At 32.9% G+C, this 42,205-nt stretch carries 40 protein-coding genes; 31 read left to right on the top strand and 9 right to left on the bottom strand.

Translation table 11 applies throughout. The features are described 5' to 3' along the window. Positions 1-154: 154 nt before the first annotated feature. Both DNG35_RS11040 and DNG35_RS11035 read right to left on the bottom strand, forming a co-directional pair. Positions 155-475, bottom strand: a complete 321-nt coding sequence (locus DNG35_RS11040) for a hypothetical protein (RefSeq protein ID WP_111129139.1) — start codon at positions 473-475, stop codon at positions 155-157. A 90-nt stretch (positions 476-565) separates the two neighbouring features. Beyond that, positions 566-3,193 (bottom strand): valine--tRNA ligase, encoded by a 2,628-nt coding sequence (locus DNG35_RS11035; RefSeq protein ID WP_111129137.1) that lies wholly within the window; start codon positions 3,191-3,193, stop codon positions 566-568. 134 nt (positions 3,194-3,327) lie between these two features. On the opposite strand from DNG35_RS11035, the gene DNG35_RS11030 reads away from it, so the two are divergent. The 3 genes from DNG35_RS11030 to murB all read left to right on the top strand — a co-directional run bounded on the left by DNG35_RS11030 (position 3,328) and on the right by murB (position 6,032). Beyond that, positions 3,328-3,720 carry a DUF1573 domain-containing protein gene (locus DNG35_RS11030; protein WP_111129135.1) on the top strand — a complete coding sequence of 131 codons (393 nt, stop codon included), beginning with the start codon at positions 3,328-3,330 and terminating at the stop codon, positions 3,718-3,720. A gap of 104 nt (positions 3,721-3,824) precedes the next feature. Further along, complete coding sequence (locus DNG35_RS11025; protein ID WP_111129141.1) at positions 3,825-5,015, top strand: pyridoxal phosphate-dependent aminotransferase; 1,191 nt, start codon at positions 3,825-3,827, stop codon at positions 5,013-5,015. After that, entirely contained in the window at positions 5,016-6,032 is a 1,017-nt protein-coding gene (gene murB, locus DNG35_RS11020; protein WP_111129133.1) for a UDP-N-acetylmuramate dehydrogenase, read from the top strand. A 60-nt stretch (positions 6,033-6,092) separates the two neighbouring features. Here murB and DNG35_RS11015 read toward each other — a convergent pair whose 3' ends face one another. Further along, positions 6,093-6,710 carry a fasciclin domain-containing protein gene (locus tag DNG35_RS11015; RefSeq protein ID WP_111129131.1) on the bottom strand — a complete coding sequence of 206 codons (618 nt, stop codon included), beginning with the start codon at positions 6,708-6,710 and terminating at the stop codon, positions 6,093-6,095. A gap of 151 nt (positions 6,711-6,861) precedes the next feature. On the opposite strand from DNG35_RS11015, the gene DNG35_RS11010 reads away from it, so the two are divergent. The 6 genes from DNG35_RS11010 to DNG35_RS10985 all read left to right on the top strand — a co-directional run bounded on the left by DNG35_RS11010 (position 6,862) and on the right by DNG35_RS10985 (position 12,213). Next, positions 6,862-7,059: a membrane or secreted protein gene (locus tag DNG35_RS11010; protein ID WP_111129128.1), complete on the top strand. Its 198-nt coding sequence runs from the start codon at positions 6,862-6,864 to the stop codon at positions 7,057-7,059. A 6-nt stretch (positions 7,060-7,065) separates the two neighbouring features. Continuing rightward, on the top strand, positions 7,066-8,157 hold the full coding sequence (locus tag DNG35_RS11005; RefSeq protein WP_111129126.1) for a glycosyltransferase: 1,092 nt from the start codon (positions 7,066-7,068) through the stop codon (positions 8,155-8,157). A gap of 10 nt (positions 8,158-8,167) precedes the next feature. Beyond that, complete coding sequence (locus tag DNG35_RS11000; protein ID WP_111129124.1) at positions 8,168-8,722, top strand: RNA polymerase sigma factor; 555 nt, start codon at positions 8,168-8,170, stop codon at positions 8,720-8,722. Positions 8,723-8,794: 72 nt separating this feature from the next. Beyond that, entirely contained in the window at positions 8,795-9,664 is an 870-nt protein-coding gene (lipA, locus tag DNG35_RS10995; RefSeq protein ID WP_111129122.1) for a lipoyl synthase, read from the top strand. Between the two features lie 6 nt (positions 9,665-9,670). Further along, positions 9,671-10,678: a type I glyceraldehyde-3-phosphate dehydrogenase gene (gap, locus tag DNG35_RS10990; protein ID WP_111129120.1), complete on the top strand. Its 1,008-nt coding sequence runs from the start codon at positions 9,671-9,673 to the stop codon at positions 10,676-10,678. 17 nt (positions 10,679-10,695) lie between these two features. Then, entirely contained in the window at positions 10,696-12,213 is a 1,518-nt protein-coding gene (locus tag DNG35_RS10985) for a response regulator (protein WP_146228873.1), read from the top strand. On the opposite strand, the gene lpxK is transcribed toward DNG35_RS10985, so the two are convergent. Next, entirely contained in the window at positions 12,191-13,186 is a 996-nt protein-coding gene (lpxK, locus tag DNG35_RS10980; protein ID WP_111129117.1) for a tetraacyldisaccharide 4'-kinase, read from the bottom strand. The genes DNG35_RS10985 and lpxK overlap by 23 nt on opposite strands. A gap of 248 nt (positions 13,187-13,434) precedes the next feature. On the opposite strand from lpxK, the gene DNG35_RS10975 reads away from it, so the two are divergent. The 4 genes from DNG35_RS10975 (at position 13,435) to msrA (ending at position 16,693) form a co-directional block, all read left to right on the top strand. Beyond that, on the top strand, positions 13,435-14,529 hold the full coding sequence (locus DNG35_RS10975) for a Nif3-like dinuclear metal center hexameric protein (protein WP_111129114.1): 1,095 nt from the start codon (positions 13,435-13,437) through the stop codon (positions 14,527-14,529). 2 nt (positions 14,530-14,531) lie between these two features. Further along, on the top strand, positions 14,532-15,311 hold the full coding sequence (locus DNG35_RS10970) for a zinc ribbon domain-containing protein (RefSeq protein WP_111129112.1): 780 nt from the start codon (positions 14,532-14,534) through the stop codon (positions 15,309-15,311). 115 nt (positions 15,312-15,426) lie between these two features. Next, entirely contained in the window at positions 15,427-16,032 is a 606-nt protein-coding gene (locus DNG35_RS10965) for a hypothetical protein (protein ID WP_111129110.1), read from the top strand. Positions 16,033-16,036: 4 nt separating this feature from the next. After that, complete coding sequence (gene msrA, locus DNG35_RS10960) at positions 16,037-16,693, top strand: peptide-methionine (S)-S-oxide reductase MsrA (RefSeq protein WP_111129108.1); 657 nt, start codon at positions 16,037-16,039, stop codon at positions 16,691-16,693. Here the strand turns inward: msrA and DNG35_RS10955 are convergent. Together DNG35_RS10955 and DNG35_RS10950 are read right to left on the bottom strand one after the other, a co-directional pair. Then, positions 16,690-17,184, bottom strand: a complete 495-nt coding sequence (locus DNG35_RS10955; RefSeq protein WP_111129106.1) for a hypothetical protein — start codon at positions 17,182-17,184, stop codon at positions 16,690-16,692. The genes msrA and DNG35_RS10955 overlap by 4 nt on opposite strands. 6 nt (positions 17,185-17,190) lie before the next feature. After that, positions 17,191-17,544: a DUF4870 domain-containing protein gene (locus DNG35_RS10950; protein WP_111129104.1), complete on the bottom strand. Its 354-nt coding sequence runs from the start codon at positions 17,542-17,544 to the stop codon at positions 17,191-17,193. Positions 17,545-17,644: 100 nt separating this feature from the next. Here DNG35_RS10950 and mnmE point away from each other — a divergent pair, with 100 nt between their 5' ends. Together mnmE and DNG35_RS10940 are read left to right on the top strand one after the other, a co-directional pair. Continuing rightward, positions 17,645-19,042, top strand: a complete 1,398-nt coding sequence (gene mnmE, locus DNG35_RS10945) for a tRNA uridine-5-carboxymethylaminomethyl(34) synthesis GTPase MnmE (protein WP_111129102.1) — start codon at positions 17,645-17,647, stop codon at positions 19,040-19,042. Between the two features lie 266 nt (positions 19,043-19,308). Then, positions 19,309-19,641, top strand: a complete 333-nt coding sequence (locus tag DNG35_RS10940) for a hypothetical protein (RefSeq protein ID WP_111129100.1) — start codon at positions 19,309-19,311, stop codon at positions 19,639-19,641. A 148-nt stretch (positions 19,642-19,789) separates the two neighbouring features. Here DNG35_RS10940 and DNG35_RS10935 read toward each other — a convergent pair whose 3' ends face one another. Further along, the gene (locus tag DNG35_RS10935; protein WP_146228872.1) at positions 19,790-20,149 is read right to left on the bottom strand and encodes a hypothetical protein; all 360 of its coding nucleotides are present in this window, start codon (positions 20,147-20,149) and stop codon (positions 19,790-19,792) included. Between the two features lie 705 nt (positions 20,150-20,854). Between DNG35_RS10935 and DNG35_RS10930 the strand changes: the two genes are divergently transcribed. From DNG35_RS10930 to DNG35_RS10855, 16 genes are all read left to right on the top strand, one after another. Further along, a complete protein-coding gene (locus tag DNG35_RS10930) occupies positions 20,855-21,523 on the top strand; it encodes a replication/maintenance protein RepL (RefSeq protein ID WP_111129096.1) in 669 nt (222 codons plus the stop codon). Between the two features lie 298 nt (positions 21,524-21,821). After that, the gene (locus DNG35_RS10925) at positions 21,822-22,946 is read left to right on the top strand and encodes a site-specific integrase (protein ID WP_233494485.1); all 1,125 of its coding nucleotides are present in this window, start codon (positions 21,822-21,824) and stop codon (positions 22,944-22,946) included. Between the two features lie 112 nt (positions 22,947-23,058). Continuing rightward, positions 23,059-23,328 (top strand): helix-turn-helix domain-containing protein, encoded by a 270-nt coding sequence (locus DNG35_RS10920; protein WP_111129092.1) that lies wholly within the window; start codon positions 23,059-23,061, stop codon positions 23,326-23,328. Between the two features lie 402 nt (positions 23,329-23,730). Continuing rightward, positions 23,731-24,285, top strand: coding sequence for a hypothetical protein (locus DNG35_RS10915; protein WP_111129089.1), 555 nt, complete (start codon positions 23,731-23,733; stop codon positions 24,283-24,285). Positions 24,286-24,497: 212 nt separating this feature from the next. After that, complete coding sequence (locus tag DNG35_RS10910) at positions 24,498-25,784, top strand: ABC-three component system protein (protein WP_111129086.1); 1,287 nt, start codon at positions 24,498-24,500, stop codon at positions 25,782-25,784. Continuing rightward, on the top strand, positions 25,768-26,478 hold the full coding sequence (locus DNG35_RS10905) for a hypothetical protein (RefSeq protein ID WP_111129084.1): 711 nt from the start codon (positions 25,768-25,770) through the stop codon (positions 26,476-26,478). Before DNG35_RS10910 ends, DNG35_RS10905 begins: the two co-directional genes overlap by 17 nt. Then, complete coding sequence (locus DNG35_RS10900) at positions 26,456-28,798, top strand: AAA family ATPase (protein WP_111129082.1); 2,343 nt, start codon at positions 26,456-26,458, stop codon at positions 28,796-28,798. The genes DNG35_RS10905 and DNG35_RS10900 overlap by 23 nt, the downstream gene beginning before the upstream one ends. Before the next feature lie 423 nt (positions 28,799-29,221). Next, a complete protein-coding gene (locus DNG35_RS10895) occupies positions 29,222-29,920 on the top strand; it encodes a LytTR family DNA-binding domain-containing protein (RefSeq protein ID WP_111129080.1) in 699 nt (232 codons plus the stop codon). A 25-nt stretch (positions 29,921-29,945) separates the two neighbouring features. Next, positions 29,946-33,917 carry a response regulator gene (locus DNG35_RS10890; protein ID WP_111129078.1) on the top strand — a complete coding sequence of 1,324 codons (3,972 nt, stop codon included), beginning with the start codon at positions 29,946-29,948 and terminating at the stop codon, positions 33,915-33,917. A 17-nt stretch (positions 33,918-33,934) separates the two neighbouring features. After that, positions 33,935-34,657: an Hpt domain-containing protein gene (locus DNG35_RS10885; RefSeq protein ID WP_111129076.1), complete on the top strand. Its 723-nt coding sequence runs from the start codon at positions 33,935-33,937 to the stop codon at positions 34,655-34,657. Further along, positions 34,654-35,010, top strand: coding sequence for a response regulator transcription factor (locus tag DNG35_RS10880; RefSeq protein WP_111129074.1), 357 nt, complete (start codon positions 34,654-34,656; stop codon positions 35,008-35,010). The genes DNG35_RS10885 and DNG35_RS10880 overlap by 4 nt, the downstream gene beginning before the upstream one ends. Before the next feature lie 263 nt (positions 35,011-35,273). Beyond that, positions 35,274-36,032 carry a HEAT repeat domain-containing protein gene (locus tag DNG35_RS10875; RefSeq protein WP_146228871.1) on the top strand — a complete coding sequence of 253 codons (759 nt, stop codon included), beginning with the start codon at positions 35,274-35,276 and terminating at the stop codon, positions 36,030-36,032. Then, positions 36,029-37,444 (top strand): glycosyltransferase, encoded by a 1,416-nt coding sequence (locus DNG35_RS10870; RefSeq protein ID WP_111129068.1) that lies wholly within the window; start codon positions 36,029-36,031, stop codon positions 37,442-37,444. The genes DNG35_RS10875 and DNG35_RS10870 overlap by 4 nt, the downstream gene beginning before the upstream one ends. A gap of 126 nt (positions 37,445-37,570) precedes the next feature. After that, positions 37,571-39,223 carry a hypothetical protein gene (locus DNG35_RS10865; protein ID WP_158524896.1) on the top strand — a complete coding sequence of 551 codons (1,653 nt, stop codon included), beginning with the start codon at positions 37,571-37,573 and terminating at the stop codon, positions 39,221-39,223. Between the two features lie 287 nt (positions 39,224-39,510). Then, positions 39,511-40,068: an NADPH-dependent FMN reductase gene (locus tag DNG35_RS10860; RefSeq protein ID WP_111129063.1), complete on the top strand. Its 558-nt coding sequence runs from the start codon at positions 39,511-39,513 to the stop codon at positions 40,066-40,068. 197 nt (positions 40,069-40,265) lie between these two features. Further along, positions 40,266-40,655: an HU family DNA-binding protein gene (locus DNG35_RS10855; protein WP_111129061.1), complete on the top strand. Its 390-nt coding sequence runs from the start codon at positions 40,266-40,268 to the stop codon at positions 40,653-40,655. Positions 40,656-40,759: 104 nt separating this feature from the next. Here DNG35_RS10855 and DNG35_RS10850 read toward each other — a convergent pair whose 3' ends face one another. Further along, complete coding sequence (locus DNG35_RS10850; RefSeq protein ID WP_111129059.1) at positions 40,760-41,272, bottom strand: hypothetical protein; 513 nt, start codon at positions 41,270-41,272, stop codon at positions 40,760-40,762. A gap of 224 nt (positions 41,273-41,496) precedes the next feature. Then, entirely contained in the window at positions 41,497-42,105 is a 609-nt protein-coding gene (locus DNG35_RS10845; RefSeq protein ID WP_111129057.1) for an alpha-ketoglutarate-dependent dioxygenase AlkB, read from the bottom strand. Positions 42,106-42,205: the final 100 nt, after the last annotated feature.

Genomic DNA, 42,205 nt, shown 5'->3' with positions numbered 1-42,205 from the left:
TGCTTATTGTGGGAGAGTAGGTCACCGCCTTTTTTAAGCCCTCATCTTTTGATGGGGGCTTTTTGTTTTTATGGACTCCTATAGAAACAATACCAAACAAAAAACCCGATGAAAACTCATCGGGTTATATTTTTTAGCGAAAGCGAACTAAGAATTACTTCACTTCAACTTTTTCCTTTTCTACCTGACCGTCTTCCATTTTGATTTTAGTCTCTTTACCTGGCTCATCAATTTTTATCTTTTCGATAGAACCATCACTTTCTTTCTGAATTTCAATCTCTCTGTTGTCTTCAGTGATTTCTACTTTGTCTCCGTCTTGGTTAACTTCAACTTTTGCGTCTTTGTCAACTTCAATACCTTCGATTACAGTTGTCTCTTCAGCAGTTTCACCGTCTTTTTTCTCTTCATCTCTACAGCTAACTAATGCAATACTAGCAATAAAAAGAATGCTTAATAATTTTGATAGGTTTTTCATAATAAAATTAATTTTATAATCATTTGTTAGTGTAAATGTATGCGAAACTCTAGGATTACAAAATATTTTAAGATAATTATAAGAGTTTTGTTAATTTTTAAGATTTGCTAAACTCTTTTCTATCGCTTCTATCTTAGCTTGAGCGTCTGCTTCTTTCTGCTTTTCTATGGCAACCACTTGGTCTGGAGCATTATTTACAAAGCGTTCGTTAGATAGTTTTTTCTGTACCGATTTTAAGAAACCTTCTTGGTATTTTAGTTCTTCTGTAAGCTTCGTAATTTCGGCATCCACATCTATGCTTTCGCTGAAAGGAATGTAATATTCTACTGCATTTACCCTAAAGGTAAGACTGTTTTCTTTAGCAGTGTCAATTTTTTCAATCGTAGTAATATTTCCTAATTTTTGAATGATAGCAGCTTGTTTTACATCATTATTCAATACAAAAAGTTCTAATTCTTCTTTAAAGGAGATGTTTTTCTCTTTACGGATTTTTCTCACCGCCGAAACAATCTCTTTGGTTTCTTCAAAATCAGAAAGCAGTTTTTTGTCAATAGTCTTTGTTTCCGGCCACGATGCTATGATTAAAGCTTCATTTGAAGTTCTTTCGGAAATATTTTGCCAAATCTCTTCCGTTAAAAACGGCATAAATGGATGTAAAATCTTTAAGTTTTCTTCAAAAAGATTGATGATTTCCTCATAGGTTTTTCTAGCAATACTTTCGTTGAAATTTGGTTTTGCAGCCTCTAATAACCACGAGCAGAAATCATCCCAAATAAGTTTATATGTCGCCATTAATGCATCTGAAATTCGATATTTTGAGAAATGGTCTTCAATTTCTACCAGTGTTTCTTGAAGTTTATTTCGATACCATTCAATAGCAATTTTTTCATTTTCGCCTTGAGCTTTATCTTCGCTAATATCCCAAGAATTTACTAGTCTGAAGGCATTCCAGATTTTGTTACCGAAATTTTTACCTTGTTGGCAAAGTGCTTCGTCAAACATCAAATCGTTACCAGCAGCACTGCTCAACAACAAGCCTACACGAACACCATCGGCACTGTAATCATCAATTAATTTTAAAGCATCGGGCGAATTTCCGAGCGATTTAGACATTTTGCGTCTTTGTTTATCACGCACTAAACCAGTAAGGTACACGTTTTTAAACGGTCTTTCTCCTGTATATTCATAACCTGCCATAATCATTCTCGCGACCCAGAAAAACAAAATATCAGGTCCGGTAACCAAATCGTTGGTAGGATAGTAGTAGTTAAACTCTTCGTTATCAGGATTATTGATGCCGTCGAAAACACTCATCGGCCAAAGCCAAGAAGAAAACCAAGTGTCTAAAGCATCTTCGTCTTGTCTAAGGTCTTTTTCGCTTAAAGCGGAATTGTTTGTCTTCTCTTGCGCTAACTTTAATGCTTCTTTAATAGTTTCGGCAACTACAAAGTCGTTTTTGCCTTCCGCGTAATAATAGGCTGGAATCCGATGTCCCCACCAAAGCTGACGCGAAATGTTCCAATCACGGATATTATTCATCCAGTGGCTGTAAGTATTTTTAAATTTCTCAGGAAAAAGTTTGATGTCTTCGGTTTCCAAAACCGCTTCAATGGCTGGTTTTGCCAATTGCTCCATTTTTAAAAACCATTGGTCAGACATTTTGGGTTCGATGACGGCTTTTGTTCTTTCTGAAGTTCCAATTTTATTGGTGTGATTTTCAGTTTTTACTAGAAACCCTTTTTCTTCCAATTCTTTTACAAAAAGTTTTCTCGCTTCAAAACGATCTTTTCCTTCATAGTGTAAACCATAACTATTTAAACTCGCATCGTCGTTAAAAATATCAATGACTTCGAGTTGGTGTTTTTCTCCAAGCACTTTATCATTTTCGTCGTGTGCTGGCGTTACTTTTAGACAACCTGTACCAAATTCCATATCTACATATTCGTCTTCGATAATTGGTATGACGCGATTTACCACAGGAATGATAATTTTCTTTCCCTTTAAATGCGTAAAACGTTCGTCATTTGGGTTGATGCAAACGGCAGTGTCACCAAAAATAGTTTCTGGTCGGGTAGTGGCAATCACTACTTTTTCGTCTGAATTTTCGATAGGGTAAGCTATATAATAAAGTAAACCTTGTCTTTCTTCGTAAATCACTTCTTCGTCAGAAAGGGTGGTTTTTGCTTCAGGATCCCAATTGACCATACGGTAACCGCGATAAATCAAACCTTTGTTGTAGAGATCTACAAAAGATTTGATGACCGAACTTGATAACTGTTCATCTAAAGTAAATTTTGTTCTTTCCCAGTCACAAGAAGCACCAAGCTTCTTTAATTGCGATAGAATTACACCGCCATAATTATCAGTCCAATCCCAAGCGTGTTTCATAAAATCTTCCCGTGAGATGGTATTTTTATCGATTCCTTCTGCTTTAAGCTTGGCAACGACTTTAGCTTCGGTAGCAATCGAAGCGTGATCGGTTCCTGGAACCCAACAAGCATTATAGCCCAAAAGTCTTGCTCTTCTTATCAAAACATCTTGTATAGTATTGTTGAGCATATGCCCCATATGCAAAACGCCTGTTACGTTTGGAGGCGGAATCACAATGGTATATGGCTTTTTATCGTTGACTTCCGAATGAAAATAATCATTTTCCATCCAGTAGTTATACCACTTTTCTTCCATTTGTTTTGCATTATAAGATGCTGCAATTGCCATTTTGGTCTAATTTTTGAATTAAGGACTACAAAAGTACTTATATTAAGGGTTTTTTAAAAGAATTATAAAATGATATTACAATAATTTTGTTTAAAAAGAAATAACCTTTAATTTAGTCTAAAAATTATAACATTATGAAAAATTTAATTGCATTTACATTACTATTATTTGTTGGTTTTGCTGCCACAGCACAAGCCAATATGAAATTCGATCAAGAAGTGATCGATTACGGTAATGTGGAGTACAATGCTGACGGCGTAAGGACTTTTGTGGTAACCAACATAGGTAACGAACCGTTAATTATTTCTGACGTAAAATCTACTTGTGGATGTACTGTGCCGGAAAAACCAAAAAATCCGATTGCTCCAGGAGAATCAGCAGAAATTAAGGTGAAGTATAATACCACAAAGGTTGGTTTAATTAGAAAAACCATTACGGTATATGCCAATACAGAAAACTCACCATTTCCGTTAAAGATCAAAGGAAATGTTCAAGCTCAAGATACCAAGAGCGAATTAGAGAAATAAGCTTAAAGCGAAATGATAAAAGCTCCATTTTTATGGGGCTTTTTTTATGGACTAAAATCAAATTGTTTTTAGATTTTTTTGCAACTTTGCCAAAAAATAAAATTATGCCGAAAATATCTGCCAAAGGTTTGGCAATGCCCGAATCACCGATAAGAAAATTAGTTCCGTATGCAGAAGCAGCAACCCAACAAGGAAAAGAGATTTTTTATTTGAATATTGGTCAACCAGACATCAAAACACCACAAGTAGCAATCGATGCGGTAAAAAATGCAACTTTTGATATTTTGGCGTACAGTCATTCGGCTGGATTTGCTTCTTATCGTGAGAAACTGGCAAGGTATTATCAAAATGTAGGTCTAGATGTTCAACCGCAAGATATCATTGTGACCACAGGAGGTTCTGAAGCTTTGCTTTTTGCGATGGGAACCGTTACTGATCCTGGAGACGAAGTAATTATTCCTGAGCCATTTTATGCCAATTATAATGGTTTTGCCACTTCTTCTGGTGTAAAAGTGGTTCCAGTACAAGCAAAGTTCGAAGATAATTTTGCGCTTCCTCCGATTAGTGAGTTTGAAAAATTGATTACTGCTAAAACCAAGGCAATTATCATATGTAACCCAGGAAACCCGACAGGTTATTTATATACTCAAGAAGAGATTGAGCAATTGGCACAATTGGCAAAAAAACACGATTTGTTCTTGCTGGCCGATGAAGTTTACCGTGAGTTTGCTTACGATGGCAATCAACATTTTTCGGTAATGAGCCAAAAAGAAATCGCCAATAATGCCATTATGATCGATTCGGTTTCTAAGCGTTACAGTATGTGTGGAGCAAGAATAGGTTGTATTGTTTCCAAAAATAAAGAAGTAATTGCTACGGCAATGAAATTCGCGCAAGCGAGATTAAGTCCGCCCACACTTGCACAAATTGCAAGTGAAGCTGCTCTCGAAACGCCGCAAAGCTATTTTGACGAAGTGATAGAAGAATATGTTGAGCGAAGAAATATCTTGATTGAGGGTTTAGAGAAAATAGAAGGTGTAAAAGTTGCTCAACCTAACGGTGCTTTTTATTGCATCGTACAATTACCGGTAAAAAATGCCGATAATTTTGCGCAATGGTTGTTAGAAAGCTTCAATAAAGACGGAAAAACCATTATGATTGCTCCGGCTGCAGGTTTTTACTCTACACCTAACACAGGTTTAAACGAAGTGCGAATTGCCTATGTTTTAGAAAAAGAGCATTTGATCACTGCTGTGGAAATTTTGAAAGATGCCTTGCAAGCTTACCAAGAATAGATGGATATTCAGAAAGACTTTTCTTTAAAAAACCATAACACTTTTGGAATTGATGTAAAAGCCAATGCTTTTGTAACAATACAATCGGTGAGCGAATTAGAAAAGGCTTTGCAACAAGTGTATGCCTCAGAAATTTTTGTGCTCGGTGGCGGAAGCAATATTTTGTTGACCGATGATGTTCCTAAAACGGTATTTTACATCAACCTTCTCGGAAAAAAAATAGAAAGCGAAGATGATGGTTTTGTGTATGTAAGAGCCAATGCCGGTGAAAACTGGCATCGTTTTGTGCTCTGGTGCATCAACCAAGATTTTGGAGGTATTGAAAATTTATCACTCATTCCTGGAAATGTAGGTACGAGTCCTATCCAAAATATTGGTGCTTATGGGGTCGAACTCAAAGATGTTTTTGTGAGTTGTGAGGCGATTCATATGCAATCCTTAGAACATAAATCTTTTACACATCAGGATTGCCAATTTGGCTATCGTGATTCTATTTTTAAAAACGAAGCTAAAGGAAAATATATCATCACCAGTGTTTTATTGAAGCTTTCGAAAAAAAATCACCGTATAAAAACCAGTTACGGAGCCATTCAGCAAGAGTTGGAAGCAAAAAATATACAACAACCGACAGTAAAAGATGTTTCTGATGCGGTAATCGCCATTAGAACTGCTAAACTCCCCAATCCAAAAGAATTAGGAAATAGCGGAAGTTTCTTTAAAAACCCAATAGTTGATAAAAATCATTTCGTAGAACTTCAAAAAACTTATGAAAATATACCAAGTTACCCGATTTCTGAGGAGTTTGTAAAAGTGCCTGCGGGTTGGCTTATCGATACCTTAGGCTATAAAGGTTATCGCAATGGTGATGCAGGTGTGCATAAAAACCAAGCTTTGGTGCTGGTGAATTACGGAAATGCTTCTGGCAAAGAAGTCTACCAATTGGCCCAAGAAATCCAACAGAAGGTAAAAGATACTTTTGGGATTACCTTAGAAATGGAAGTCAATATTATTCCATAAAAAAAAAGCTGCTTTTTGCAAAGCAGCTTTCCTTAAATGGTCAATCTAAAACTACAATTATTATTCACGCATCATTACGTTATCTATCGTGTGGATGTAACCATTTGATGCACTAATATTTGCTGTTTCGATGGTTGTTTTAGTTCCTTTGTTATCCCATAAAACAACACTTCCGTTTTCGATAGTTGCACTTACTTCACCATTGTTGGCTGTTACAAAAGTATATTTGTTGTTTTCAGCATTATTGATTAAATCTACCAATTTTTCAGCAGTTAATTCTCCTGGAAAAATATGATAGCTTAAAAGCCCTGTAAGTTTTTCTTTATTTTCTGGCTTCATCCAGCTATCTCTCGTTTCTTGAGGTATTTTATCGAAAGCGGCGTCGGTAGGAGCAAAAATAGTAACTGGTGTGTCAGCTTCTAATTTTGCTACGAGACCTGCTCTTTCAAGTGCTTCAGATACGCTCGATAAGTTGGTGTTAGCACGAGTAACCTCAGCTAAATTCATATCTTCACGATTTCTCTTGGTGTCAACCTCATCAGTTGTATTGTTATCTGTGTCGATGTTGGTTTCATCGGTTACTTCAATCTCTGTTTCTTCGGCTTTTTTGTCATCTTTACATGCTGTAAACATTAAGGTTGAAAAGGCTCCTAGAATAAATAATTTAGTTAATTTCATTTAGTTTAGAATTTTATAATTATTCAGCTAATATACTTGATATTTTGTCCAGCATTTTAATTGAATTGATAAAGTTTAGTTAAAAAGAATTAAATATTATTAAAATAGAACATTGTTTTTCTAGAATGCTAGATTATCGTATTTTTGTGGTATGAAATTATTATTGATATCGGTAGCGTTATTGGCAGTTGCTTTCGCAGGAATTGCCATCAAAATATGGGCAAAAAAAGATGGTAAGTTTGCAGGAACTTGTGCAAGCCAAAATCCTTTTCTTAACAAAGAAGGTGAAGCTTGTGGTTTTTGCGGAAAATTACCCGAAGAAGCAGATTGTAAAAAAGACTCGGTATAATTTTATATGGATATAATTTTACTCGCTGCTTTTGGGTTGGTTTTTGTCATCAATCTTATTTATTACCTTTTCTACCTTAATTTTATTTCAAAAAAGCAAAAAGCTTTTGCGAGTTTGCAGGAAGCTCCACTTTCAGTTATTCTATACCTTAAAAATAACCAAGAGAATTTGCATGAAAGTATTGGTCTTATCTTAGAGCAAGACTATAAAAACTACGAACTTATTATTGTAAACGATTCTTCGATAGACGATTCTATTTTTGAACTGGAAGAGTTAGAAAAGCAACATCCGCAAATAAAACTGGTAGACGTAAAAAGCAATGAGCATTTTTGGGGGAATAAAAAATACGCCCTTACTTTAGGTATCAAAAGAGCGAGTTCACAAAACCTGGTTTTTGTATCGCCTCAGTTTAAGCCAACGAATAAAAACTGGCTAAAAAGTATTTCACTACAAGCAAAAGATAAACAAGTAGAATTAGGCTATTACAAATACCAAGCAAACAAAAGTTTAGGTAATGTTTTTGCTAGATTTTATCATATGAAAGAAATGGTTTTAAGCTTTGCCAATTTAACATCTGGTTTGCCTTATTACGCCAATTTCTATAACAAAAGCTATAAAGCAAGTTTGTATTATGAGCATTCGGGATTTATGAATTTTATGAAAATTCCAGAGGCAGAAAACAATCTTTTTATTCAAGAAATTGCCAACAAAGAAAACACTTTTATCAATTTCGATGCAGATAACTTTGTCGTAGAGAATACTCCGTTCTCTTGGAAAGCATGGTACGAAAATCACAAACAATCTTTAAAAAATAAAAAACTGATTAGTTCTAGTCAGAAAATGGGAATTCGTGTTTTTCCTGTCACAGAATTTTTGTTACTGCCTTTATTTGTGGTGTTGGCGTTTGTCAATTTATTTTTCTTTCAGATGGCAGCAATAGCGATTGTTGTTCGGTTTGTCGTCCAATTCTTTTTTTACAGAAAAACGACTTTAAAACTGCAGGAGCCTTATCTTATATGGCTTTTTCCTGTTCTCAACCAATTTACCAACTTGTTTTACCTTCATACTTTTTTTAACTATCTTAGAAGCAGGCATTAAGGTTGAAAAAATGAATGAAAACGAGTTAGAAAAATTAATAAAATCCGCTAAAAGCGGAAACCAAGTCGCTTATAACGCACTCTTGGAGTATTTCTGGAATGATGTGTATGCTTTTCAACTCAAACGCCTTCAAAATGAGTTTGAAGCCGAAGAAATTACCATTCAGACGTTTAGTAAAGCTTTTGATAAATTACACACTTACAACAGCGAGTATAAGTTTAAAACATGGCTTATTACGATTTCCAAAAACATTCATATAGACACCACAAGAGTAAAAACCTTAGACACAACAAGCGTTCATAAAATGACGACAAAAGCAATTGCAGACGAGAGCTTAGATGCAGAAAACCAATTGATTTTAGAGCAGAATTTACAAAGCTTGTTGCAGCATCTAAAACGTTTGAAACCATCTTATGAGGAAGTTATTCGCTTGCGTTTTTTTAAAGAAATGTCGTATAAAGAAATTGCAGAACAATTAGACGAGCCCCTCAATAATGTAAAAGTAAAACTGTTAAGGGCAAAAAAGCTTCTGGCAGAAAGTATAAAAAGTAGTTCAGAATTGTAAGAAGTGACAAATCGTAAAAAGCTGTGTTTTATCCTTAAGAAATCTGTATCTTTGTCAGACTAAAATTTTTCTATGAGTACCACAACACTAACTCCAGAAAGGGTTCAAAAACCTAAATGGCTTCGTGTAAAATTACCAACCGGAAAAAAATATACCAACCTTAGAGGATTGGTAGATAAATATAAGCTCAACACTATTTGTACTTCGGGTAGTTGCCCAAATATGGGTGAGTGTTGGGGTGAAGGTACAGCTACGTTTATGATTTTAGGTAACGTCTGTACCCGTAGTTGTGGTTTTTGTGGTGTAAAAACCGGAAGACCAGAAACGGTAGAATGGGATGAACCTGAGAAAGTAGCTCGTTCTATCAAAATTATGGACATCAAACACGCGGTCATTACCAGTGTAGATAGAGATGATCTAAAAGATATGGGGTCTATTATTTGGGCTGAAACCGTAAAAGCCATTCGTAGGATGAACCCCAATACGACTTTAGAAACACTTATTCCCGATTTTCAAGGTATTGAAAAGCATATCGATAGAATTCTTGAAGTACATCCAGAGGTGATTTCCCACAATATGGAAACCGTAAAACGACTTACTCGTGAAGTACGTATTCAAGCGAAATACGAAAGAAGTCTAGGTGTTTTAAAATACCTAAAAGAAAACGGAGCTTCAAGGACCAAATCGGGTATTATGCTTGGCTTGGGCGAGACCGAAGCAGAAGTAATCGAAACTTTAGAAGATTTACGAAAAGTAAATTTAGATGTGGTTACTATTGGGCAATATTTACAACCCAGTAAAAAACACTTACCGGTAAAACAATTCATCACACCAGATCAGTTTAAAAAGTACGAAGAAATAGGTAAGGATCTTGGTTTTAGACACGTAGAAAGTGGTGCGTTGGTGCGTTCGTCATACAAAGCTCAAAAGCATATTCATTAACACTTAATGAAAACTCCCACCAAAAAAATTGCGATCAACGGTTTTGGCCGTATTGGTCGAGCTTTGTTCCGTATTTTGCTCGGAAATCCCGAAATAGAAGTGGTTGCGATCAACGATCTTGCCGATGTAAAAACTTTGGCACATTTGCTTAAATACGACAGTGTTCACGGTGTTTTGCCACAGGATATTTTCGCTCAAGACGAATTTTTATACGTCAACGGAAAAAAATATTTTGTTGCTAACGAAAAAAATATCGAGGCTATCAATTGGCAAACCAAAGTCGATATCGTGGTCGAATGTACAGGAAAACACAAAACCAAAGCATTGCTGGAAAAACATCTAAAAGAGGGCGTACAGAAAGTTATTCTTTCAGTTCCTTCGGCAGACGATGCTATAAAAATGCTTGTAATGGGTGTCAATGAACATATACTGAGTGATGATGACGTGATCATTTCCAACGCCAGTTGTACCACCAATAATGCGGCACCTATGCTCCAATTGGTACACGAAAATTTTGAAGTAGAACAAGCTTACATTACTACAATTCACTCGTATACTTCAGACCAAAGCTTGCACGATCAACCGCATCGTGATTTACGAAGAGCGAGAGCAGCGGCACAATCGATTATTCCTACAACAACAGGAGCTGCAAAAGCATTGACCAAAATCTTTCCCGATTTAGAAGATGTGATAGGAGGTTGCGGTATTCGTGTTCCGGTGCCTAATGGTTCGTTGACCGATATGACCTTGAATGTCAAAAAGAAAACCAGTATCGAGGAAATTAATTTGCTTTTTAAAACCGCTTCGCAAGAAACCTATCAAGGAATTATCAATTACACCGAAGACCCTATCGTCTCGGTAGATATTTTGGGAAGTCCTTATTCGTGTACGTTCGATGCACAAATGACTTCGGTTATCGATGGGCATTTGGTGAAGCTCATTGGTTGGTACGATAACGAATATGGTTACAGCAATAGGATTGTAGATTTAATAAAATTGATTAAATTAGGCTAACTTTTAAAATACCTCAATTGAAATTTAGTAACACTTCTTTGTCTTTTACTTCCCTTTGGATTGTTTTTTTTCTCTTTTTTTCTCTTTTAAATAGCAGTCTACAAGCTAAAGTTTTTTATCATTCAACTTTAGTTGTAATAACTAAAGCAGAATCTTTTGGGGGTGAAAATGAAGCTGAAACTACAGAGATTCAAGCAAAAGAAGATGAAATTGCTTCAGTCGAGAAAAAGAAAAATGCTAGTCAATTTGCTTTAGTCTTAAGTTTAATTGTGGTCATCATTTTAGCACTTTTTACGGTGACGCTTTATAAAAATAACCGTATGCGAAAGAGTGCCAACGCTTTATTACTTCAGAAAAATAAAGAACTCATTTCGGCACAAGAAAAAATGCAGGAAGCCAGTAAAATCAAAGAAAATTTTTTCAATACCATTACCCATGAGCTTCGTACACCCATTTATGCCATTACGGGGTCAACCTATTTATTGCTTAAGGAAAAACCAAGAGAGGATCAAAAGGAGCATTTGAATGCTCTAAATTACTCTGGAGAACACTTGCTTTCACTTATCAACAACATATTAGACATCAATAAAATTGCAGCAAACGAAATTGTTATTGTTGAGCGCGAATTCAATTTTCATAAAAGAATCCATAGCCTTTTCAACTCTTTTAAGGAAATGGCAAAGTCCAATAACGTTAGTTTACATTTAGAGTTAGACGAAAATATACCTGAAAGACTTAAGGGCGATATCCTTAAAATATCCCAGGTTTTAATGAATTTGATCTCTAATGCCATTAAATACTCTGATGACCAATCGGTTTGGCTTACTGCAAAATTAGTCGCTGCAAAAGAAGCTGAAGTAGATGTTTATTTTGAAGTAAGAGATACAGGAATTGGAATAGAGAAAAGTAATTTCGAAAAAGTTTTTCAGGACTTTTACCAAGGCGAAAACGAATATAACCAAAAGTACGGCGGAACTGGTTTAGGTTTGGCCATTGTCAAAAGACTTTTAGAAATATTAGGTAGCGAAATTTATTTTGAAAGTGAGTTATTTGAGGGGTCTCGTTTCTATTTCACCATTAACCTTAAAACTGTTGAAAATACAGAAGAAGAAGTTGTACCTCAGAAAAAAACCGCTCCATATTCTGATAAGATTTTAAAAGATAAAAATGTGCTTGTGGTTGAAGATAATAAACTCAACCAGCGAATTACTCAAAAAATCTTAGAGCGCAAAGAAGCCTTGGTAAAAATTGTCGAAAATGGGCAACAAGCAGTTGACATTATGAAAGAACAACGTTTCGATCTGATTTTGATGGACATCCATATGCCTGTAAAAAACGGAATAGAGGCGACACAAGAAATTAGAGAATTCAATAGACAAACACCAATCATTGCCTTAACGGCAGTAACTTTAGAACACAAAGACGAAGAATATTACGACATTGGTTTTGATGCTGTGATTTCAAAACCTTACAACACCGATTTCTTCTACAAAAAGATAACTGATATTATTGCTAATTCAGGTAATCAAGAATAATTTGTTGGAAGTCTTCTTCTCGATTAATTTTTGTAGTGATGGGTAAATAATAAAGCTGATCTTCTGAAAAATGATTTTGTAATCGCATAAAATCTTTTTCGGTAGTGACTATTTTATTGTGTTTTTTTAAACCCTGAATTTCTTTCTCAGAAAAATGGTGGTGGTCCGAAAAAGCCATATGTTCAAAGGTAAAATTTTGTTGTTCCAAAAACTTCACTAAAGGTTTTGGGTTGGCAATTCCAGTGACTAAAGTAAATTTATGTAGCGAAGCAAAGTCTAGCTGCTGCGTTGTGTTCTTAAAAAAATCCGCGTAAGCGATTTGAGAAAAAAACAACTCTTGGTTTGCTTCTAATTTCAGTTTGTTTTTGATGTTGTTCTTCTCACCTTCGTTTAAAGCATCAGGAACTTTGGTCACTACAATAACGTCGGCTCTTTTGGCACCAGATTTTGGTTCGCGTAAATTTCCCGTAGGTAATAAAAAATCATCACAGTACAAACTGTCATAAGCCGTAAGCAAAATTTGAAAACCAGCCGTTACCTGTCGGTGCTGGAAAGCATCGTCTAAAATAATAAGCTCAAGATTGGGAAATTCTTTTTGTAGGTTTTCGATACCAATTTTTCGTTTTTCACAAACGGCTACCGTAATTTCAGGAAACTTGGTTTTAAACTGTAAAGGTTCGTCGCCAACATTTTTGGCTAAATCGTTAGGATTTACGATTCGATAGCCTTTTGTTTTTCTTCCATAACCGCGACTTAAAGTAGCGATTTGTCGTCCTTTTTTTAGAAAATCTACTAAAAATTCGACTATAGGTGATTTTCCTGTTCCGCCGGTAGAAAGGTTCCCAATAGTGATGACGGGCAAATCGTACGAGTAAGATTTTAAAATATTTTGATCGTATAAAAAGTTCCTTATCGCTGTGACGATGCCATAAATGAGCGAAAGCGGAAACAGTAATTTTCGTAAAATTTGCATAAAACGAAGGTATAATTTTTATCTTTAACTTCTAAAAACCAATTACAGGTTTTATATGCTTACTTTAAGCCGTCAGTTCGAGCCTTGCCTGCGGCAGGCAGGTTTTTCCATAGGAAAAAGTATCGAGAACAAGGTTTTAGTGTTAAAATTTTTTAAATCTCGATACAATTTTTCTGAAAAATTCAGAAAAACCAATCGATTTGACAAATTTACATCATAGCAAGTAACATTATTTTAAAAACAAAACTATGCAGATAAAAGAGGTAATCGATACTTTAGAAGAAATGGCACCGCTCGCTTATGCGGAAGATTTTGATAACGTGGGTTTGTTGGTAGGGGATAAAAATGCTGAGATTACAGGTGTTTTAGTCACTTTAGACACTCTCGAAGTTACCATAGACGAAGCTATCGAAAACAATTGTAATCTAATCATTGCTTTTCATCCTATTGTTTTTAGTGGCTTAAAAAAGATAACAGGCAAAACGTATGTAGAGCGAGTAGTACTGAAAGCTATTCAGAATAATATTGCTATTTATTCCATTCATACAGCACTCGACAATTACTTTAGAGGGGTGAATCATCAGATCTGTGAAAAATTAGGTTTGCAGCATAGAAAAGTACTCTTGCCGCAAAAGTCAACTATCAAAAAGTTGACCACTTATGTGCCTATCGAAAATAGCACGCTTGTGAAACAAGCCCTTTTTGAAGCTGGAGCTGGAAGTATCGGGAATTACGAAAATTGTAGTTTTACCGTTGAAGGTATTGGAAGTTTTAAAGGAAACGAAGCGTCTAATCCTGTTATCGGTGAAAAAGGAAAACTACAAGAAGAAAAAGAAATACAACTTAACATCACATTTGCAAAGCATTTAGAACCAAAAATCGTAAAAGCTTTGTTTGAAGCGCATCCCTACGAAGAAGTGGCATACGAAATCACTTCACTCGATAATTACAATCAAAAAATTGGTATCGGAATGATTGGCGAATTAACAGAAGCTATTGATACCCACACTTTTTTACAGCAAGTAAAAAAGACGTTTAAATGCGGAGTGATTCGGCATTCCGCTTTAGTGAAGGAAAAAGTGAAAAAAGTAGCCGTTTTGGGTGGGAGCGGAGCCTTTGCCATCAATCAAGCCATCCGCGAAAGCGCTGATATTTACCTCACATCCGACCTGAAATACCACGACTTCTATAAAGCAGAAGATAAGATTGTTTTGGCAGATATTGGTCACTATGAAAGTGAGCAGTACACAAAAAATCTTTTACATGAGTTTCTTACGAAAAAATTTAGTAGTTTTGCAATCATTTTATCACAAAAAAATACCAATCCGATTCAATACAGTTGATTATGGCAAAAAAAACCGAGGTAACCGTAGAAGACAAATTAAGAGCGTTATTTAATTTACAGCTTATCGATTCTCGCATTGATGAGATTAGAAACGTTAGAGGAGAATTGCCTTTAGAAGTAGAAGATCTTGAAGATGAAGTAGAAGGGTTGACCAACAGATTAGAAAAGTTTAACGCTGATTTAGAAGCGATAGATCAGCATATCAAAGAAAAGCAAATAAAGATTGAGGACGCTAAGGCTTTAATGAAAAAATACAACGAACAACAAAAAAATGTTCGTAACAATAGAGAATTCAATGCGATTACCAAAGAGATAGAGTTTCAAGAGCTTGAGATTGAGTTAGCTGAAAAGCACATCAAAGAGTTTAAAGCTCAAATCGAGCATAAAAAAGAAGTAATTGCAAGTACCGAAGAAAAATTAGAAGAAAGAAAAGGACATTTGGCTCACAAAAAAGGAGAGCTAGATGAAATTTTAAGTGAAACGGAAAAAGAAGAGCAAGCTTTAATAAAAAAATCTGAAGAATACAAAAAAGAGATTGAAGACCGTTTGGTAAATGCCTATACCAGAATTAGAGGAAGTGTAAAAAATGGTTTGGCAGTTGTACCAATAGAAAGAGGAGCTTCAGGTGGTTCTTTCTTTACGATTCCACCACAAGTACAAATGGAAATTGCAAGTAGAAAGAAAATTATTACCGACGAACACAGTGGTAGAATATTGGTAGACCAAGAGTTGGCACAAGAGCAAAAAGAAGCGATGGATAAACTTTTTTCGAAGTTGTAATCCTTCTAATAAAACGATTAAAAACCCTTTCTAAATTTGGAAAGGGTTTTTTTATTAACATAATTTTAGAATTTAAGCCAATAGAAATTGGTAACTTTCTTTAAAATATCATACCATGAAAAAAATATTACTACTACTTCTATGTACCTTGGTTCTTGTCGCTTGTAAAAGTGACAAAACCACTAATGAACTTAACGTTGACGACACCAATAGCAATTATGAAATAGACATGGAAAGCAGCGACGATGATGGAAATTCTATTTTTAATACCGAAGATAATTCTGAAGACACTTCTGATACTAACGAAATGGAAACAGACGAAAATACTTCAGAAGAAAATATACCCATTTTAGGTTTTGAAGGGATGTTTCAGAAAGCAGATGATGCTTATTCTGACTGTGAATGTAACTGTTTGATGATACAGCTCAATACAACAGAGAGAGTTTGTTTAGACAAGGAGAACAACCTTTATATTACGGTGACTTACAAAAAGACAGAAGAACACAAAGCTGCGATGTATTTTGTAAAAGCAGTTGGAAATATGGATGCCTTAAAACCAATTCCTTGGGATAAATTTGATACGGGTAAACCCATTGCAACAGTACATTCGTTGGGAAAACAGCTAAAAGTAGATTGGATAGGTTTTACCCTAAATGGAGAAATAGCTAAAGATTATGATGACTTAGGCAAGAATGTTGCAGATGTTTATGTTTTAAAATAGAAACATGAAACTTTTTTTTGCACTCATCACTTTAGTTTTTTCATTTGGATGTCAAGATGATAAAACCGCTCAAGGCGAAAAGGCAATGGTTTTAAATGCCGACAAGGCAGAAATAGTAACGAACCAAAACTACAAACGAGCTTATTTTGCAGGCGGATGCTTTTGGTGTACCGAAGCCATTTACGAAAGCGTAACTGGTATCAAAGAGAGTATTTCGGGGTATGCTGGCGGTCACACTAAAAATCCGACTTACGAACAAACCAATACAGGCAAAACCGGTCACGCCGAAGCGATAGAAGTCATTTACGACCCAACCGAAATAGATTATGCTACTTTGGTTGATGTGTTTCTGAGTTCGATAGATGTGACCCAAAAAAACGGACAAGGTCCAGACATTGGCTCACAATACCGTTCGATTATCTTTTACCAAACTCCAGAAGAAAAACAAATTGCTGAATTTAAGCTGGATCGATTGGATTTGCTCTATGCAGAACCCATAGCGATAGAAGTAAAAGCCTTTGATAAGTTTTGGGTGGCCGAAGATTATCACCAAGATTACAAAAAACGAAACCCAAATAATGCTTATATTAAAAACGTTTCTAACCCAAGGTTAGAAAAGGTAAAAAAAGAACATCCGGAGTTAATGAAAAAGAAAGATTAACACCCGCAAGCTCCATTTATGGCTTGTTTAGTGATAGAGCCGTCTTTTGTTTTGACAATTAAAATCCCTTCAAAATCCCAAACTTCGTCTATCTGATTGGTTTGCTCGGTTTTGAGCGTGATTTCGTACGCTTCGTTTTCAAATTTTTTATAGGTGAATTTTTTATTGTCTTCGACAACAGGTAATTTTTCAACTTTCCCGTCTATTTTTATATAAGCGGTATCATCATAATTGTCTAAATAAACCCATTTTTGACTTTTAAAATTCTCTTTTGTGGTGCCAAAATAGCAAGAGCAACCTTCCATGTAGTTTCGCCAATCTTCGATCACTTCAAGCACAATTTTATTTTCCTCAGTGATTTCTTGTGGGTGTTCGACAGAAGTGTTGACTTTTAAAGTATCTTTTCTAGGTAAACTTTCTTCTTGTTTTTTATCAGAAAAATTACAGCTTAGCATAAGCATCGTCATTAAGCTTAAAGCGAAATTTTTCATCGAAATTTACTTTATAAAATTAATCGTAAGCGGATAATGGGTGGGTTCACCATTACTCGCTTTGATACCATTGATAATCGGGAAAATCAGGTTCAATAAGGCGATAATTCCCAAGAGAAGAAAACCTACAAGGATCAAAGATAAAATCGCTCCAATAATCGCATAGATAAAAAATGAAATCTGAAAATTGAGCACTTGCTTTCCTTGTTCGTCCATGTGGGCGATTTCGTCTTTTTTTAATAACCAAATGATTAGAGGTGCCACAAAACCACCCACTCCAGAAATAAAATTAAGGAGTTGGCTAAAATGTAAGATGGCTAATAATTGTCGGTCTTCTTTTGGTGTGTGTATCGTTTCCATAAAATAATAAGTTGGTTTACTTATCTAACGAATTACGGCAATTTTTGTTACAAAACATAATTTTTAACCAAAGTAAAAAAGCGTTTTATACCTTTGCAGTATGATTTTAGACGACACCATTGTAGCTTTGGCAACAGCACCCGGAAACGGAGCGATAGCTGTGATAAGAGTTTCTGGACCCCATGCGATCAATTTTACTTCTACGGTTTTTGAAGGAAGGCAAAACATCAAACTCACCGAACAAAAATCGCATACGTTACAATTGGGTTACCTAAAAGATGGCAACAGAATTATCGATGAGTCTTTGGTATCTGTTTTTAGAAGAAAGAAATCCTATACAGGCGAAAATACCGTAGAAATTTCCTGTCACGGAAGTGCTTATATACAGCAGGAAATTATCAATTTGTTGTTGAAACAAGGTTGTCGGGCTGCAAATCCAGGCGAATTTACCCTTCGAGCTTTCCTGAACGGAAAGATGGATTTAAGTCAAGCAGAAGCGGTAGCCGACCTCATTGCCAGTGATAATGCGGCAAGTCATCAGTTGGCGATGCAACAAATGCGTGGCGGTTTTGCTTCCGAAATCAAAAAGTTAAGAGAGGAATTGCTAAATTTTGCTTCGCTCATCGAACTCGAACTTGATTTTGCCGAAGAAGACGTAGAGTTTGCCAATCGGGAAGAGTTTCAGGCATTGATTATAAAAATCAGTAAATTACTTAAAAACCTTATCGATTCGTTTGCGGTAGGAAATGTGATTAAAAACGGAATTCCAGTGGCGATTGTTGGTGAGCCCAATGTGGGAAAATCTACTTTGCTGAACGCTTTACTTAACGAAGAAAGAGCTATTGTAAGTGATATTGCTGGAACAACGAGAGATACCATAGAAGATGAGATTTCGATTGGCGGGGTAGGCTTCCGTTTTATCGATACTGCCGGAATTCGCGAAACCCAAGATGTGATAGAAGGTTTGGGCATCAAAAAAACCTTTGAAAAAATAGAGCAGGCACAAGTGGTTATTCTTTTGCTCAATGCAAAAGAGTTTAAAGTTCCAAGTTCAAAGTTTCAAGTTGAAATTGAAAAGATAAAAAATAAGTACCCACAAAAACCATTAATTGTGGTGCTCAACAAAGTTGATTTGTTAGAAGAACAACAATTGGAGTCTTTCAAACAAATAGAAACCCCATATTTTAAGTTAGAAGCAATTTCTGCTAAACAAAATATAGGTGTTGATAGTTTGAAAAATACGTTGCTATCTTTTGTCAATACGGGTGCTTTAAAAAACAACGACACCATTGTGACCAATTCGCGTCATTACGATGCATTGCTCAAGGCACAAGCCGAAATCAATAAAGTACAAGAAGGAATCGATATGGGCTTGACGGGCGATTTGTTGGCGATAGATATCCGTCAGGCTTTGTATCACTTTGGTGAGATTACAGGCGAAATCACTTCTGATGATTTGCTAGGAAACATCTTTGCTAATTTTTGTATCGGGAAGTAGACTAACGCTATCAAAACACTATATTCTTACATAAAACGCGCTGATTACAAAGGATTTATGGTGAGCTGATAGAGAACTTTGTTTACCCTTATTTATCATTTTTATGTTACTAATTGTGATACTAAGTTTTTAAAACGGATAATTTTTATGAATTTTATGATACTCTAATACGGAAACTCTTATAAACAGTAGAAAGTTACTTTCTTTTTCGTTTTATCAGTATCTGTAAAGGTTTTCAAAGGAGTAACACAAACAAAATTTGTAAAATGAGCCATTTAACAATCAAACGAAAATGTACAGAATGTAACAAAGATTTTATTGCAAAAAGTAGTAAAGGAATCTATTGTTCTAAAAAATGTTTTAAGAAAAAATGGAGGCTACAACAAAAACAAAACTCAGTTGTTCTCACAAAGGAAAAACCAATTATTACCAAAGAGTATTTACAAAATAAACACTATTTGTCTGTTAAAGAATCAGTTATTTTCTTTGAAATTTCAGAAAATATTTTGAGAAGAAAAATCAAAGAAAATAGACTTAATTACATTTGTCTAAAAAAAAGATTTTTGTTTTTAAAGTCTGATTTAATTAAAATTTTATGAGAAAACTTATTAAAAATAAAACACCTCACTAAACTTTAAAAGAGGTGTTCTGGAATACTGCTTTATATGTTCAAGTGAGATATCGATCTTCTACATAATATTTTACAATACATGACAGCAAATAAAATCAGCTTTAAATATTTTTGTTCTAAAGAGTTTGAGGTTGTCTGTATTCTCTAATTAAGGAGTTCAAAAAATCATTTATTGCTAAATTATTTTCTTTGCAGCATTTAGCTGTTTCTTCACACACCCAATGAAGGTATTTATTTAAATTCTCTAAATTTACAACAGGTGTTTCTGTAAATTCTTGGTAGAACCAATCTCTTGATAGTTCTGTTTCATCATCTTTTGGGTATCCTATCATATCAAGTATTACCCCCAAATTATCTACATAAATTTCCTCCACTTTGTCTTCATCTTCTTCAAATCTAAAATCTATATATACTCTGCTTAATAGATATTCTTGACGTAATTGTTGGTAAAGTAGGTTCACAAAATGTTCTTTCATAATCATTAAATTTTTAAATTGATATTTATTTTTAATAATACAAAAATAAAACTAAGCTGCTCTTATTTCAAGAAAGATGACTTACAATCTTTTATGGTCAATTTGTTTTTTAAAAAAGTTTTACTATATTAAAAATAGAATTATTTGATTTTCTTCAAAATTTGTAGTGTGTTATATTAATCTTCTTCAAAAAAATATAAAAAATCATATTACGGGTTTATAAAGATTATTTTTTATTAAATGATTAATTTATCGATAGAATATAGAAAATGTGTACAACAAAGTAAAAATGATGTTCTGAGGCATTTATTTTGTTTTTATTGAGTAAATGTTTTTTTGATTGACTATGAGTTTTAAAATAAAAATTACTATAAGTTAAGTTATTCAAAAGGAAATAATACACTTCTATGACTTCTCTTTTGAATAAAACAATTAAAAAACAGAAAATAGGAAAACGTAGTTTTCCCTAATATATTTTTTAGTTCTTTTTTTATAAAAAAGGACATAGTACTTTAGTTATATTTAAGTTATTAATTGTATTAATTAATTATATAATTAATTATAAGTACCGTTTTTGAGATAATGAAGTTTAGTAAATTGTAAGATTGAAGTTTGTTATTTTCAATTTTAAAGTTTAGTAATTTAGATAAATGAAGTTTAGTTTTTTGTATTTTTGTGTAGCACACCTTTGATTTATACTTTATAATGAAAAAACGAAATAAACTGAAGTTCACAGAATTTTTACAACAAAACGGAAACGATGTTGAAAATATAGAAAATCAATATTGGGAAACTACACAAAGAGGAGAATTCTTTATGATTGAGATACCCTCACAAATATTGGAGTTAGAAATCACCAACAATGAAAAAATCATATTAGGACTGATTTATAAATTGAACCATATAGGTGGAGCAGTTTCGATGAGTAACAAACGTATAGCTAAATATTTATCTTTGAGTGAGAATACAGTATCAAAAACGCTAAAGAGTTTATTATATCTCACATTTATAGAGAAGCAAACCAAAGGATATATTTTGAGCGAAGAAGTACTTGAAGCAATTGATTCTTCAAATGAGAGAGCTATAATTATTCCTTTTGAAGTTTTCCATAGCGACTTACCGAGCGGAGCTAAATTGTTATGGGGAGAGTATAATTCATTGAGTAAAGGAGAAAGAGTATATTTTGCAAGTAGAAAATATATAACTGAAAGATTACGTATTAGCCCCAGCAGTATCAGTAATTATACTACATTACTATATGACAATCAGTTTTTAGAGAAGAATGAACTTTTCTCAGGTTATAAGTTTAAAAAAAGAGTAGTAATCACTAAAAAATTTGATAGAAAACCAATAGAGAAAAAAGGTAAAGAATAATACTGCATATTATCTTTTTGAAATTATCATTGTATTACACTATTACTAAATGATAACATCATCTGATGTTATTAACGGTTTCTGTTCTTTAAATATAGGTTATCTCAAAATAATTGATTTATCATATCATAAGCTATGTGTTCAGTGATGTTATATTTTATTTCAGAATGTAATTTTTGAAATAAGAAAAGTAACATTAGGTTTACTCATAAGGCTTTCTGTTGTCTTGTGTTAATAATTAGGGTGAATGTTACACTATGATTAGTAACCAAAAGAAGAAGCAATGAAAATCTACCTAATGACAAGAAAAGGAAAGACTTCTAAAAAAAGTTTGGAAAAAGGAAAACCACAAATGAACAGCCTTTATCTTACTTACCACGATAAAGACACAAAGAAAAGACATTATGAGTTTTTGAAATTATATCTATATGATAAGCCAAAAAATTTCATAGAAAAAGAACATAATAAAGAAACCGAATTATTAGCAGAAGCAATAAGAGCACAAAGGGTTTTAAATTTCCAAAGTAAAAAGCACGGTTTTATAAGTTCCGTAAATGGTAAAATTGGTTTTTTAGAGTATTTTAAAAGATTGGTTGACAAGAAAAGTGAAAGTGCCGGAACTTGGGGAAATTGGTTGAGTACTTATAAGCATTTACATAAATTTTGTAACGGAAAAGATATACAAATCTCAAAAGTTGATGATTTGTTTTTAGAGAATTTTAAAATTTACCTTTTGACTTCTAAAATATCCTCACACGGAGGGAAGTTATCTCAAAACTCTGCGTTATCTTATTTTAATAAAGTAAGAGCTGCATTAAGAGAAGCATACCATAATAAATTGATAGCTGAAAACCCTGTAAATAGAGTTAAAGGAATAAAAGAAAAAGAAACAGATCGAAAGTATTTAACAATTGAAGAACTCCGAAAATTAGTAAAAACAGAATGTGATTATCCAATAATGAAAGATGCTTTTTTGTTTAGTGCTATGACAGGATTAAGGTTTTCAGATATAAAGGCGTTAAAGTGGAAAAATATTTCATATGACTCCAAAAATGGTTATATGTTGAAGTTTAAACAACAAAAAACAAAAGGAATAGAATATCTTCCTATAAGTGAACAAGCAGTAAAGATTTTGGGAGAACGAAAAGATGATGAAGACCTTGCTTTTGAAAACTTAATATATAGTGCCTATCATAACAAAATATTAAGAAAATGGGTTGAGAGCGCTGGAGTTGAAAAGTATATCACATTTCATTGTGCAAGACATACATTTGCTACACTACAATTAACAATGGATACAGACATTTATACAGTGAGTAAACTATTAGGACATCGTCATTTAAAAACTACCGAAATATACGCAAAAGTTATTGATAAGAAAAAGATAGATGCAGTAGCTAATATGCCCATTTTGGGTCTATAAAAAATTTTAGAATAGTTGAATTGTCTTATTTCATAACTATGTTGAATTATGAGATGTAATCGTAAAATCGTAGAATCGAACTCAATGGTTATCATTTTAAAATTTAGCAATTATGAACAAACAAAATTTGTCATTAGAAGAAACTATAAACATTATAAAATTAAGAGGTTTTGCAAATACATTTGAGGCATCCATTTATTTAAGTTTAAGTATTCATTATGTAAGAAGATTAGCAAGAGAAAAAGAATTACCCTCCTACAAACCAAAAGGAAAATGTATATATTTTAAAGTAGAAGATTTAGAAAATTATCTTTTGAGTAATAATCGTATTTCCAACAAAAATATAATGGAGAAAACCGTTAAATATTTGTCCTACAATTAGCGAGGTTAAAGTGGTCCTTTAAAGTATTAATTATTTAAATGTTGAAAAATTCTATTGTTCAGAAAGATTAACTTGGAGTTTCTAAAATATATTTTTTCTTAAAAGCAAGTAATAACAAATTATTTGCAGAGTAAGTGTAAAGTAGGTATTTTCGTAATTAAATAAATATATAATTATAAGGTAAAAGGAATAACATAACATATTTAAGATTGCATTTTAGCAAACTTATTTTCTGCCTTTGAAAAGTCGAAAATTCTAAAGTAGTACAGAAAAAGTTTAGCAAAATGCTCAAGCGGAAAGGGCTTGGGCGTTGCTTTACTTTGTACTACAGGGCTTCGACTCCCTCAAAGGCAGGTAAGGATGTACGTTCCGAGCCTGTTTTTTTATTAAAAAATTTTAAATATGAAAATTAAACTTTTAATCTTTTGCGTAGCTATTTGTCTATTGAGTTGTGAAAACTCTAATAAAAACGATAAAAAGGAGTCTATCCCTTTTAAAATTACAGACACAATAAAAAGTCATTTTGAATATACTTCGGATAAACATCTCAAGTATTATTTTAAAGGAATTTCTATAAATGATTCAGAAGTATTTTTTGAGAAAGTCCATGTTTCTATAGACATTGAATTTTTGATGACAAATGGTAAAAGAATTGTTGAAGATGATTACCTGAGTGTCAGAATATTCGGTGCAAGCTTTGGTAGTAATTTAAAAGGCTGGAAACCTCAAGAAAAAAGAGAAATACCAGAAGAAAATAGTTTAATGGGTTTAAAAGAATTAACCTCTGATTTTATCCCAGAAACAATGAATGAATATCCTATTGATAAAGTTATAGCAGTTTATACTTTTGATACAGAAGATTTAATGAATGATAATAAACAGAAATCTTATAAATTAGAAATAAATGTTACAGAACAGTGGGATAAATTGTTCAATCCAAAAAACTCTAAAAATTAATATCTTAGAATTTTGATTTAAGAGAGTGTAAATATAAAACTGAATCAATTACAATAAAAGAGATAAAAACTCTATAAAATAAAGTGTTTATTACAAAAGAAATCACTTAATTGAATTAGTTTTTTGATTAATTTTTAACTTCTAACAACATATAGTATCCTCATTTTATATGAGGATTTTTTTATGTTACTTTTGTATAAATCTTTTAATAAATGAGTACAGATGCTACACCAAGTTGGTCTGGTTACATATTTCAAGGAGAAGTAGCTTTGTGTAAGGCTATTGAAACCATTGTGTCTTTAGGCGATGATATTCCTGATAATTATTGTTTGAAATTGGAGGAAGACGAAGATTTTTCGTTAAAAACAGATTGTTTTGAAGTCTTTCAGGTAAAAGCCTATTTGAGTAACGATTCCGCCAAAATAAGTAAATATAGACCTGTTATAGAAGAATTGATTAATAAATATTATTACTCAAAGTGTGCTAAAATTAATCTTACTGATAATAGAAAAAAGATCATTACTTACTCTCTTAGAGTTAGAAAGAAGCCCATAAAATGCAGTTTAATTACACATAAAAATATAACCGACTACCCTAAAAATTTATCAACTTTTAATAAAAGATTTCAGATAAATACAAATTATTTTAATACAATAGATGGAGTTTATACTTTAGAAAATATTAATCAAAAACTAAAAGATTCAATTAGAGCATATTTAAATAACCCAAACTTAATAGACTCTGATTTAGAAGATAAAGTAAGTTATTGTAGTAAAAAGATTTGTGATATAGTTAAAAAAAGGCATTCAACTAAAGTAAAAGAATCAATAAAGCTAAATACAATAAAAAAATGGATTAATGATTCTACGATTTCTTTTACAGAAGAAATATGTTGGTTTGAAATCACCAAAATTTTCTTAAACTCTATTTCAGACGGAGTTGATGATTATGATTTAACCAATGCCGAAGAATTAGAGATTTATAATAAAATACAAAAAAGTCTATGTGAATTTGAAAATTTGAGTAATGTTGATATGGTTAATCTTCTCAAATCGTATTTATCTCCACATAAGAAATTAGAGAACAACAATTTAAGAAATACTTATGGTAGTTTTATTGATAATGAAACAGTAAAAAGCGTTATTTTAAAGGGAATAAAAAGGATTAAAGTTAATCCTATATATAAAAGGTTACAATATGTAAAAACCAATGGAGAAAACCTAAATCGTTATCAGTTATTAATTCATAACAATGAGTTTGATAATGATACAGCAGGTAAAAAAGCGTTCCAAAAACATTGTGAAATGATTTATAATAACCCTAATACTAAAGATATTGATTATTTCATTACTAAAGGTCTATCTAAAGAAAAAGAAGAAGTAAAGTCAAGGTTATTGGAAATTACAGATGGAGGAAATGAAGCTGAGGATTTTAACTATTTTGGTTTTAAAACGATTGATACGTCCATAAACGAACTAAATGATGAAGACAATAATTAATAAAATAATTGAAGAAAATAATTTAAAGTTAATCTCATTAGATTCAAAAGTTGACTTTACTTATTATGAAGAAAAAGATGACTTTTTCATATTTCTGTATTATAACCAAAATGAAATTGTAGAACTTAATAATAATGAAATTGTCGATTTAGAATACACAATAAACACAATTATTGTTGAATTAAAAAAAGATGATAATCTGTCTGAATTTAAACAAAGAAATCTTGACCACAATTTATCACTTGTACTTTTATTGGAATTAGAAAATGAAAATGATGAATTACGAAAAGAACTAAATAAGGTTGAAGAAAATAGTTTAAATGCAAAAAAATATGTGTTGCCTTACTTTAAAAACGATGTTGAGGTTTTATTACAAAAAATAAACAGAACCGATGAAATAGTTAGTCAGTTAAACAAGATATCAATTGAAAATAGTGATTTGCTCGATAAACCTGATGAGAGTTGGTATAGGGTCTTAATGGGGATTTTCATAAAGACTCCGTTTTTAAATTATCAATCGACAGAGGACAATCAGTCATTAGAAAATTTATCATTAGCTGTTGAAGAGTCATTGTCCATTAGAGAAAAATACTTGTTAGATGCAATAAAAGATAACGATTTTAATAGTTTTCAAAATATTGAAGAATATATCAATCAACAAAACTTAACCAATGACACCAACGGTGAAATATAAAATATCCGAACTAAATATTAAAAATTTTAAGTGTTTTACTGACATTAACTTTGACTTTGGCGGAGACAATTTAGTTGTGTTTGATGGACCAAATGGATATGGAAAGACAACATCATTTGAAGCCCTTGAAATACTTTTAACTAAAATTCCAAGAAAGATATATGGCGTCAATTTAGATAAAAGATATACTTATGAAAATAGTCCAATACATAAGGTTGGAGAAGAAGAAATAGAGATTTCGGCAAGTTTTGTTTCAGCAGATAATCAGCGAATAAAAATAAAAAGAACATTTCCTCCTGCAATAATTGGGAAATCTCAAAAGAATAACATAAGTCAAATATATCCTAATTCTAAATTGTTTATTAATGATGAAGAAGTTAGTTCAGAGAGTAATTTGGAAGAAATATTAGATTATCCAAATGTCCACAATTTATTTAATGTACTAAATTACGTTGAGCAGGACGAAAACACCTATTTTTTAAAAGAAGACCCAAAAGAAAGATACAAATCATTGGTATCACTTTTAGGTGGCGACGAAGAAAGATTATCTTTAGAAAAAGTTGATAGTTTTTTAACCAAAATATACTCACAAACAGGACAAATTCAAAATTCAATCAATGAATTAAAACAAAACAATTCAGACTTATTGCAAAGTGAGTTCAATGAAATAGTATATAAAAAACTAATTGAGAATAGTCAAAATGAACTTGTATGGGATAATGAAGTCATTGGAAATACAAATATTGATATTCATAATTCGCATCTAAATGAAATAAATAAAATTGAAGTCCTTTTTAGTAATAGACAATCCATTGAAAATGTTATTCAGTTGGATAAAATGAATAAATTTAATAATGATTCTAATTTTATAGATTTGTTCATCAACTATTATTGGAGTATTCAAAATTTTGATTTTTTAGAAGCTGAATATAATAGGAAAACAAACTTTAGGAAGGTTACTGAAACCAATAATAAATTTATAAAACTATTTACTGACAATGATTATTCTGAACTCATTAATGAAGATAACATTCAGTTTTTATCAGAAAAAGACAAAATTAAAAAAGAGATAGAGACATTTGAGGTTAACCTAAAAATACTTTTAACATTTAGAAAGTCTTTATCACTCCAAAATCAAGTATTATCTGACTTAAAAGATAAAAGAGAATCTTTGATTAGTCTGAATACAGGTCATAAAGATTTTATTGATTTAAAAGAGGGAGAGTGCCCTGTTTGTGGTTTTGATTGGCAGGACAATCAGAACCTTATAAAACAAATAGAAGAAACAGAAATAAAGATATTCAAGCAGTATAATGAAGATAATATCAAGTTTGAAAAAGCAAAAGAAGATTTAAACAAAAGGTATTTAGAAACTTTTAAATCATTTATTGTTGAAGAAAATGAATCCATACAGACTGAATCATCGAAATTAGTAGATTCAGAATTTTTCTCACGTTTAAAAGAAGTTTTACCCAATTATAAAAGTCGTTTTGAATCTTTTTTATCGTTATTTAATGAGAATGTAAAAAATCAGATAATTTCAGAAATTAATCATAGAAACATTGAAAATAAGGATTTAATAAAAGAAAATATTATAGAGTTAATCGATAAAGAAAAACCTGTAATTGAAACCAATTTAAACTTTGATGAAATTATAACAAACTTTAATCTTTATTTCGATAATGATTTAGAGAAGTTAAACAAATTATCGTTTGACGAAATTAAACAAAAACGAGATTATATTAAGTATCAATATTTCAATGCTATAAGCGTGGATATTAATAATTTGGAGGGGAGAAAACAAAAATTAGATAATTTATATTCGGAGTACTTAAAAATTAGAAATACTTTAGACGAAAAAATTAAAAATTATACTAAAAGTATAATCGAAAAAATTAGTATTCCTTTTTATATCTATACAGGGAAAATACTTCAAAATCACAGTTTAGGGTCTGGTTTAGTAATCGACTTTGAAATGAAAAGAGGAGCTTCCCAAATATACATAAGACCAACCTACAGAGATCAAGAAGTTACTTATACATTAAGTTCAGGCCAGTTAACTGCTACTGTTATATCTTTAATGTTAGTATTGAATAAAGTATTTAATCATTCCAAACTTGGGACTATACTAATTGATGATCCATTGCAAACTTTAGATGAAATTAATTCACATTCACTTGTTGAGTTACTAAAATATAATTTTTCTGAACAGCAAATAATTATATCTACCCATGAAGATAGGTATTCCAAATTTATCAGATATAAATATGGTAAGTTCAACTTATATAGTAAAAGCTTTAGAATGAAAGGTTTTATATAGAAACTAACTTTAAAAAACACTTAAAACAAACATTCCATATTTTAATTGAAATAGCAGAAATGAAATAAGTTTAGAAAGTTTATAGAATTAAGAATTTTACCGTAAAAATGGTGTAAAAATAAAAATTAGAAATCAATACATAAAACACGTGATTTTTACTAAATATGTTACTACTTATGAATAAGCACGTAGAAAATGCGATATAATAATTTCTGTATCGGGAAGTAAGTTGTACCTGATAATATCCTACAATTACCATACTAAAATTTTTTTTTCATTCTTTACACTTATTTAAGTCGATTCAGTGTTAAGTAATTACACAGCAATTGCTCAGCGTTTAGTGCTAGAGAAAATTTTAAAATGTTGATGTCTTATCAAGTGAATCAATAAAAATTAGTAATTTTAGATTGAAAAAGACACCATATGAATTCTATTATAATTGACGATGATGAAGCCTCAAGAAAAATTCTAGAAGAATTAATTCAAAATAATTCAATGATCAACCTCAAAAATCAATTTGATCATCCTCTTCAAGCGATTAAGTATTTAAATGAAAATGCAATAGAACTCATTTTTCTGGATATTCATATGCCTGAATTTACAGGCTTTGATCTGATTAAATCCTTAAAGAATTTACCGAAAGTAATCTTAACTACTTCAGATAAAAATCGTGCAATAGAAGCTTTCGAGCACCAATGCATCATCGATTATTTAGTAAAACCCGTGGCCAAAGAAAGGTTTGAAAAAGCTATTGATAAAGCATCAAACTTCAAATTTGGTGCTTTCGATAAAGCAAAACCTCAAGGAGTTACTTCATACTTATATGTAAGTATAGAAAGAAGACTTGTTAAGATAGAAATAGCGGATATTTTTCTTATTGAAGCAAAAGGAGATTATATATTCATTAAAACGTCCAAAAATAATTATACAGTTCATTCTACTTTAAAAAAAATAGAAGAGAAACTGCCAAGTGAAGTTTTTTTAAAAGTACACCGATCGTTTATTATTAACATTAGAAAAATTGTGGATATCGAAGATAATAGTGTTTTAATTGAGAAAGATGTGGTTCCCGTTAGTAGATCACATCGCTCAGAATTGATGAAAAGACTCAACCTTTTATAGCCAACACCATAAAAATTTTATACTCATGCTTCATTTAAAAAAAGGAATACAAAAGATGACCATAGTCATTATGGTCATTGCTGCTATTGCACTATTAGGGTGGATTCTAAAGTTAAAACTATTTACACAAATTGTTCCTGGGCTTCCCACCATGAAGTTTAATACAGCAATTTGCTTTCTTTTGTTAGGGGGGATTCTCTATTTAAAGAATGCAAACAAAGCACAAACGCTTACCTTTTTCTTAACCCTTCTTTTATTTTTGATTTCTGGGGTAACCATTTCACAAGAGATTTTTGAATATAATGCAGGAATAGATGAACTAATCATAGAGGATATTGAAGGGCAAAAGGCAGGTAAGCCTAATCCTGGGAGAATGGCTGGAGCAACTGCGGTTTCTTTTTGGTTACTAAGCATTTCATCTATGTTCATCAGTAATAGAAATAAAATAGTCAACCTTATGGCTGCTTTTTTTGCCAATGTGGTGTTTATTGCATCCTTCATTTCTATTCTTGGCTTTCTTTTAAAAATACCTGCTTTTTATAAAATTACGTTTATTTCTTCGATGGCGATTCACACAGCATTAGCATTTTTAGTGGCTAGTATCACCATCTGTCTTAAGAGCACCTCATGTTATGTGACCAATCTATTTATAGGAAATAAAATAGGGAACATCATCATGAGAAGGTTATTCTTTCAGCTTTCAGTTTTTACAATTGTTTTATTGTATTTGATTACGTCAGCTTATCGAAAGGGTATTTTCGCTGGAGATTTTGCACTAGCCCTTTTAGGCGCTTTAATCATTACGTGTTTTATAATTTCTTTGGCAATCACAGTAAAATCAATCAATAAGATAGAGCACGAACGGTGGCTAGTACAAGAGCAATTAGCCGTTACCAGTACCTACCTCAATGCAACACCTGACCCTATAGTCATTTTAAATGAAAAAAGAGAGATTGAGCTTTCTAACTCGTTAATCCAAAAAGTTTTTGGTTATACCCCCCAAGAGCTTAAAGGTCGACATATAGATGAACTCATTCACCAGAAAAGCTTATCGATTCATCAGCAACACCTCAAAAAATATATTGAGCTTACTAATCATAAAGACAGCAAACTAGACGTCCAGTCTCCCTCACGTATAGAGATTACAGGCTTAAGAAAAAATGGGGATGAATTTCCAATTGAAGTAACTCTAAATTCTATTCAAAACCATAAGGGGCTGGTTATTCTAATTGCTTTTAGAGATATTTCTAGAAGAGTACATGCTGAAACAAATTTTGAAGCTGCCAAACATAAACTACAAGCTGCATTGGATGCTTCTATTGTAGGAATATGGGATTTTGATTTCGTACAGAATAAACTTACTTGGGACGATACCATGTATAACCTCTATGAAATTTCAAAAGAAGAACCCCAAGAGCAGTTATACCAAACATGGCGAAGCCGAATTCATAAAGATGATGTAGGGCGTATAGAAGATTTACTCAAAGAAGTAATCAAAAATAAAACAAAATACGATACAGACTTTAGAATCATATTACCCGATGGGTCTTTAAATTATATAAGAGCAAAAGGGCTCGTTCAAGAAAATGAAGCAGGAGAAGCCATAAGGGTATTGGGCACCAATTGGAACATTACCGCACAAAAAGAATTTGAAAATACACTACAGCAAAGCATCAATCAGAACAAACTTTTTATAGACGAAGCTCCTTCTGCAATTGCTATGTTTGATACCAATATGGTCTATATGGCCGCTTCTAAAAAGTGGCTCGAAGATTACCACATTACCAAAAATGTAATTGGGAAATCGCATTATGAAGTATTTCCTGAGATTGGCGACGATTGGAAAAAAATTCATCAAGAATGCTTACAAGGAGCCGTTAACTCTTGTGATGAAGCCATGTTCGAACGCGAAGATGGTTCTATACAATGGATTACATGGGAGGTAAAGCCTTGGTATAAAAATGAAAACGAAATAGGGGGCTTATTAATGTATACTGCTAATATCACTCAGTTTAAAGAAAGTGTGATGGAGCGTTTAAGATTACAAGCTATGCTCGAGCAGACCAATGAGATTGCACTGATTGGAAGTTGGGAGTTAGATATTGAAAAACAGTCGATTTACTGGAGCCCAATTACAAAAAAAATTCATGACGTAGAAGATGATTATGAACCTAACCTTGAAGAAGGCATCAATTTTTATGTTAAGAAAGACAGGCCTTTGATTAGCCAATATGTACAGAAAGCATTGGAAACTGGCGAATCTTTTGATATAGAAGCACAAATTATTACTGCCAAAAATAGAAAAAAATGGGTAAGGAGCATTGGTCGTACGGAGCAAGTAGGGCAAAAAAGTACTCGTCTTTACGGTATCTTTCAGGATATAACACGACTGAAAAACTATGAGACTTCGCTTTTAAAAGCAAAGAAGCAAGCAGAAGTTGCGAGTAAATCTAAATCGGAGTTCTTAGCAAATATGAGCCATGAAATCAGAACACCTCTCAATGGGATTATAGGATTTACAGACTTATTGATCAAAACACCATTATCTAAAAGCCAAGCAGAATACCTCAAGACGGTCAACAATTCTGCCAATTTACTTTTAGACGTTATCAATGATATTCTTGATTTTTCTAAAATTGAAGCAGGAAAATTAGAACTTCACAAAGAGAAAGTAGATATGTTTGAGTTGTGTAAAGAAACGATCGATATCATCAAGCACCAAGCAGAAGAAAAAGGTTTAGAGTTATTACTAAATGTAGATCCTACCATTAACAGATACATCGATGGAGATCCGATTCGCTTAAGGCAAATTCTGACTAACTTACTGAGTAATGCCGTAAAATTTACGGACAACGGAGAAATTGAATTAAGTATAGAAAAAGAAGAAAATACCAATAAGAATAAAGAAACTTTTATTTTTAAAGTGAGAGATACAGGAGTGGGTATAGCTCCTACCAAACTTAAAAAAATATTTGGTGCTTTTGATCAAGAAGATGCCTCTACCACTAGAAAGTATGGAGGAACAGGATTAGGCTTAACCATTAGTAACAAATTATTGGCCTTGATGGATAGTAAGCTGGAAGTAACAAGTACCTTAAACGTTGGAAGTACCTTCTCTTTTAAAGTTTCTTTTGATAGCTATCAAAATTCAGCAATGGTACTAAATGCGCCAAAGAAGTACTCCAATATTTTGGTAATCGACGATAACACTAATAACCGAAAGATTTTAAAACGAATGCTGGAAATTGCCAATTGCTCTTGTCAATTAGCAGAGAACGCCATAGAAGCTATGGAAATTCTCAAAAACAATCAAGAATTTGATTTGCTTATTGTAGATTACCATATGCCCTATATGGATGGGTTAGAATTTATCGCTTATGTGAGGAATAACCTAAACCTAACTCCTAAAGAAACAGGCATTATGTTACTTCATAGTGCATCTGATGATCAATTGATAGGAAAGGCCGTAGAAGAATTAAAAATAGACCATCATCATACCAAACCAATTACTTTAATACAGTTGCTAAAGGTCATCGATCCACAAGAGCCTATAGAAGTTGATTTTGAAAATGATTCAGGTAAAAATGTTTCAGTAAAAGAGGCAAAACACCGTAGTACTAATATTTTAATTGCTGAAGATAACCCGGTGAATCAACTATTAGCTCAAGAATTGTTAAGCAAAATTGTACCCGAAGCAAAACTTATCATAGCAAACAATGGTAAAGAAGCTGTAGAAGCCTACAAAAAACATAAAATAGACCTTATTTTCATGGATATTCAAATGCCAGAACTTAGCGGTATTGAAGCAACTAAAATTATTAGAGAGTTAGAAAAAGAAAATGAACATACTGTTATTGTAGCTTTGACAGCAAGAGTTTTTAAAGAGGAAAGAGAGACTTGTCTTAAAGCGGGGATGGATGATTATTTAACAAAGCCTATCCGATATGAAGAACTTGAGACACTCACACATAAATACCTTGAAGAAAAAAGACATTAAAAAATAAAATCCTAAATATGTTAGTTAGAAATATTATATACCTTCCCGTTCCCCCAAAAGAAGAAGTGTTCTTTAAGGATCTTTTTAAAGAAAAAGATTGGGACGTAATTCAGCTTCAGGATAGTTTTGAAGCCCTTCAAACAATAAAAAAGCAAAGCGAAGGCTCATGGGTAGTTGTGATGCCCGAATCTGCGCAGCCTTTAAAAGCGATTCAGCTTAAAAATTACTTGGCAGACTTGAATTTGGATGTCAAAATTATTGAAGTATTAGAAACAGAAACCGAAAAAGAAGTGCATCATGAAATCATACAGATTTCAAAGCCTCTAGGGGAAGAAGAGAAAAAAATTATCATCGAAGAAGTCAATGCACCTCCCGAAAAATCAACAGAGGAAAACTTATATTCGCTCAATTACCTTCGTGATTTATCAAGTGACAATGAAGATTTTATTGATAAAATGTTATCTACTTTTATTACTTCAGTAGGGGAGAAAATAGATGAAATGTGCCATTTACTTCAACATAAGACTGAAGAAAACTATAAAAGAATTAAAGAGATAGCCCATAGCATCAAACCCTCTTTTGAAATGCTCGAAAACCATAAAGGAAAAAATTTATGTCATTCTATACTTCATCAGTTGCCTGATGATCAAATTTTTATAGCTACCCAAAGCTTAGAAGAAGAGTATACTAAAATTGTACGTTTATTGAAAAAAAATCATTCGAACTTAGCTGAAGTATGAAAAAAATCTTAATCATAGAAGATAATCCCATGGTGGCAAATGCTTTAGATTTTAAATTAAGTAAGATGGGCTATCGTATCATTACAGCATCTGATGGTAGAGAAGCAAAAAGAATTATAGAAACCGATCAATTTGACTTAATCATTACCGATTTAATGCTTCCTTTTATATCAGGAACAGAACTCATAGAACACATCAAAAAACTAAATCATGATTTACCTATCATCGTATTGAGCACTTCTAATCAGGAAGAAATAATCATGAATGCCTTTCAATTGGGGGTAGAAGATTTTATTACAAAACCTTTTAGCCCTAATGAACTTTTACTAAGAGTGAAAAGAATAATTTCTTAATGATGCTTGAAGATTGGTTAGAAGATATCATTCGCCGTGTTCAGAACCTTCCTTTTATTGTTGAAATGAACTTTCTGTTTACGCTTATATTTTCCTTACTCTTCATTTTTTGTTTTTCGGTTATTATTTTTCTTCGAATAAAAAAAACGCTCCGAAACCGAAGAAAGCGAATATTAGAAAATCAAATAGGAAGCTTGATCAACCAAAATGTTTTTGATGAAAGTATAAACCTAGAAGAAATACAAAAATTTAAGCGTAGCAGCTTGTCAAAAACATTAGCTAAAAAAATTGCTTTAAAGCAATTTCTTAATTTTGCAGAAAATTTTAAAGGTGAAACTTTTAAGCGCTTACAAGAGTTATTTCTTGCCTTAGGATTAGATGAGTTTGCTTTTCATATCATCAAAAAAGAAAAATGGTATAAAAAAACCATGGCTATTTATGTCATTTCAGAACTGAAGATAGAAAACGATGAATTAATAAGACCATTTTTAAAAAGTAATAGAGAAGAACTAAGAGAACAAGCCATTTTTTATTTTATCCGAACCTCAAAGCAAAATCCTTTAGCTTTCTTAGAAGATTTGAAAGAAGAGTTAAACATATGGGAGCAAATTTTTATCGAAGACAGTTTGCTTTATTTTTATAAAGGAGAAACTCCAGATTTTGCACAATGGTTAAAGCACCCCTTAAAAAGTGTAGTGCTATTTGCCATTCGTATGATATATCGTTGTAATCAATTTACAAATATACCCCAGCTCACCCCTTTATTAGAGCACCCAGATATGGACATCAGAAAATCTACCATTATCTCCTTGAGAAAATTAAGCTATGAAAACCTACTTGCACTCATCATTCCTAGGTTTGGAAAGGAAGCAGAAGAGGTGCAGAAAGAAACTATTAAAGCCATAGCAGCACAGGGAGAGATTCTAGACTTATACAAGCTAAGGCCTTATGTACAAGTTTGTACACCAGTAATACAAGTTGACTATGCACGAGTAGAGAAAAAAATGAAACAAGCCTCATGAGTACCTTATTCGAAATTTTTACTTGGTTGTTTTTAGCCTACGGATTAATAATCTCTGCAAGCTATCTCTTTTCGGCTGTTTTTGCTTTCTTTGAAATAAGAAGCTATAAACGAAGCTATAACCTAACGAATGAAATAAGTTTATTACAGTCTTCCAACTTACCGAAAATATCCATTTTAGCTCCCGCATATAATGAAGAGGCTAATATTTCAGAAAACGTTAGGTCATTACTCACGGTCAATTACCCAGGATATCAAATCGTCATTATCAATGACGGAAGTAAAGACCATACTTTACAAAAACTAATCGAAGATTTTCATTTAGTAGAAGACGATACCCTACATTACAAACCTATTCCCTCTAAACCCATCAGAAAAATATATAAATCAATTCATCAGGCCTTTAATAATCTAACGGTAATCGATAAAGAAAATGGAGGGAAAGCCGATGCCTTAAACGCAGGGCTTAATATTTCTGCACATGATATTGTATGTTGTATCGATGTAGATTGTGTCTTAGAGCAAGACGCGCTACTCAAACTGATCAAGCCATTTCTTAATAATAAGAAAAAAGTCATTGCTTCGGGTGGGATAATTAGAATCGCCAACTCTTGTGTCATAGAGGATGGTAAAATCATAGAGGTAAAAGTACCCGACACCTTTTTAGCCAAAGTACAAATCTTAGAATATTTTAGAGCTTTTTTAATGGGAAGAATGGCCTGGTCTAAAGTAGATGGGCTATTGCTTATTTCAGGAGCTTTTGGCATGTTTGATAAAAAGGTAGCCATTGAAGCAGGAGGTTACAATACTAAAACTGTCGGGGAAGATATGGAGTTACTTGTGCGAATGAGAAAAATGATGCGACATAAAAAACAAAAGTATGCGGTGGGTTTTATACCTGACCCTTTATGTTGGACTGAAGTTCCACAAAAGTGGAAAATACTCTACCGACAACGTAACCGATGGACAAGAGGAACTGCAGAGACCTTATGGCTACACCGGGACATGCTTTTTAACCCAAAATATAAAGTTCTAGGAATGCTAAGTACACCTTACTGGCTTTTTTTCGAATGGTTAGCACCCATCATTGAGTTTTTAGGGATTATTTTTTTTATTGTCCTTTGTGCCTTAGGCTTAATTAATTGGGTTTATGCGATTAGCTTCTTTACAGTGGTATACAGTTTTTCTGTTTTATTTTCAATAACCTCTCTTTTCTTCGAAGAATATTCTTTTCAACAATATAAAAAACCTAAAGATTTAGTGAAGTTAGCAGGGGTAGCCTTATTGGAGCCTTTTTTGTATCATCCATTTGTAATGTGGGCTGCTATTAGAGGTAATATAGATCTTTTACGTAAAAAGAAGACTTGGGGGGAGATGAGTAGAGAGGGCTTAAGTAGTAAAAAGAAAACATAAATTATAAAAAACCATTTATCGATAGATAAAGTTCATTCATCGACATAAAAGAGGAGTTTGTCTTTTTATTATAGAGGAAAAACATTATATTGTTATTTTTGTGGTGTTAATTTAAATATACATAAAGTGAATAAAATTTTAAAGTTAGGAGTTGCTTTATCTTTACTTTTATTGGTGGGTTGTCAATCAGACGACGATGCTGGTATTGTTCATCAAGGAGATACTGTAATTTTAAATGAAGGTAACTTAGAGGGTAGGATAAATTATGATCAATTAGGGGTCGTGACCACAAAAGATGCTCCGCAAGAAAACACCGGAGGCAAGCCAGGCAACGTGGTCAATGGAACTCTTAATGGACAAAACGATTTGCCTTTGGTTCAGATTGGTGAGGTAAATCCTCCCGTATATCAAGGTACTACGCTTCGAGCAACGCATGTGGAAGTCAATGGTAATTTTGCTTATGTGTCTTACAATGTAGAGGGAAATACCTACTTAGGGGCTATCGATGTGATAGATATTTCAAACCCATTAAACCCTTCTATTGTCATGGAAGCCATTTTTCCCGATACCGATATTAGTGCCATCAAGTATTACCAGAATTCATTATACTTAGCTGGAGCAAGCCCAACAATAAATAACAATGACACCAACCCTGCTATATTAATAGAAATGGAACTCGCAAACGGAGTGCCTACCCAAAATATCAACTTAATGGATATCTCAGGCTATGTAGCTACAGACATCATGGTGAGTTCAGACGGTATCTTTGCTGTTTCTGGAGACAATGGGGTAGTAGCAAAATATAACTTATCTAACAACCAGTTAGAAGATAGCGCACCATTAAATGACTTAAGAGCTTTGGGGCAGTACAATAATAAAATTGTAGTTTTAAGCGGAACGGATGGGATACATATTTATAATTCAAACAACTTAAACCCATCTAATGATTTTCCAACCAGTCAAGATGTTGCAGCATCTAAGCGTACCATAGATTTTTACAATAACAATGTTTTGGTAGCAGAAGGACCTGCAGGAGTTGGGATATATAACATAAACAACGGCAATAAACAAAACACCATAGCTGTACCCACAGTAGATCCTAGCGAAGGTATAGACCTAAGCGAAGTAGTGGCCAATGCGGTTTCTGTAGAGAGTAACCACATTTTTGTAGCCGACGGTGCTGCGGGTCTCTCTGTGCATACTATAGGTTCAGGGATAAGTGATATTTCGACTATTGGTACTCTAGATTTAGAAGGTTCAGCCAATTACGTGAAGAGTGCTAACAACTATATTTTTGTGGCCGACGGCAAAGGAGGATTAAAAATTATCCAACAAGTAACCACTTCACAAATTGCATGCAATACTTTTCCTACCTATACGGGAGGTTACTGGCTAAATGTAAACTCTAATGACAACCAAGCCTATAGTGGCTCGGCAACTTTAATGGGGATTAATGTTAACAACAACTCTTCATTAACTTTTTGTGGCTCTTTAGCAGTCAATAAAGGTATAAACGTTAATAGTGGAGGTACATTTACCGTAAAAGGTACCCTAGCACAAGGAACAACAAGTAAACCCAATAACTCGTTAAACGTAAATAACAATGCAGTATTACAGATTGAAGGAAGTTTGGTGGTGTACGGAAACATGATTTTAAATAATGGGGCAACCTTAGAATTTTTAGGGAATAATTCTTCCATAACGGTTTACGGTAATGTGGTTAAAAATGGTAATGTGACCATTACCGGGACTTATACCGATACTTTCAATAGTCTATAAAAAAATTAAGAATTAATTTTAATTAACCGAGGTAATTCTACCTCGGTTTTTTGTTTTCACATCGTTGCTTCTTTAGGACTATGTTCTACCACAGAAATATTAGCTATAGAAGCTTTTAGTATAAAGACATCAGGCTCTTTCTGGTACAAAACGCTGTAGTGTTGCAAGTTTTTACGGGCCTTTGTGTATACCAACTTAGTTTTTTAACGTAATGATAAGAGAACTTTTGTATGAAAAATGATACCTTAAGGTCTCAAGAAAAACAATCTAATAAAAACAGATAAGCCATGTTAAATATTGCCATTATTACCGGGAGCACTAGACCTAACCGTGTCAACAAACAAGTAGCCGACTGGGTATTACAAGAAGCACAAAAAAATGACAACGCCAAGTTTGAGTTGGTTGATATCAAAGATTATGATCTACCACTTTTAGACGAGCCGATGCCAGCGATGCAAAACGATTACCAAAAAGAGCACACCAAAAAATGGAGTAAAAAAATTAAAGCATTTGATGCTTTTATCATTGTTACCCCAGAGTATAACCACTCGACTTCTGCTGCTTTAAAAAACGCGATCGATTTTCTTTTTTATGAGTGGAATGACAAAGCTGCGGGTTTTGTGAGTTATGGTAGTGCTTATGGGGCAAGAGCAGTAGAGCATTTACGTCTGATTATGGCCGAGGTAAAAGTTGCTACGGTTAGAGAACAATTATTAATCTCTTTGATGGATGATTTTAAAGATTATACCGAGTTTAAGCCCAAAGATCATCACGCAGAAAAATTAACCGAAGTGGTAAAACAGGTGATAAGCTGGGGTGAAGCACTAAAAGAAGTGAGAAAGTAACCTGGTGGTTTTCAGAATTTTTCGTACTTTAGCCTCTAAGCTTAAAAAACCAAAACTAACATAGTTTTTCATCATTATTGTACAACTTTACTTCAAAAGATGTACAATATTTTTTTTAATCTTCTACAACTTTTATTGATAACTTGCGGGAGTTTTTATAATTTGGTAGGCACCAACTTATAAAAAGATCAGCAACTATGCCAGTACCTTACCGCATCAACCAACGTAAAGACAATATTTCTGCCACGCCCAAAACAGCTTTTATGATGCAAGCGATACATACGGGCGAAGTCAACCTAGAGCGTTTAGCCCAGGAGATTAGCCACGAATGTACTTTAAGCCCTACCGATGTCATTGCGGTACTGCACGCCTTAGGCGATAAAGTAAAATTTCATTTAGAAGAGGGCAAAGTCTTTCACCTTGATAATTTAGGTCGGTTTAAGATAGGTTTTAAAGCCCAAGCCAAATCTACCCCTGAAGCACTCTCTCCCAAAAACATCCAAAAGTTTTATGTAAATTACCAACCTAGTCTTAAACTAAAAAAGTGGCTTAAAAAAGGCTTGGAAGTGGTGAGGGAAAAGCGTTAAAGTTAGGTTATAAAATAGTTATTGTTAATAGACATATATCGGACTATTTCTATAAGGTAGAACAGGTCGATGGGCACTTTTTGTCTGCCTACTTGTTTAAAAAACTACTCGCAAATGGTAAAATAGGCTAAAAATAAAGCTTCAGATTCTGCGCTATTGTTACTTACATTTAAAACCACATTGTAATCGTATTCACCAGATTCATTAAAATAATAGGTGTCTAAATAACTTTCAATTTGAATAAAACTCGGCTCACCATATTTATCGCTTAGCCAATTCATCATAAATTCAAAATTTTGTTCGTGAGGGTAAAATTCTACATTGTTATTTCTGTAAAAATACTGCTCGTCATACGTATTTTTCTTGATATTATACCTCACTTCTTCAACACCATTCTGGGTTCTATAGAAGGTATATGTGGTTTCTGCTTGACCTATTACTTCATCGGGTTCGGGTAGATTGCTGAGTAATTCATCTTCTGAAATACAAAACACTAAAAAAGGTTCTGTAAAACTCTTTAATAATTCATCTTCAGGAATAGAGGAATCTTCTGATGAGCAACTAAAATTGAAAAACGAAATGAATAGAATTATAATAAAAGTGATTTTTGTTTTCATAATTTAGTGATATTTATTTTTAAAATTGATTGCAAACATATTGACGATTTTTTACCTGTAAGCGTTTGCGATTACTATTTTAAATTCATTGAAATATCCTTTTAAAACTGAATCTTGAAGAATGCCATTGTCATGTGGGTACAGTCAGTTGATTTTTTAAAAATATTATTAATTTAAATAAATCTATTGGAATAGATAGAAAAATTTAAAAATAACAGTGCTCTTTACCCCACAATCTTTCGAAACGTCAGATTAATTCTTGGTGAATGCACTTTCTTGGTCGGTGGTAAACGGTGTAACCAATGGGTTTGTGTCGTACCTTTCATCACCAATAAACTGCCATTTTCTAAATGGAGATCTATTTTCTCTTTGGTTTGCTTGTGCTTAAAAGAAAATCTACGTTCGGCACCAAAACTTAAGGAGGCGATGGCACCGTTTTTCTTTAGGTCTTTTTCGGCATCACTGTGCCAAGCCATTCCTTCACTTCCGTTGTGATAAAGATTTAGTAAACAAGAATTGTAGTTTTCGTGGGTTGCTTTTTCGACCATGGTTTTGAGGTGAAGTAAATCTTTTGTCCAAGGCAACGCCTTTTTAGTCACTTTCGAATAAGTATAGGTAAAAGCTTGGTCACCATACCATGCGACTTTTCGTTTGGTGGTGATTTCTTTTCCAAAGATGATAGCCTTATCGTGTTCCCAAGCAATAGTATGAAGAAGCACTTGGTAGATACGGTTGGCTTCGCTTTCGCTAAATAGCTTACCGTAATAATTGACAGTTCCGTCTTTAGGAAGCCAGTTTTTGGTATGATCGATAAAATCCTCAAAGATTTTCATTTTTTATATAAATAATTAATCAATGAACTTCCCTGAATAGAGTTGACCGTTATTAAACATTTATTTCATTATTAAAAATAGTAATTGTTTTTTGATGAAA

Source organism: Mesonia sp. K7 (assembly GCF_003233725.1).
In the GTDB taxonomy this organism is placed as follows: domain Bacteria; phylum Bacteroidota; class Bacteroidia; order Flavobacteriales; family Flavobacteriaceae; genus Mesonia.
The sequence above is the reverse complement of the archived record's forward strand: the minus strand, read 5'-3'. Positions and strand labels throughout refer to the sequence as shown.

What these genes read in the sequence shown, in the direction of transcription:
- msrA (WP_111129108.1), top strand. Translation starts at nt 16,037, where the DNA reads ATGAAACTTTTTTTTGCACTCATCACTTTAGTTTTTTCATTTGGATGT.
- lpxK (WP_111129117.1), bottom strand. Translation starts at nt 13,186, where the DNA reads ATGCAAATTTTACGAAAATTACTGTTTCCGCTTTCGCTCATTTATGGC.
- DNG35_RS10880 (WP_111129074.1), top strand. Translation starts at nt 34,654, where the DNA reads ATGAAAAAAATCTTAATCATAGAAGATAATCCCATGGTGGCAAATGCT.
- DNG35_RS11025 (WP_111129141.1), top strand. Translation starts at nt 3,825, where the DNA reads ATGCCGAAAATATCTGCCAAAGGTTTGGCAATGCCCGAATCACCGATA.
- DNG35_RS10965 (WP_111129110.1), top strand. Translation starts at nt 15,427, where the DNA reads ATGAAAAAAATATTACTACTACTTCTATGTACCTTGGTTCTTGTCGCT.
- DNG35_RS10905 (WP_111129084.1), top strand. Translation starts at nt 25,768, where the DNA reads ATGAAGACAATAATTAATAAAATAATTGAAGAAAATAATTTAAAGTTA.
- DNG35_RS10940 (WP_111129100.1), top strand. Translation starts at nt 19,309, where the DNA reads ATGAGCCATTTAACAATCAAACGAAAATGTACAGAATGTAACAAAGAT.
- DNG35_RS10975 (WP_111129114.1), top strand. Translation starts at nt 13,435, where the DNA reads ATGCAGATAAAAGAGGTAATCGATACTTTAGAAGAAATGGCACCGCTC.
- DNG35_RS11015 (WP_111129131.1), bottom strand. Translation starts at nt 6,710, where the DNA reads ATGAAATTAACTAAATTATTTATTCTAGGAGCCTTTTCAACCTTAATG.
- DNG35_RS10925 (WP_233494485.1), top strand. Translation starts at nt 21,822, where the DNA reads ATGACAAGAAAAGGAAAGACTTCTAAAAAAAGTTTGGAAAAAGGAAAA.
- DNG35_RS10855 (WP_111129061.1), top strand. Translation starts at nt 40,266, where the DNA reads ATGCCAGTACCTTACCGCATCAACCAACGTAAAGACAATATTTCTGCC.
- DNG35_RS10870 (WP_111129068.1), top strand. Translation starts at nt 36,029, where the DNA reads ATGAGTACCTTATTCGAAATTTTTACTTGGTTGTTTTTAGCCTACGGA.
- DNG35_RS10930 (WP_111129096.1), top strand. Translation starts at nt 20,855, where the DNA reads ATGAAAAAACGAAATAAACTGAAGTTCACAGAATTTTTACAACAAAAC.
- DNG35_RS10935 (WP_146228872.1), bottom strand. Translation starts at nt 20,149, where the DNA reads ATGAAAGAACATTTTGTGAACCTACTTTACCAACAATTACGTCAAGAA.
- DNG35_RS10850 (WP_111129059.1), bottom strand. Translation starts at nt 41,272, where the DNA reads ATGAAAACAAAAATCACTTTTATTATAATTCTATTCATTTCGTTTTTC.
- DNG35_RS10910 (WP_111129086.1), top strand. Translation starts at nt 24,498, where the DNA reads ATGAGTACAGATGCTACACCAAGTTGGTCTGGTTACATATTTCAAGGA.
- DNG35_RS10900 (WP_111129082.1), top strand. Translation starts at nt 26,456, where the DNA reads ATGACACCAACGGTGAAATATAAAATATCCGAACTAAATATTAAAAAT.
- DNG35_RS11035 (WP_111129137.1), bottom strand. Translation starts at nt 3,193, where the DNA reads ATGGCAATTGCAGCATCTTATAATGCAAAACAAATGGAAGAAAAGTGG.
- DNG35_RS10915 (WP_111129089.1), top strand. Translation starts at nt 23,731, where the DNA reads ATGAAAATTAAACTTTTAATCTTTTGCGTAGCTATTTGTCTATTGAGT.
- DNG35_RS10950 (WP_111129104.1), bottom strand. Translation starts at nt 17,544, where the DNA reads ATGGAAACGATACACACACCAAAAGAAGACCGACAATTATTAGCCATC.
- DNG35_RS11010 (WP_111129128.1), top strand. Translation starts at nt 6,862, where the DNA reads ATGAAATTATTATTGATATCGGTAGCGTTATTGGCAGTTGCTTTCGCA.
- gap (WP_111129120.1), top strand. Translation starts at nt 9,671, where the DNA reads ATGAAAACTCCCACCAAAAAAATTGCGATCAACGGTTTTGGCCGTATT.
- DNG35_RS11040 (WP_111129139.1), bottom strand. Translation starts at nt 475, where the DNA reads ATGAAAAACCTATCAAAATTATTAAGCATTCTTTTTATTGCTAGTATT.
- murB (WP_111129133.1), top strand. Translation starts at nt 5,016, where the DNA reads ATGGATATTCAGAAAGACTTTTCTTTAAAAAACCATAACACTTTTGGA.
- DNG35_RS10845 (WP_111129057.1), bottom strand. Translation starts at nt 42,105, where the DNA reads ATGAAAATCTTTGAGGATTTTATCGATCATACCAAAAACTGGCTTCCT.
- DNG35_RS10955 (WP_111129106.1), bottom strand. Translation starts at nt 17,184, where the DNA reads ATGAAAAATTTCGCTTTAAGCTTAATGACGATGCTTATGCTAAGCTGT.
- DNG35_RS11005 (WP_111129126.1), top strand. Translation starts at nt 7,066, where the DNA reads ATGGATATAATTTTACTCGCTGCTTTTGGGTTGGTTTTTGTCATCAAT.
- mnmE (WP_111129102.1), top strand. Translation starts at nt 17,645, where the DNA reads ATGATTTTAGACGACACCATTGTAGCTTTGGCAACAGCACCCGGAAAC.
- DNG35_RS11000 (WP_111129124.1), top strand. Translation starts at nt 8,168, where the DNA reads ATGAATGAAAACGAGTTAGAAAAATTAATAAAATCCGCTAAAAGCGGA.
- DNG35_RS10890 (WP_111129078.1), top strand. Translation starts at nt 29,946, where the DNA reads ATGCTTCATTTAAAAAAAGGAATACAAAAGATGACCATAGTCATTATG.
- DNG35_RS10885 (WP_111129076.1), top strand. Translation starts at nt 33,935, where the DNA reads ATGTTAGTTAGAAATATTATATACCTTCCCGTTCCCCCAAAAGAAGAA.
- DNG35_RS11030 (WP_111129135.1), top strand. Translation starts at nt 3,328, where the DNA reads ATGAAAAATTTAATTGCATTTACATTACTATTATTTGTTGGTTTTGCT.
- DNG35_RS10860 (WP_111129063.1), top strand. Translation starts at nt 39,511, where the DNA reads ATGTTAAATATTGCCATTATTACCGGGAGCACTAGACCTAACCGTGTC.
- DNG35_RS10895 (WP_111129080.1), top strand. Translation starts at nt 29,222, where the DNA reads ATGAATTCTATTATAATTGACGATGATGAAGCCTCAAGAAAAATTCTA.
- lipA (WP_111129122.1), top strand. Translation starts at nt 8,795, where the DNA reads ATGAGTACCACAACACTAACTCCAGAAAGGGTTCAAAAACCTAAATGG.
- DNG35_RS10920 (WP_111129092.1), top strand. Translation starts at nt 23,059, where the DNA reads ATGAACAAACAAAATTTGTCATTAGAAGAAACTATAAACATTATAAAA.
- DNG35_RS10970 (WP_111129112.1), top strand. Translation starts at nt 14,532, where the DNA reads ATGGCAAAAAAAACCGAGGTAACCGTAGAAGACAAATTAAGAGCGTTA.